General features: G+C 72.6%; 57 protein-coding genes (2 of these 57 cut by a window edge). 20 read left to right on the forward strand and 37 right to left on the reverse strand.

Annotation, left to right across the window (positions count from 1 at the left end; all coding sequences use genetic code 11):
* A protein-coding gene (gene hisS / locus AB0G01_RS21235) for a histidine--tRNA ligase (RefSeq protein ID WP_360947985.1) crosses the window boundary here: on the reverse strand, nt 1-735 show its 5' portion. It extends 528 nt beyond the left edge of the window; 735 of the gene's 1,263 nt are visible here — the first part of the coding sequence; its start codon is at nt 733-735; its stop codon lies beyond the left edge, outside the window.
* 5 nt (nt 736-740) lie between these two features.
* On the reverse strand, nt 741-1,439 hold the full coding sequence (locus AB0G01_RS21240) for an MBL fold metallo-hydrolase (RefSeq protein WP_360947987.1): 699 nt from the start codon (nt 1,437-1,439) through the stop codon (nt 741-743).
* Between the two features lie 145 nt (nt 1,440-1,584).
* On the opposite strand from AB0G01_RS21240, the gene AB0G01_RS21245 reads away from it, so the two are divergent.
* The gene (locus tag AB0G01_RS21245; protein WP_360947989.1) at nt 1,585-2,448 is read left to right on the forward strand and encodes a peptidylprolyl isomerase; all 864 of its coding nucleotides are present in this window, start codon (nt 1,585-1,587) and stop codon (nt 2,446-2,448) included.
* 363 nt (nt 2,449-2,811) lie between these two features.
* Here the strand turns inward: AB0G01_RS21245 and AB0G01_RS21250 are convergent, their stop codons facing one another.
* The 8 genes from AB0G01_RS21250 to ruvC form a co-directional block, all read right to left on the reverse strand.
* Nucleotides 2,812-5,112: a bifunctional (p)ppGpp synthetase/guanosine-3',5'-bis(diphosphate) 3'-pyrophosphohydrolase gene (locus AB0G01_RS21250; RefSeq protein WP_360947991.1), complete on the reverse strand. Its 2,301-nt coding sequence runs from the start codon at nt 5,110-5,112 to the stop codon at nt 2,812-2,814.
* Nucleotides 5,113-5,277: 165 nt separating this feature from the next.
* Nucleotides 5,278-5,796 carry an adenine phosphoribosyltransferase gene (locus AB0G01_RS21255; RefSeq protein WP_360947993.1) on the reverse strand — a complete coding sequence of 173 codons (519 nt, stop codon included), beginning with the start codon at nt 5,794-5,796 and terminating at the stop codon, nt 5,278-5,280.
* Nucleotides 5,793-6,968 (reverse strand): protein translocase subunit SecF, encoded by a 1,176-nt coding sequence (gene secF, locus AB0G01_RS21260; protein ID WP_360947995.1) that lies wholly within the window; start codon nt 6,966-6,968, stop codon nt 5,793-5,795. The genes AB0G01_RS21255 and secF overlap by 4 nt, the downstream gene beginning before the upstream one ends.
* A gap of 4 nt (nt 6,969-6,972) precedes the next feature.
* Complete coding sequence (secD, locus tag AB0G01_RS21265; RefSeq protein WP_360947997.1) at nt 6,973-8,790, reverse strand: protein translocase subunit SecD; 1,818 nt, start codon at nt 8,788-8,790, stop codon at nt 6,973-6,975.
* Between the two features lie 326 nt (nt 8,791-9,116).
* Nucleotides 9,117-9,509, reverse strand: coding sequence for a preprotein translocase subunit YajC (gene yajC, locus AB0G01_RS21270; RefSeq protein ID WP_360947999.1), 393 nt, complete (start codon nt 9,507-9,509; stop codon nt 9,117-9,119).
* Nucleotides 9,510-9,604: 95 nt separating this feature from the next.
* On the reverse strand, nt 9,605-10,669 hold the full coding sequence (ruvB, locus tag AB0G01_RS21275; protein ID WP_360948001.1) for a Holliday junction branch migration DNA helicase RuvB: 1,065 nt from the start codon (nt 10,667-10,669) through the stop codon (nt 9,605-9,607).
* Nucleotides 10,666-11,256, reverse strand: coding sequence for a Holliday junction branch migration protein RuvA (gene ruvA / locus AB0G01_RS21280; protein ID WP_360948003.1), 591 nt, complete (start codon nt 11,254-11,256; stop codon nt 10,666-10,668). The genes ruvB and ruvA overlap by 4 nt, the downstream gene beginning before the upstream one ends.
* Nucleotides 11,253-11,858, reverse strand: coding sequence for a crossover junction endodeoxyribonuclease RuvC (ruvC, locus tag AB0G01_RS21285; protein WP_360948005.1), 606 nt, complete (start codon nt 11,856-11,858; stop codon nt 11,253-11,255). Before ruvC ends, ruvA begins: the two co-directional genes overlap by 4 nt.
* Nucleotides 11,859-12,039: 181 nt before the next feature.
* Between ruvC and AB0G01_RS21290 the strand changes: the two genes are divergently transcribed.
* On the forward strand, nt 12,040-13,563 hold the full coding sequence (locus AB0G01_RS21290; protein WP_360948007.1) for a GGDEF domain-containing protein: 1,524 nt from the start codon (nt 12,040-12,042) through the stop codon (nt 13,561-13,563).
* The gene (locus AB0G01_RS21295; protein WP_360948009.1) at nt 13,560-14,006 is read left to right on the forward strand and encodes a cupin domain-containing protein; all 447 of its coding nucleotides are present in this window, start codon (nt 13,560-13,562) and stop codon (nt 14,004-14,006) included. The genes AB0G01_RS21290 and AB0G01_RS21295 overlap by 4 nt, the downstream gene beginning before the upstream one ends.
* Before the next feature lie 62 nt (nt 14,007-14,068).
* Here the strand turns inward: AB0G01_RS21295 and fgd are convergent, their stop codons facing one another.
* Nucleotides 14,069-15,073, reverse strand: a complete 1,005-nt coding sequence (gene fgd, locus AB0G01_RS21300) for a glucose-6-phosphate dehydrogenase (coenzyme-F420) (protein WP_360948011.1) — start codon at nt 15,071-15,073, stop codon at nt 14,069-14,071.
* 134 nt (nt 15,074-15,207) lie between these two features.
* Nucleotides 15,208-15,714, reverse strand: coding sequence for a DinB family protein (locus tag AB0G01_RS21305; RefSeq protein ID WP_360948013.1), 507 nt, complete (start codon nt 15,712-15,714; stop codon nt 15,208-15,210).
* Between the two features lie 241 nt (nt 15,715-15,955).
* Here AB0G01_RS21305 and AB0G01_RS21310 point away from each other — a divergent pair, with 241 nt between their 5' ends.
* On the forward strand, nt 15,956-16,720 hold the full coding sequence (locus AB0G01_RS21310; protein WP_360948015.1) for an NAD(P)H-binding protein: 765 nt from the start codon (nt 15,956-15,958) through the stop codon (nt 16,718-16,720).
* A 54-nt stretch (nt 16,721-16,774) separates the two neighbouring features.
* On the opposite strand, the gene AB0G01_RS21315 is transcribed toward AB0G01_RS21310, so the two are convergent.
* The 4 genes from AB0G01_RS21315 to AB0G01_RS21330 form a co-directional block, all read right to left on the reverse strand.
* A complete protein-coding gene (locus tag AB0G01_RS21315; protein ID WP_360948017.1) occupies nt 16,775-17,395 on the reverse strand; it encodes a uracil-DNA glycosylase in 621 nt (206 codons plus the stop codon).
* A 398-nt stretch (nt 17,396-17,793) separates the two neighbouring features.
* Nucleotides 17,794-18,543 (reverse strand): DUF427 domain-containing protein, encoded by a 750-nt coding sequence (locus AB0G01_RS21320; protein WP_360948019.1) that lies wholly within the window; start codon nt 18,541-18,543, stop codon nt 17,794-17,796.
* A 136-nt stretch (nt 18,544-18,679) separates the two neighbouring features.
* A complete protein-coding gene (locus AB0G01_RS21325; protein WP_360948021.1) occupies nt 18,680-19,795 on the reverse strand; it encodes a DUF418 domain-containing protein in 1,116 nt (371 codons plus the stop codon).
* Between the two features lie 131 nt (nt 19,796-19,926).
* Nucleotides 19,927-21,336 (reverse strand): MFS transporter, encoded by a 1,410-nt coding sequence (locus tag AB0G01_RS21330; protein ID WP_360948023.1) that lies wholly within the window; start codon nt 21,334-21,336, stop codon nt 19,927-19,929.
* A gap of 84 nt (nt 21,337-21,420) precedes the next feature.
* Between AB0G01_RS21330 and AB0G01_RS21335 the strand changes: the two genes are divergently transcribed.
* On the forward strand, nt 21,421-21,756 hold the full coding sequence (locus tag AB0G01_RS21335; RefSeq protein ID WP_360948025.1) for a helix-turn-helix transcriptional regulator: 336 nt from the start codon (nt 21,421-21,423) through the stop codon (nt 21,754-21,756).
* A gap of 111 nt (nt 21,757-21,867) precedes the next feature.
* On the opposite strand, the gene AB0G01_RS21340 is transcribed toward AB0G01_RS21335, so the two are convergent.
* The 3 genes from AB0G01_RS21340 to AB0G01_RS21350 form a co-directional block, all read right to left on the reverse strand.
* Nucleotides 21,868-23,061: a hypothetical protein gene (locus tag AB0G01_RS21340; RefSeq protein ID WP_360948027.1), complete on the reverse strand. Its 1,194-nt coding sequence runs from the start codon at nt 23,059-23,061 to the stop codon at nt 21,868-21,870.
* On the reverse strand, nt 23,058-23,816 hold the full coding sequence (locus AB0G01_RS21345; protein ID WP_360948029.1) for a hypothetical protein: 759 nt from the start codon (nt 23,814-23,816) through the stop codon (nt 23,058-23,060). The genes AB0G01_RS21340 and AB0G01_RS21345 overlap by 4 nt, the downstream gene beginning before the upstream one ends.
* 322 nt (nt 23,817-24,138) lie before the next feature.
* Entirely contained in the window at nt 24,139-24,813 is a 675-nt protein-coding gene (locus AB0G01_RS21350; protein ID WP_360948031.1) for a TetR/AcrR family transcriptional regulator, read from the reverse strand.
* 135 nt (nt 24,814-24,948) lie between these two features.
* On the opposite strand from AB0G01_RS21350, the gene AB0G01_RS21355 reads away from it, so the two are divergent.
* Complete coding sequence (locus AB0G01_RS21355; RefSeq protein WP_360948033.1) at nt 24,949-25,503, forward strand: hypothetical protein; 555 nt, start codon at nt 24,949-24,951, stop codon at nt 25,501-25,503.
* Nucleotides 25,504-25,625: 122 nt separating this feature from the next.
* Here AB0G01_RS21355 and AB0G01_RS21360 read toward each other — a convergent pair whose 3' ends face one another.
* Together AB0G01_RS21360 and AB0G01_RS21365 are read right to left on the reverse strand one after the other, a co-directional pair.
* Nucleotides 25,626-26,759, reverse strand: a complete 1,134-nt coding sequence (locus AB0G01_RS21360) for a trypsin-like serine protease (RefSeq protein WP_360948035.1) — start codon at nt 26,757-26,759, stop codon at nt 25,626-25,628.
* A gap of 209 nt (nt 26,760-26,968) precedes the next feature.
* Complete coding sequence (locus tag AB0G01_RS21365) at nt 26,969-28,150, reverse strand: hypothetical protein (RefSeq protein ID WP_360948037.1); 1,182 nt, start codon at nt 28,148-28,150, stop codon at nt 26,969-26,971.
* Nucleotides 28,151-28,237: 87 nt separating this feature from the next.
* On the opposite strand from AB0G01_RS21365, the gene AB0G01_RS21370 reads away from it, so the two are divergent.
* A complete protein-coding gene (locus AB0G01_RS21370; protein WP_360948039.1) occupies nt 28,238-28,804 on the forward strand; it encodes a TetR/AcrR family transcriptional regulator in 567 nt (188 codons plus the stop codon).
* Between the two features lie 98 nt (nt 28,805-28,902).
* On the opposite strand, the gene AB0G01_RS21375 is transcribed toward AB0G01_RS21370, so the two are convergent.
* A complete protein-coding gene (locus tag AB0G01_RS21375) occupies nt 28,903-29,583 on the reverse strand; it encodes a TetR/AcrR family transcriptional regulator (protein ID WP_360948041.1) in 681 nt (226 codons plus the stop codon).
* Between the two features lie 64 nt (nt 29,584-29,647).
* Here AB0G01_RS21375 and AB0G01_RS21380 point away from each other — a divergent pair, with 64 nt between their 5' ends.
* From AB0G01_RS21380 to AB0G01_RS21390, 3 genes are all read left to right on the forward strand, one after another.
* Nucleotides 29,648-30,580 (forward strand): ATP-binding cassette domain-containing protein, encoded by a 933-nt coding sequence (locus AB0G01_RS21380; protein WP_360948043.1) that lies wholly within the window; start codon nt 29,648-29,650, stop codon nt 30,578-30,580.
* A complete protein-coding gene (locus AB0G01_RS21385; RefSeq protein WP_360948045.1) occupies nt 30,570-31,319 on the forward strand; it encodes an ABC transporter permease in 750 nt (249 codons plus the stop codon). Before AB0G01_RS21380 ends, AB0G01_RS21385 begins: the two co-directional genes overlap by 11 nt.
* Before the next feature lie 325 nt (nt 31,320-31,644).
* The gene (locus AB0G01_RS21390) at nt 31,645-32,259 is read left to right on the forward strand and encodes a pentapeptide repeat-containing protein (RefSeq protein ID WP_360948047.1); all 615 of its coding nucleotides are present in this window, start codon (nt 31,645-31,647) and stop codon (nt 32,257-32,259) included.
* A 233-nt stretch (nt 32,260-32,492) separates the two neighbouring features.
* On the opposite strand, the gene AB0G01_RS21395 is transcribed toward AB0G01_RS21390, so the two are convergent.
* The 9 genes from AB0G01_RS21395 to AB0G01_RS21435 all read right to left on the reverse strand — a co-directional run bounded on the left by AB0G01_RS21395 (nt 32,493) and on the right by AB0G01_RS21435 (nt 40,611).
* Nucleotides 32,493-33,002: a hypothetical protein gene (locus AB0G01_RS21395; RefSeq protein ID WP_360948049.1), complete on the reverse strand. Its 510-nt coding sequence runs from the start codon at nt 33,000-33,002 to the stop codon at nt 32,493-32,495.
* Between the two features lie 392 nt (nt 33,003-33,394).
* Nucleotides 33,395-34,699 carry an ABC transporter permease gene (locus tag AB0G01_RS21400; protein WP_360948051.1) on the reverse strand — a complete coding sequence of 435 codons (1,305 nt, stop codon included), beginning with the start codon at nt 34,697-34,699 and terminating at the stop codon, nt 33,395-33,397.
* Nucleotides 34,699-35,397, reverse strand: a complete 699-nt coding sequence (locus AB0G01_RS21405) for an ABC transporter ATP-binding protein (RefSeq protein WP_360948053.1) — start codon at nt 35,395-35,397, stop codon at nt 34,699-34,701. Before AB0G01_RS21405 ends, AB0G01_RS21400 begins: the two co-directional genes overlap by 1 nt.
* On the reverse strand, nt 35,394-36,386 hold the full coding sequence (locus AB0G01_RS21410) for an efflux RND transporter periplasmic adaptor subunit (RefSeq protein WP_360948055.1): 993 nt from the start codon (nt 36,384-36,386) through the stop codon (nt 35,394-35,396). Before AB0G01_RS21410 ends, AB0G01_RS21405 begins: the two co-directional genes overlap by 4 nt.
* A gap of 153 nt (nt 36,387-36,539) precedes the next feature.
* A complete protein-coding gene (locus AB0G01_RS21415) occupies nt 36,540-37,601 on the reverse strand; it encodes a CU044_5270 family protein (protein WP_360948059.1) in 1,062 nt (353 codons plus the stop codon).
* A 16-nt stretch (nt 37,602-37,617) separates the two neighbouring features.
* Nucleotides 37,618-38,223 carry a sigma-70 family RNA polymerase sigma factor gene (locus AB0G01_RS21420; protein ID WP_360948061.1) on the reverse strand — a complete coding sequence of 202 codons (606 nt, stop codon included), beginning with the start codon at nt 38,221-38,223 and terminating at the stop codon, nt 37,618-37,620.
* Between the two features lie 81 nt (nt 38,224-38,304).
* Entirely contained in the window at nt 38,305-39,063 is a 759-nt protein-coding gene (locus AB0G01_RS21425) for a nucleotidyltransferase domain-containing protein (RefSeq protein ID WP_360948063.1), read from the reverse strand.
* Nucleotides 39,060-39,710, reverse strand: a complete 651-nt coding sequence (locus AB0G01_RS21430; protein WP_360948065.1) for a nucleotidyltransferase domain-containing protein — start codon at nt 39,708-39,710, stop codon at nt 39,060-39,062. Before AB0G01_RS21430 ends, AB0G01_RS21425 begins: the two co-directional genes overlap by 4 nt.
* Before the next feature lie 118 nt (nt 39,711-39,828).
* Nucleotides 39,829-40,611: an ATP-grasp domain-containing protein gene (locus tag AB0G01_RS21435; RefSeq protein WP_360948067.1), complete on the reverse strand. Its 783-nt coding sequence runs from the start codon at nt 40,609-40,611 to the stop codon at nt 39,829-39,831.
* Between the two features lie 104 nt (nt 40,612-40,715).
* On the opposite strand from AB0G01_RS21435, the gene AB0G01_RS21440 reads away from it, so the two are divergent.
* Nucleotides 40,716-41,630, forward strand: a complete 915-nt coding sequence (locus tag AB0G01_RS21440; protein ID WP_360948069.1) for an NAD(P)H-binding protein — start codon at nt 40,716-40,718, stop codon at nt 41,628-41,630.
* 109 nt (nt 41,631-41,739) lie between these two features.
* Here AB0G01_RS21440 and AB0G01_RS21445 read toward each other — a convergent pair whose 3' ends face one another.
* Nucleotides 41,740-41,886: a hypothetical protein gene (locus AB0G01_RS21445; RefSeq protein WP_360948071.1), complete on the reverse strand. Its 147-nt coding sequence runs from the start codon at nt 41,884-41,886 to the stop codon at nt 41,740-41,742.
* Nucleotides 41,887-41,891: 5 nt separating this feature from the next.
* On the opposite strand from AB0G01_RS21445, the gene AB0G01_RS21450 reads away from it, so the two are divergent.
* The gene (locus AB0G01_RS21450) at nt 41,892-42,407 is read left to right on the forward strand and encodes a TetR/AcrR family transcriptional regulator (protein WP_360948072.1); all 516 of its coding nucleotides are present in this window, start codon (nt 41,892-41,894) and stop codon (nt 42,405-42,407) included.
* Between the two features lie 69 nt (nt 42,408-42,476).
* Here AB0G01_RS21450 and AB0G01_RS21455 read toward each other — a convergent pair whose 3' ends face one another.
* From AB0G01_RS21455 to AB0G01_RS21465, 3 genes are all read right to left on the reverse strand, one after another.
* Nucleotides 42,477-44,963 carry a polynucleotide kinase-phosphatase gene (locus AB0G01_RS21455; RefSeq protein ID WP_360948074.1) on the reverse strand — a complete coding sequence of 829 codons (2,487 nt, stop codon included), beginning with the start codon at nt 44,961-44,963 and terminating at the stop codon, nt 42,477-42,479.
* Nucleotides 44,963-46,315: a 3' terminal RNA ribose 2'-O-methyltransferase Hen1 gene (locus AB0G01_RS21460; RefSeq protein WP_360948146.1), complete on the reverse strand. Its 1,353-nt coding sequence runs from the start codon at nt 46,313-46,315 to the stop codon at nt 44,963-44,965. Before AB0G01_RS21460 ends, AB0G01_RS21455 begins: the two co-directional genes overlap by 1 nt.
* 157 nt (nt 46,316-46,472) lie before the next feature.
* Nucleotides 46,473-48,182, reverse strand: a complete 1,710-nt coding sequence (locus AB0G01_RS21465; RefSeq protein WP_360948076.1) for an alpha-glucosidase — start codon at nt 48,180-48,182, stop codon at nt 46,473-46,475.
* A gap of 214 nt (nt 48,183-48,396) precedes the next feature.
* On the opposite strand from AB0G01_RS21465, the gene AB0G01_RS21470 reads away from it, so the two are divergent.
* Nucleotides 48,397-48,966 (forward strand): snapalysin family zinc-dependent metalloprotease, encoded by a 570-nt coding sequence (locus tag AB0G01_RS21470; protein WP_360948078.1) that lies wholly within the window; start codon nt 48,397-48,399, stop codon nt 48,964-48,966.
* A gap of 128 nt (nt 48,967-49,094) precedes the next feature.
* Here the strand turns inward: AB0G01_RS21470 and def are convergent, their stop codons facing one another.
* Nucleotides 49,095-49,610, reverse strand: coding sequence for a peptide deformylase (gene def / locus AB0G01_RS21475; RefSeq protein ID WP_360948080.1), 516 nt, complete (start codon nt 49,608-49,610; stop codon nt 49,095-49,097).
* On the reverse strand, nt 49,607-50,122 hold the full coding sequence (locus AB0G01_RS21480) for a helix-turn-helix domain-containing protein (protein WP_360948082.1): 516 nt from the start codon (nt 50,120-50,122) through the stop codon (nt 49,607-49,609). The genes def and AB0G01_RS21480 overlap by 4 nt, the downstream gene beginning before the upstream one ends.
* 94 nt (nt 50,123-50,216) lie before the next feature.
* Here AB0G01_RS21480 and AB0G01_RS21485 point away from each other — a divergent pair, with 94 nt between their 5' ends.
* From AB0G01_RS21485 to AB0G01_RS21515, 7 genes are all read left to right on the forward strand, one after another.
* Nucleotides 50,217-51,515, forward strand: a complete 1,299-nt coding sequence (locus AB0G01_RS21485; protein WP_360948084.1) for a sensor histidine kinase — start codon at nt 50,217-50,219, stop codon at nt 51,513-51,515.
* Nucleotides 51,512-52,183: a response regulator transcription factor gene (locus tag AB0G01_RS21490; RefSeq protein ID WP_360948086.1), complete on the forward strand. Its 672-nt coding sequence runs from the start codon at nt 51,512-51,514 to the stop codon at nt 52,181-52,183. Before AB0G01_RS21485 ends, AB0G01_RS21490 begins: the two co-directional genes overlap by 4 nt.
* 101 nt (nt 52,184-52,284) lie before the next feature.
* A complete protein-coding gene (locus AB0G01_RS21495) occupies nt 52,285-53,166 on the forward strand; it encodes an ATP-binding cassette domain-containing protein (protein ID WP_360948088.1) in 882 nt (293 codons plus the stop codon).
* Nucleotides 53,167-54,270 carry an ABC transporter permease gene (locus tag AB0G01_RS21500; RefSeq protein ID WP_360948090.1) on the forward strand — a complete coding sequence of 368 codons (1,104 nt, stop codon included), beginning with the start codon at nt 53,167-53,169 and terminating at the stop codon, nt 54,268-54,270.
* Nucleotides 54,271-54,450: 180 nt separating this feature from the next.
* A complete protein-coding gene (locus tag AB0G01_RS21505) occupies nt 54,451-54,960 on the forward strand; it encodes a DUF2199 domain-containing protein (protein WP_360948092.1) in 510 nt (169 codons plus the stop codon).
* A gap of 190 nt (nt 54,961-55,150) precedes the next feature.
* Nucleotides 55,151-55,948, forward strand: a complete 798-nt coding sequence (locus AB0G01_RS21510) for an IclR family transcriptional regulator (protein ID WP_360948094.1) — start codon at nt 55,151-55,153, stop codon at nt 55,946-55,948.
* Nucleotide 55,949: 1 nt separating this feature from the next.
* Nucleotides 55,950-56,130: the 5' portion of a hypothetical protein gene (locus tag AB0G01_RS21515; protein WP_360948096.1), read on the forward strand. Its footprint extends 1,184 nt past the window's final position; only the first 181 of its 1,365 coding nucleotides appear in the window; its start codon is at nt 55,950-55,952; its stop codon lies off the right edge, out of view.

Here is a 56,130-nt window from a genome sequence, read left to right on the forward strand (position 1 = left end):
GCCCAGGTCCGCGAGGTGGCCCTTGACCGCCTCGTAGTGCTCGCGCGAACCGTCCGACAGGTGGTCGCGCATGAGCGGCGCGTCCTCCACCAGGGCCCGCACCTCGGGCCGCTTGTCGTCCAGCACGCGCAGCGGGTTGATGGCGGCGCGGCGGCGCGTGTCCGCGTCCAGCGGCAGCCCCGCGAGGAACGACTGGAGCAGCTCGCGGTACGCGGGCCGGTCCGACGCGTCGCCCAGCGAGGTCAGCTCCAGCCGGTAGCCGGTCAGGCCCATCCGCCGGAACGCCTCGTCGGCGATGGCGATGACCTCGGCGTCCAGCGCCGGGTCGTCCACGCCGATCGCCTCGACGCCGACCTGGTGGAACTGCCGGTACCGGCCCGCCTGCGGCTGCTCGGCCCGGAAGAACTGCCCGGCGTAGACGAGCTTGACGGGGAGCTGACCCCGGTCCAGGCCGTGCTCGATGACGGCCCGCATCACGCCCGCCGTGCCCTCGGGGCGCAGCGTGATCGACCGGTCGCCCCGGTCGGTGAAGGTGTACATCTCCTTGGTCACCACGTCGGTGGACTCACCGACGCCGCGCGCGAACAGCGCGGTGTCCTCGAAGACGGGCAGCTCCACGTAGCCGTACCCGGCGCGGCGGGCCGAGTCCACCAGGGTGTCGCGGACGGCGACGAAGCCGGCGGAGGTGGGCGGGAGGTAGTCCGGGACGCCCTTGGGGGCGGAGAACGCGGTCACGGTGATTACAGTCCTCGGTGCGGTGCGGCCGGCGCGTCGTCGCCCAGTTCCAGCAGGAACGGGTTGCCCGCGCGCTCGCGGCCGATGGTCGTCGTGGGTCCGTGGCCGGGCAGGACCACCGTTTCGTCGTGCAGCGTCAGCACCTTCGTGCGCAGTGACGCGAGCATGGACCGGTGATCGCCACCCGGCAGGTCGGTGCGTCCGATGGAACCGGCGAAGAGGGTGTCGCCGGACAGCACGAGCCGGCCGCCCTCCTCGGTGTCGGCGCGGAACATCACCGACCCGCCGGTATGGCCCGGGGTGTGGTCGACGGTCAGCCGCAGCCCCGCCAGGTCGAGTTCGACCCCGTCGGACAGCTCCCGCACCTCGCGCGGCTCGCGCATCTCCAGGTTCCCGCCGAAGAACGCGCGCGACTCCGCGCTGATCCCCTTGAGCGGGTCGGACAGCAGCGCGCGGTCGGCCGGGTGGATCCAGGCCGGCACGTCGTTGCCGTCGCAGACGGGCGCGACGGAGAAGGTGTGGTCGAAGTGCCCGTGCGTGAGCAGGACCGCGACCGGGGACAGGCGGTGCTCGCGCAGCGCCTCGGCCAGCGGCTCGGTCGCGTCCTGGCCGGGGTCGACCACGACGCACGGCCCGCCGGGCCCGGTCGCGAGCAGGAAGCAGTTGGCCTGGAGAGCGCCGGTGGGGAACCCGATCACCAGCACGCGGACACCTCTCGACGGCAACGGAACGGCAACAGATGCCGGTGGACCTGCTCACCAGCCTATCCGCCTGACACCAGCTATATACGAGCCCCCTAGACTGCTGACCGATCGTCGCCGGTCGACGCGAGAACAGGGGAGGTTGCAGGTGCCGACCAACGTGCAGCGCCGCGAGCAGGCCAAGCGGAAGCTGGAGCGCCAGCTCGTCCGTCGGGCGGAGCGCGCGAAGCGGCGCCGAGTCCTCGCCGTGGGCTTGACCGTCGTGCTCGTCGTAGCGGTCGCGGGCGGGGTGTACTTCCTGACCACCGCGGACTTCGGCGGCGGGGACACCGACGCGGCGGCCAGTTCCAGCTCGGCCGCCCCGATCCAGATCCCGACCGAGGTCAAGGCGCTGCCCAAGCGCACGGCCCCGCTCGCCGACCCGGTGAACTGCGAGTACCGGGCCTCGAAGGAGCCGGCGGCCAAGGAGGGCACGAAGGCCCCCGAGGCGTCCGGCATCTCCTCCACCGGCACCGCGACCGCCACCGTCAAGGCGAACATCGGCGACCTGAAGGTGACCCTGGACCGCTCGCTGGCCCCGTGCGCGGTGAACTCGTTCATCAGCCTGGCCCAGCAGGGTTACTACAACGGCGTCGGCTGCCACCGGATCGGCACCGAGGGCCTCCAGATGCTCCAGTGCGGCGACCCGTCGGGCAGCGGCAGCGGTGGCCCCGGTTACGCCTTCGACGACGAGACCTGGCCGGAGCTGACCTACGGGCGCGGCTACCTGGCCATGGCGAACGCGGGCAAGGACCAGGAGACCGGCAAGGGCACCAACGGCAGCCAGTTCTTCATCGTCTACGGCGACGCGCAGCTCTCGCCGGACTACTCGGTGTTCGGCAGCCTGGACGAGGACGGCCTGAAGCTGATCGACGAGGTGGCCCGCGCGGGCCACGACGGCGCGTTCGACCCGTCGCCCGGTGGCGGGAAGCCGAACAAAGAAGTGAAGTTCGAGTCGGTCACCATCGCCTGACCGAACCCGGACGAGGAAGGGCCCGACTCCCGCGAGGGGGTTGGGCCCTTCCGCTTTTCCGGCACGGCACACCGACCTCGCGGTCGCCGGGACCCGGGGCGGGTGCCGGTAGTGGGCTTTGGTGCCGAGCACGGCGGACAGGACGTCGCAGCGGGGTCGCGTTCGCGGTGGGCGCGGTGGGCGGCCTCGGCGGTGCGGGCGCGGGTCGAGGACGACCCCGGACGCGCAGGGGCCCGGCCCTCGGGAGAGGAGAGCCGGGCCCCTTCGTCTTCCCCGCCGGGGTGCGCGAGGCACCCGGCAGGTGGATCATGGCACCGCACCACGACGTTTCGCTGACGCGTCCCGCCGGCCGGCGGGACCGGGTCAGGACGCCGACGTCACCCGGTACACGTCGTACACGCCTTCGACGCTCCGAACGGCCTTCAGCACGTGGCCGAGGTGCTTCGGATCGCCCATCTCGAAGGAGAACCGGCTGACCGCGACCCGGTCCCGGGACGTGGTGACCGACGCGGACAGGATGTTGACCTTCTCGTCCGCCAGCACCTTCGTCACGTCCGACAGCAGCCGGTGCCGGTCCAGCGCCTCCACCTGGATCGCCACCAGGAACACCGAGGACGACGACGGAGCCCACTCGACGTCCAGCAACCGCTCGGGCGTCTTCAGCAGCTCGTCGGCGTTCGTGCAGTCCGTGCGGTGCACCGAAACCCCGCCACCCCGGGTGACGAACCCGAGGATGTCGTCACCGGGCACCGGCGTGCAGCACCGGGCCAGCTTCACCCAGACGTCCGCCGCGTCCTTGACGATGACGCCCGCGTCGCCGGTGACCCGCCGCCGCGCGACCGTGGACGGCGTGGACCGCTCGGCCAGCTCCTCCTCGGCGTGGTCGACCCCGCCGAGCTGGGCCACCAGCCGCTGCACGACGTGCCGGCCGGAGGTGTGCCCCTCCCCCACCGCCGCGTACAGCGCGGAGACGTCCGGGTAGTGCAGTTCCTTGGACAGCGCGCCCATCGAGTCCGCCGACACCAGGCGTTGCAGCGGGAGCCCGACCCGCCGCACCTCCTTGGCGATGGCGTCCTTGCCGACCTCGATGGCCTCTTCCTTGCGCTCCTTCGCGAACCACTGCTTGATCTTCGCCTTGGCCCGCGGCGAGGCCGCGAACGACAGCCAGTCGCGGGACGGACCCGCGCCCTCCGCCTTGGAGGTGAAGATCTCGATGACCTCGCCGTTCTCCAGCTTGCGCTCCAGCGCGACCAGCCGGCCGTTGACGCGCGCGCCGATGCAGCGGTGCCCCACCTCGGTGTGCACGGCGTAGGCGAAGTCGACCGGCGTCGACCCGGTCGGCAGCGTCACCACGTCGCCCTTGGGCGTGAAGACGAAGATCTCCCGCGCGGCCAGGTCGAACCGCAGCGACTCCAGGAACTCGCCGGGGTCGGCGGCCTCGCGCTGCCAGTCGAGGAGCTGGCGCATCCACGCCATCTCGTCGACCTCGACGCCCTTGCCGCTGTGCGTGCCCCGGGTCTCCTTGTACCGCCAGTGCGCCGCGATGCCGTACTCGGCCGTGCGGTGCATGTCGTAGGTGCGGATCTGCACCTCCAGCGGCTTGCCGTCCGGGCCGATCACGGTCGTGTGCAGCGACTGGTAGACGCTGAACCGGGGCTGGGCGATGTAGTCCTTGAACCGGCCGGGCATCGGCTGCCACAGCGCGTGCACCACGCCCATGGCGGCGTAGCAGTCGCGGACCTCGTCCACCTGGATGCGCACGCCCACCAGGTCGTGGATGTCGTCGAAGTCGCGGCCCCGGACGATCATCTTCTGGTGGATCGAGTAGTAGTGCTTGGGGCGGCCCTCGACCTTGGCGGTGATCCGCGCGCCTTCGAGCTGCGAGGTCAGCTCGTTGATCACGCCGCTGAGGTAGGTGTCGCGGGAGGGGGCGCGGTTCGCGACCAGGCGCACGATCTCGTCGTACTTCTTCGGCTGGAGGATGGCGAACGCCAGGTCTTCCAGCTCCCACTTCACCGTGGCCATGCCGAGCCGGTGCGCCAGCGGTGCCAGCACCTCCAGCGTCTCGCGCGCCTTGCGGGCCTGCTTCTCCGGCGGGAGGAAGCGCATCGTGCGCATGTTGTGCAGCCGGTCGGCCAGCTTGATGACCAGCACCCGCGGGTCCTTGGCCATGGCGATGACCATCTTGCGGATGGTCTCCGCCTCGGCCGCCGCGCCCAGCTTGACCTTGTCCAGCTTGGTGACGCCGTCGACCAGCAGCGCGACCTCGTTGCCGAAGTCGATCCGGAGCTGGTCCAGCGAGTAGTCGGTGTCCTCCACCGTGTCGTGCAGGAGGGCGGCCACCAGCGTCGTGGTGTCCATGCCCAGCTCGGCCAGGATCGTGGCCACCGCGAGCGGGTGCGTGATGTAGGGGTCGCCCGACTTGCGCCGCTGCGGGCGGTGCTTCTCCTCGGCCACGTCGTAGGCGTTCTGGAGGAGGGCCAGGTCGGCCTTGGGGTGCAGGTCCCGGTGGACCGCGGCGAGGGGCTCCAGGACCTGCTTCACCGGGGCGGCACGTTGGGCGGTGATCCGGCGGGCGAGACGTGCGCGCACGCGCCTGGTGGCCGACGGGGGCCGTGCGGGCACGGGCGGCGTCGGCGCGGCGGGTTCGGTGTCCTGGCTCAACCACGCTCCTCGGGGCTAGGAACCGAGGATAGCTCCGTCGCGCGGTGAGTCCGGGCGACGGACCGGTGAGCGGCGAACTTCACACGACGAACAGCAGGTCGGACTTCGGTCCCACCGGTCGTTCGCCCGATCGAGTGGTGCCGGGAGTGCCCCGGCACCCCCCGGTCAGGTGGAGACGAGGGCGTTGACCGACCGGCCCGCGAGCCGGTCCCGGCCGCCCAGCGCCGGGATCTCCAGGACCACCGAGACGCCGGTGACCACGCCGCCGGCCCGTTCCACCAGGGTGCAGGCCGCTGCGGCGGTGCCGCCGGTGGCGAGCACGTCGTCCACCACCACGACCTGCTGACCGGGGGCGATGGCGTCGGCGGGCAGCTCCAGGGTCGCCGTCCCGTACTCCAGGTCGTAGGACACCCGGTGCGCGACGGCCGGCAGCTTGCCCGGCTTGCGCAGCGGCACCACGCCGTAGCGCCAGCCGTAGCCCAGGGCCGCCCCGAGCAGGAAGCCCCGGGACTCGACGGCCGCGACGAGCTGCGTGTCCGGGTGGATCTCGCCCTGGAGCGCGTCCACCACGGCGCGCAGCGCGTCGGGGTCGGCGAAGACGGGCGTGAGGTCCCGGAACACGACCCCCGGTCGGGGGAAGTCCGGGACCTCACGCATCAGCCCGAGGGCCCGGTCCAGCTTCAACGGTGCTTCTTGCCGGTCGGGCGGCGGCGGGGTTCGGCCTTGCCGGTGCGGTTGGGCACGCCGGCAGCGGCGGTCAGGGCCTTCTCCCGGCGCAGCTCGGCCTTCAGCGACTCGTCGTCCGTGGACTCCACGACGTCGCCGCCGGTCGCGACCTCGCCCGACGCCTTGCGGGCCAGGTTGTCGCGCCGCGCCCGCACCCGTGCGGCCTGCGCCCGGTAGCGCGGGTCGCGCATCTTCAGGTCCACGGCCGCCGGGGTGGCGATGTAGATCGACGACAGCGCGCCGATCGCCATACCGGTCAACTGCACCAGCGCCAGGTCCTTCAGGGTGCCGACGCCGAGCAGGCCCACGCCGATCGCCAGCAGGCCCACCACGGGCAGCAGCGCGATCAGCGACGTGTTGATGGACCGCATCAGGGTCTGGTTCACGGCCAGGTTCGCCGCCTCGGCGTAGGTCCGCCTGGTCAGGCCGAGCAGTCCTCTGGTGTTCTCCTTGACCTTGTCGAACACCACGACTGTGTCGTAGAGCGAGAACCCGAGGATGGTGAGCAGGCCGATGACGGTCGCCGGCGAGACCTCGAAGCCGACCAGCGAGTAGATGCCGGCCGTGATGACCACGTCGTGGATCACCGCGACGAGCGCGGCCACGGCCATGGACCACTCGAAGTACAGCGCCAGGAAGATCGCCACCGCGAGGAAGAACACCGCGAGCGCGATCAGCGCCTTGGTGGTGATCTCACCGCCCCACGAGGCGGACACGGCGCTGTCGCTGATCGACCCCAGGCCGCCGGTGGGCTTGAGGTCGTCGTTCAGGGCCGCCTTGGCGGCGGTGACCTGACCCGCGTCGAGCGTCTCCGAGCGGATCTGGATGGTCGCGGCCTCGCCGGTGCCCACCACCTGCACGGAGGTCGGCTCCTCGCCGAGCGCCTCGGCGAAGCTCTCCTTGACCGCTTCCTGGCTGATCGTGCCCGAGGCCGAGTTCGCCGGCATCTGGAGCCGGGTACCGCCGGTGAAGTCGATGCCGAGGTTGAACCCCCGGAACAGGATCGACGCGATGCAGATCAGCAGGACCACGCCGAACAGGACGTACCAGCGCTTGCGCTTGCCGACGATGTCGAACGCGCCGTTGCCGACGTACAGCCGGTGGAAGATGCTGCCCTTGGACTGCGGCATCGGATCAGACCTCCTTCACGGCGGCGCTCTTGCCGGCCGCGTTGGCGGCCCGCTCGTCGGCACCCGCCTGCACGGCCCCGCCGAGGCCGGACAGCTTCGGGCTGGACAGGGACTTCGACTTCGAGACCATCGCGACCAGCGGGTGCGTGACCAGGAAGACCACGATCAGGTCGAGGACGGTCGACATGCCCAGGGTGAACGCGAAGCCCTTCACCTGGCCGACCGCGATGACGTAGAGGATCGCGGACGCCAGGAAGCTGACCGCGTCCGCCGAGAGGATCGTGCGCCGGGAGCGCACCCACGCGCGGGGCACGGCCGAGCGGAAGGACCGGCCTTCGCGCACCTCGTCCTTCAACCGTTCGAAGAAGACGACGAACGAGTCCGCGGTGATACCGATCGCGACGATGAAACCGGCGATGCCCGCGAGGTCGAGGGTGAACCCGATCCAGCGGCCGAGCAGCACCAGCACCGCGTAGACCACGACGCCCGACAGCACCAGGGAGAGGATGGTCAGCACGCCGAGCAGGCGGTAGTAGAGCAGGCAGTAGACGAACACCAGCAGCAGGCCGATGCCGCCCGCGATCAGACCGGCTTCCAGGGAGGCCAGGCCGAGGGTCGCGGACACCGTCTCGGCTTCGGACGCCTCGAAGGACAGCGGCAGCGCGCCGTACTTGAGCACGTTCGCCAGGCCGTCGGCGTCCTGCTGGCTGAACTTGCCGGAGATCTGGGTGTTGCCGCCGATGATCGGCTCGTTGATGTTCGGCGCGGACACCACCTGGCTGTCGAGCACCACGGCGACCTGCTGGGACACGTTCGCCGAGGTGAACTTGCCCCACTTGTCGCCGCCGTCGCCCTTGAAGGTCAGGTTGACGATGAAGCCGGCACCCTGCGGGTCCGTACCCGCGGTGGCGTTGCTGATGTCCTCGCCGCTCAGCCGCGTGTACAGGCTGAAGTCGGAGTCCTTGACGCTGCCGTCGGCGGGCGGCGTGACCGGCGCGAGGACGTACTTGAACTCACGCTTCTGGTCGCAGGTGAGCAGCGGCAGCGACGGGTCGTCGTTGCCCAGCAGCGGGTCCTTGGCCGGGCAGGTGAACGCGGTCAGCGCCTGGGTCACCGTCTGGGCGTCCAGCGTGGTGAGCGCCGGGTCCTGGCGGCAGGTGCGCGACTCGTTGATGGAGTCCTCGGCCTTCTCCGAGTACTCGCCGCTGAACACCTTGCGGCAGTCGACCTCGGGCTTGGCCGGAGCGGACGTCGTCGTGGCGGGCGGCGTCGTGGTCGTCGGCTGGCCCGCCAACGCCGGGGCCGGCCGGCCCTGGGCGGTGGTGGTGGGCGCGGACGCCGTCTCCGAACCGGACGGCGGCGCGCTCGGCGTCGTGGTCGGCGCGGCCGAGCCCGACGTGCCCGGCGTGCCCGACGTCGGCGGGGGCTCGGGCGCGGCGTTGGGCAGCGGCGAGCCGACGACCTTGCGGAAGTTCAGCTTCGCGGTCTGGCCCAGGCGCTTCGCGCCCTCGCTGTCCGCACCGGGCACCGTGATGACCAGGTTGGTGCCGTCGCGCACGACTTCCGCGCCGGAAACACCGAGACCGTTGACCCGGGTCTCGATCAACTCCCGGGCCTGGTCGAGCGCCTGGTCCGTCGGCGTCTGCCCGTCGGGTGCGCGTGCGGTCAACGTGACCCGCGTGCCACCCTGGAGGTCGATGCCGAGCTTGGGAGTCGCTTTGCCGTTCCCGGTGAAGAACACCAAGGAGTACAGCGCGACCACGATGAGGACAAACGCGCCCAAGTACTTCGCGGGGCGGATTTGCCCGGCCGGAGGTGCCACGGTCCGTCCGTCTCCTAGAACTCCGAAGATGATGTCGAACGCCGCCGCGACCGTGGTTGCGGATCAGGGCAGCGCATGCCCGCCCGGCACTGCCCTGCCGGGTCGATTGCGCAGCGTACCCCGCACCGTGTGAGTTGTCTGTCACCGGATTCCGCTCCGGTCGCGAACCTCCGGGACAATGGCCTGACCGGCCATAAGGCGTCCACCGGACCCGTCACATCGGCCGTTCGGCGTTCACACTTGACCAGGGGAATGCCCGCCGGAAAGGGCACGGCGAGGAATGGGTTGTGCCGCGCGGCGGCACAACCCATTCGCTTTTCGCGCTGCTACTTCTTGCTGTCCTGCTGGACCGGACGGGCCGGCTCGTCCACGACGGCGGGAGCGGTGGCGGTGTCGTCGGCGACGTCGTCGACCACGGCGTCGGTTTCGTCCTCCTCGACGTCGGTCACGACCTTCTCCCGGATCGCCTGGCGCAGCCAGGTGGTGACGACGCCCTCCGAGATCTCCAGTTCGATCTTGGTGTCGTCGAGCTCCTCGCCGGATTCGACGACCGTCCCGTACAGCCCGGACGTGGTCATGACCAGGTCACCGGGCTCCAGCGAGTTGAGCAGCGCCTGCTGCTCGGCGGCCGCCCTCTTCTGCTTGCGCGCGCTGAGGAACAGCGGCACGGCGAGCAGTACGAGCAGCAGCGGGAACATCAGGGAAGAGAGGTTGCCCATCATTCTCCGTTCAACCGGCGCGGCGGGACAGGTCTGCCCGGAACGTCCGGATTTCTGGGATGCCGCCGCCGATTGTGCCAGGTCAGCAATCCCGATCAGTCGCCGGCGTCGTCGAACAGCGTGCGGGTGGCCTCACCAGGAGCCTTCGCCGGGGGCTCCAGCCCCAGGTGCAGCCACGCCGTGGCGGTCGCGACCCGGCCACGCGGCGTACGCGCCAACATACCGGCGCGGACGAGGTAGGGCTCGCACACCTCCTCGACCGTGGTCGGCTCCTCGCCGACCGCGACGGCCAACGTGGACACCCCCACCGGCCCGCCGCCGAACGACTTCACCAGCGCACCCAGCACCGCCCGGTCCAGCCGGTCCAGGCCCAGCTCGTCCACGTCGTAGACGGCCAGCGCGTCGCGCGCCACCGCGCGGGTCACCGCGCCGTCCGCGCGCACCTCGGCGAAGTCGCGCACCCGGCGCAGCAGCCGGTTGGCGATCCGGGGCGTGCCGCGCGACCGCCCGGCGATCTCCCGCCCCCCGTCCTCGCGCAGGTCGACGCCGAGGATCTGGGCCGACCGCCGGATGATCAGCTCCAGCTCGTCCGCGCTGTAGAACTCCATGTGCCCGGTGAACCCGAACCGGTCGCGCAGCGGCCCGGTCAGCGCACCGGACCTGGTCGTCGCGGCGACCAGGGTGAACGGGGCGATGTCCAGCGGGATGCTGGTCGCGCCCGGCCCCTTGCCGACCACGACGTCGACCCGGAAGTCCTCCATCGCCAGGTACAGCATCTCCTCGGCGGGCCGGGCCATCCGGTGGATCTCGTCGATGAACAGCACGTCGCCCTCGACCAGGTTGGACAGCATCGCGGCCAGGTCGCCGGCGCGCTCCAGCGCGGGCCCCGAGGTGATCCGCAGCGACGCGCCGAGCTCGGCCGCGATGATCATGGCGAGGCTGGTCTTGCCCAGGCCGGGCGGCCCGGACAGCAGCACGTGGTCCGGCGGCGAACCGCGCCGCATCGCGCCCTGGAGGACCAGCTCCAACTGCTCGCGCACCTTGGGCTGGCCGACGAACTCGTGCAGGTCCCGGGGCCGCAGGGTGGATTCGACGTCCCGTTCGGCGGGGTCGCGCTCCGGGTCGAGCGCGCTGTCCGGCTCGAACTCCTCGAAGGTCATCGCTTGCGGCCCAGCGCGGCCAGCGCCCGGCGCAGCACCTCCGACGTGCCCAGCGAGCCGTCCTCGGCCAGCACGGCGTCCACGGTCTGCTCGGCCTGCTTGGCCGGGAACCCGAGGCCGAGCAGCGCCTCCGCGACCTGGGTGCGCACCCGGCCCGCGCCGGGCGCGGCGGCGGGCGCGGTCGCGAGCTGCCCGACCTTGTCCCGCAGCTCGATGATCAGCCGCTCCGCGCCCTTGCGGCCGATGCCGGGCACCTGGGTGAGCACGGTGACGCTGCCGTCGGCGAGCGCGGCGCGCAACTGGTCCGGCTCCAGCACCGCCAGGGTCGCCAGGGCGAGCCGGGGCCCGATCCCGGACACCGTCTGGAGCAGGCCGAACAGCTCGCGGGCCTCGGCGTCGGCGAACCCGAACAGGGTCAGCGAGTCCTCGCGGACGACCAGCGCGGTGTCCAGCCGGGTCTCGTCGCCCCGGCGCAGCCCGGCCAGCGTGGTGGGCGTGGCCTGCACCGCGAAGCCGACGCCGCCGACCTCCACGACCACGTGGTCGAGCCCGATGGACAGCACCTGCCCGCGCAGCGACGAGATCACTCGGTCTTCCCTCCGGTCTGGGCCCGCGTCGGCCCGGCGGCGTGCCGGGCGGTGGCCTGGGCAAGTTTCGCGCGGTGCGCGCGGGCGAGTTCGGCCGCCCTGGCCTGGGCCTCCTCCAGCCGGGCGCGCATGGGTGCGCGCCACAGGTGGCAGATGGCCAGCGCGAGCGCGTCGGCGGCGTCGGCGGGCCGAGGGGCCACCCGGAGACCCAGGATCTTGGTGACCATGGCGGTGACCTGGGCCTTGTCCGCGCGGCCGGAGCCGGTCACGGCGGCCTTCACCTCGCTCGGGGTATGGAACACGACCGGCAGGCCGCGCCGCGCCGCCGACAGCGCCACGACGCCGCCCGCCTGGGCGGTGCCCATCGCGGTGCGCACGTTGTGCTGGCTGAACACCCGTTCGACGGCGACCGCCTGCGGCCGGTACCGGTCGAGCCACTCCTCCACGGCGTCGGAGAGCTGGAGCAGCCGGACCGCCAGGTCCGCGTCCGCCGGCGTGCGCACGACGTCCACCGCGACCGGCCGCACGGTGCGGCCGGGACCGCCGTCGACGACCCCGAAACCGCAGCGGGTCAGGCCGGGGTCGACTCCGAACACGCGCACGCTGGTCCCCTCGGAAAGCCCGTCACGAACACCAGTTCGAACCGTACCGGTTCGCCGGTCGCGGGCCCGGCCCGACACGCGTCGGTGACCGGCGCGGACCCCCCGGTCGACACAGCGTCACCGGGTCACTACAGTGACTCGGTCCACTGATCGACTCCAGTCGCGGCATAGACGGGGTGCCATGACCCTGAGACGGTTCAGCCTCATCGCGGCTGCCGTCTGCGCGTGCCTGGTCGTGGTGGTGACCCTGGTCCTGTCCGGTGCGCTGGACCGGCCGGCGGCGGTCGCGGTCGACAAGTTCACCCAGCTCGCCGGGGCGACGGCGGCGATGGTCTGCTACTGGCGCGCGGGCCTGCGCCGGCAGGGCACGGCGCGCCGGTGGCGGCTGTGGATGGCCGCCTCGATGGCGAGCCTGGTGGTCGGGCTGTGCGCGTGGACGTGGGGACTGGTGTTCCTGGGCGTCCCGCTGCCGTCGACCACGATCGCCCCGCTGGGCTTCATCCTGGTGCCGGTGCTGGCCCTGTGCGCGGTGCTGGTGCTCGGGCACGGCGGCACCGGGTCGCTGCCCAACCACCGCAACCGGGTGGTGATCGTGCTGGACGGGCTGATCGTGGTCGGCTCGCTGTTCGTGCTCACCTGGGTGTCGCTGCTGGAGTCGATGGTGCGGGCCTGGGCCACCTCCGGGCCGGGCTTCGCGACCGTGGTGGCGCACCCGGCGGCGTACCTGGTGATGCTGGTCGTGCTCCTGGTGTCGTCCTGGTCGCACCGGTCGGTGCGGCAGCTCCCGATGCTGTTCGTGGCGCTGGCCGGGCTGGGCCAGTCGGCCTCCGGCTGGGTGTTCGCCTACCTGGTCGGCAAGGGCGCGACGGACATCCCGGTGGCCGCCGACATCGGGTTCATGGTGTGCCCGGCGCTGTACTTCCTGTCGTCCGTCGCGCCGAGCGGCACCGGCCGGGAGCGGGCACCGGCCGGGAAGCTGCGCGCGGGCGAGATGCTGCACATCCTGGTGCCCTACCTGCCGATGCTGATCACCGGCCTGTTCATCGTGGTCGGCACGGCGACCGGGGTGCGGTTGAACCCGCTGGAGATCTACGTGGGCCTGGCGGTGGTGCTGCTGGTGATCGCGCGGCAGCTCCTGACGCTGGTCGACAACGTCCGGCTGCTGGAGCAGTTGCGGGACAGCCGGGAGCGGCTGCGGCACCAGGCGTACCACGACCCGCTGACCGGGGTGGCGAACCGCGTGCTGTTCCGGGAGCGGCTCGACGCGGCGCTGGCGAACCCCGAGCCGCTGGTGGTGCTGTTCATCGACGTGGACGGTTTCAAGGACGTGAACGACAATTACGGCCACGCCGAGGGTGACGCGGTGCTGCGGATCGTCGCCCAACGCCTCCAGCACTGCGTGCGCGCGCAGGACACCGTGGCCCGGCTGGGCGGCGACGAGTTCGGCGTCCTGGTGGACGGCTACCCGTCGCCGCCGGAGGAGATCGGCCGGCGCGTGCTGGACACGATGTCGTCACCGCTGCGGACCCCCGGCGGCGAGCACCACATCCGGGCCAGCGTCGGCATCTCGCACCGGACCGCGCACGACCCGGCGCTGACCGCCGACGACCTGCTGGGCAGCGCGGACGCGGCGATGTACACGGCGAAGCGGCTCGGCAAGGGGATGGTCGTGGTGCACGGGTCGGTGGAGGCGGAGCTGACGTGACCCCGGACGAGGCGGTCGACCTGCTCGGGCTGGCGGAGTTGCCGGTCGAGGGCGGGCACTGGGCCCAGACGTGGCGGTCGCCGGAGGCCTCCGCGATCTACTACCTGCTGCGCGCGCCCGAGGTCTCCGGCCTGCACCGGCTGGCGCACCTGGAGGTCTACGCCCACCACGCGGGCGCGCCGCTGCGGATGCTGCTGCTGCACCCGGACGGTCGCGCGGAGGAGCCCGTCCTGGGCCTGGACCTCGCCGCCGGCCAGCGCCCGCAGGTGGTCGTGGAGCCCGGCGTGTGGCAGGCGAGCGCGCCGGAGGGCGCGTGGTCCCTGGTGGGCACGATCGTCGTGCCGCCGTACACCGACGACGTCGTGGAGTTCGCGAAGGCCGACGACCTCGTACCCCGGTACCCGGCGCACGAGCGGCAGATCCGCCGGTTCGCCCGGTTCTGAGCCGACGGCCGGCCGCGCTCCCGGGCCCGGACGCCGACTCGAACGCCGACGCCGACTCCGACTCAGCCGAGCTCGCGCAGCAGCGGCACGACGTCCTCGGCGAACTGGGTGAGGAACCGCTCCTGGTCGTGGCCCGGCCCGTGGAACACCAGGTGGTCGAAACCGGCGTCGAGGTAGGGCTTGATCCGCGCGACCGCGTCCTGCGGGTCGGAGGCGACGATCCAGCGCTTCGCGACCTGGTCGATCGGCAGCTCGTCGGCCAGCCGCTCCATCTCCTCGGCGCTGTCCACGCTGTGCTTCTGCTCGGGCGTGAGCGACAGCGGGGCCCAGAACCGGGTGTTGGCGAGCGCGGCCTCCGGGTCACGGTCGTAGGACAGCTTGACCTCGATCATCCGGTCGATCGCCGCCGGGTCGCGCCCGGCGGCCTCGGCACCGGCCGCGACGGCGGGCAGCAACTGGTCGGTGTAGAGCTCCATGCCCTTGCCGGACGTGCAGATGAACCCGTCGCCCGCGCGGCCCGCGTACTTGGCCGCGGTCGGCCCGCCGGCGGCGATGTAGATCGGCACCGGGCGTCGCGGCCGGTCGTAGACCTTGGCGTTGACCAGGGTGTAGTACTCGCCGTCGAAGTTGACGTTGTCGCTGGTCCAGAGTTCGCGGATGAGCCGGACCGCTTCCCGCAGCCGGGCGAAGCGCTCCTTGAACGCGGGCCACTCGCGGCCGGACACGGCGATCTCGTTCAGCGCCTCGCCGGTGCCGACGCCGAGCATGATCCGGTCCGGGTGCAGCAGGGCCATGGTGGCGAACGCCTGGGCGATCACCGCCGGGTTGTAGCGGAACGTCGGCGTGAGCACGCTCGTGCCGATGAGGACCCGGCTCGTGCGCTCCCCCACGGCGGCCATCCAGGTGAGCGCGAACGGCGCGTGCCCGCCCTCGTGCCGCCAGGGCAGGAAGTGGTCGGACACGGTCACGCTGTCCAGGCCGACTTCCTCGGCGCGCACCGCGTACTCCACGAGGTCCCGAGGCCCGAACTGCTCCGCGGACGCCTTGTAGCCGATCTTCAGCCCCATTGCCGCTCCTCCTGGCTCGTCCCCGTTCGCACTCTACGAGACCCCGGGGGTGGGCAGCGCGGGGGAAAGCTCACGATCATCCGGACGCGGAAGCGGGAATAAGGCGGTGGGCTCCCCCGGTGCGCGCCGAGCGGTCAGCCCATCGTCCTCTGGCCGTCCAGCGTCTCCCGGATGATGTCGGCGTGGCCCGCGTGCTGCGAGGTCTCGGCGATCAGGTGCAGCAGCACCCGGCGGACCGTCCACACGGCACCCGCTTCGAACCACGGCGCTTCCGGCAGCGGGTGCGCGGCGTCCGCGTCGAGGCCGGCCACCAGCTCCCCGGTCTTGCGGGCGGTCTCCCGGTAGTCGGCGACGAGGCCGGCCAGCGTCTCGCCGGCCACCATCCGGAAGCCGTTCTCCCAGTCGGCCTGCTCGCTCATCATCAGCTCCGCGCCGCCGACGGCGAAGCGCATCCAGCTCTCCTCCACCGACCGGACGTGCTTGATCAGCCCGCCCAGGGACAGCGCGCTGGCCGTGGGCGTGGCCGCCGCCTGCTCGTCGGTCAGGTCCCGCACGGTGTGCAGCAGGAAGCCCCGGTGGGTGGCCAGGGTGGACAACAGGTCGGCCTGCTCGGTGGTGAGCTGCGCGGTGGCGTTCGTCATGGGGGCCTTCTCTCTCGGTCGTTGCGGCAACTCTAGGAGTTATTGCGGACAACTCCGGCCCTCGTTTCGCACGGGGTGCCGATTCCGTTCCCGACCTGCGCTCGCCCGGTGGACCTGCCCGTGATGCCGTCCGTGCGCCCGATGCCGGCCAAGGCCGTGCGCGGGGTGCCGAGCGGGCGGGCCCGGCGACAGCGCCGATTCTTCCAATCCCCGAGGGCCGGCGCGGGCGCAGGATCAGGTCATGTACCTGATCACCGGCGCGACCGGCACCACCGGCGGACTGGTCCGCGACCTCCTGCTGGAGCGCGGCGACGACGTTCGCGGCATGACCCGCAACCCCACCCGGCCCGACCACGTCCACGGCGACTACGACGACCCCGGGTCGTTGGCGGAGGCGTTGGCCGGGGTGGAGGCGGCCTACCTGGTGCCGGCGGCGCAGACGGCCGTCCACGACGCGAACTTCGTCGCGGCGGCCCGGAAGGCGGGCGTGCGGCGGATCGTCCGGCTGTCCGCCGTCGGCACCGGCGAGGAGTGGGAGGGCGAGGTGATCGCGCCGTGGCACCTGGCCGGCGAGGAGGCGGTGCGGGACAGCGGTCTGGAGTGGACGGTGCTGCGGCCGTCGTCGTTCGCGACGAACCTGACCCGGGAGCCGGTGCACAACCTGACCGGCGACGTGCCGCAGGCCGTGATCGACCCGCGTGACGTGGCGGCCGTGGCGGTGGCGGCGCTGACCTCGTCGGCGCACCACGGGCAGCTCTACACCCTCACCGGACCGGCGGCGTTGAGCGTGCCGGAGCAGGTCGCGATCCTCGGCGAGGCGCGCGGCCGTGCGGTGGCGGTGGTGGACGTCGACCCGGCCGCCTTCGACCCGGCCTGGCGCAGCGGCGTGCTGTGGTCGCGGTCGGGCCGCAACGCCGTGGTGACCGACGACGTGGCGCGGGTCCTGGGCCGGCCGGCCACGTCCTTCGCCCAGTGGGCGCGGGAGGTGGGGCGGTTCGCGGGGTAGGAGGTGTTCGGCGGGGGCCACCCATCCCGGTGACCCCGCCCAGGCGGCCCGGCCCTACTTGAGGGCGTCCGCCGCCTGGCGGAACGCTCCCACCAACTGCGGCCACCGGGTGGCCCGGTCGCGGTTGATCGACTGCGGCGACGGGTGCGGCGCGTTGAACACCTTCAGCCCGTACCCGCGTCCCGACAGGCCCCAGCCGGTGCCGGCCGGGGTGCCGAGCACCACGACCACCTTCAGCTCCTTGAGCATCCCGAGCAGTTCGACCAGGTAGGGCACAGCGGCGCGCAGGTCGGCGGGCGTCGGCGCGTGCCCCTTGAGGTACCACGGCACGACGTTCCAGTTCAGGCACACCTCGCGGGACAGCCCCGCCTCCTTGAGCGCGCTGAACCCGTTCACGGCGGTCTGGTCGTCGTTGTCCAGCGAGATCAGGCCGGAACCCGCCCTGGTACCCGTCGAAGCCGGTCCGGGCGACTCCAGCAGCAGCAGGACCTTCGACTTGACCCCGCCGCTCGCCGGGTCGAACAGCGGCACGTCGGCCTTGCGCTCACCCGCGATCCTGCGCGCGAACTCGGTCAGCGGCTTCATGTGCGGGGCCTGGAGGAGCGTCATCTTGCGGGCGACGATCCGGGGGTCGCGGTGGCCTTTGGGCGACGCGGGGAACACGTTGGAGGGCACCAGGCGACTTTCCACCGGAACGACGACCGACGACCATCCGCCGTCCGGGCGGAACAGCCCGTTGCGGAGCGTCCCCGTACCCCCACGATGGTCGATGACGATGTCCACTTCCCCCGTTCGCCAGGAGGGGCCGGGACGCTGCTCGACCGGCCGCCGGAACTGCGGGACCGTGGAACGCGACCACCTCGGCCCGGTCCACCTCGCACTGCGCGGGCAACCTACCGCAGGCCGGGTCGGCCGAGGTCGGCCGGGTCGCGCGGGGCACGGGCAGCGGGGCACCGGGGTCGGCCACCGGGCGGGCCGGCCCCACGACACCGGGCGACCGGCCCGACGTTCGCCGGTCGGCAGGTCGTGTCCGGGCGGTAACGCGACCCGGTGACCGGATCAACCCGATCGGGCTAACTGAACTGCGTTCGCGGTCGCTCTTCGCGCACGCCGTCCACGAAGATGTCCACCTTCTCGTTGTAGAACGACACCATCCCGGCCACCGCGCGACTCTCCGGCAGCGGCGTCCGGTACCCCCACACCACGTTCTCGTACACCTCGTCCCCCACCACGACCGACCAGTACTCCGCCGTGCCCTTGTACGGGCAGCCCGTCCGCAGTTCGGTGTGCCGCAACAAGTCCATCCGGACGTCGGTCATCGGCAGGTAGTACCGCGCCGGCAGCCCGGTTTCGAACAGGATCACCGGCCGGCGCGACTCCGCGACCGGCACGCCCCCGACCTCGACCCGCACGTGCCGGCTGCTCGGCAGCGCGTCGACCCGCTTGTGGGGATCGCGCGGGTGGACGTAGACCGGTTCGTCCTCCTCGAACCACTCGTCCATCGCGTCCCACTCCAGCCGCACCGCCCCGCGCAACGACTCCAGCGGCGACTCCGGGAACGTGATCGCCGCCCGCGCGGCCACCACGTCACCGACCCGCACGTCGTGCACCTCGCCCGTGCCCCGGCTCGGCGAGCGCAGCACGTCCCCCGTCGCCACGAGCGAGGCGCGCACGTCCTCGGCCGGGAAGTAGTAGGTCGGGTAGTACGGCTTCTCCCACACCAGCGCGGGCCGCACCGTGTCCACGACCAGCGAGCCCGCCAGGTAGGCCCGCACCCGCTTGGCCCCGGTCTCGACCCGCACCCGCCCGCGTTCCGCAGTCATGGAGCCGACGGTACGCCGGACCCGCCACCCGCACGAGCCCGGCACCAGTCCACTGTGGACGCCGTCTCCCCCTCGCCGGGCCGGCGGTCGGACCTCACGGCCGCACCCACCACCGGTTGCTCACACCACCGGCTGCTCACACCACCGCCGAACGGCGCTGCGGCGCGCGGTAGGCCCAGTTCCACACCGCCTCCACCGGCCCTCGGCTGAACCGCCGCGTCCACCACGACGCGCCGAGCACCAGCACCGCCGAGACCACCACCCACATCACGGCGGTGAACCACCCGCCGAGGTGGCCGAACCGCCCGACCAGGTCCAGGCCCCACGGGTAGCAGAGCACCGACGCGATCAGGTTCTGCCCGATGTAGCACGACAACGCGGTCCGCCCCACCGCCGTGACGCCCGCCCGCAACACCCCCGGCTCGGCGCGCATCCGGTGCACCAGCGCGGTGATCCCGCCCAGCAGCCCGAACGCCACCAGCGGCGCGCACAGGTACCGGTCGACCGCGAACCACTCGCCGCCGGCCAGCGTGGTCAGCACGTTCAGCGGCAGCCCGACCCCCAGGCCCCACCCCGTCAACCGCCGCCGGACCCGCCGCCCCCGCACGGAGTCCTCCAGCGCCCCGGCCCGCAGCAGCAGCACCCCGGCCAGGAACAGCACCGTGCTCAACGGCACCACGAACACGGCTTCGGCCCGCAACACCAGGAAGTGGTCCAGCCGCGACCGCACCTGCGCCCACCAGCCGGACGTGTCGATCGCCAACCCGCCACCGGTCGACGCCTCCCCCAGGAACAGCGCCACGGTCACGAGCCCGACGAGCAGCACGTGCACGACGGCCGCGCCGACCAGCCACCCCCACACCACCCGCGTCCCGCGCCCGACGAGGAACGCCACCGCGACGGACACCAGCGCGTAGAACATCAGCACGTCGAACTCGAAGATCAGCACGAAGTGCAGCAGCCCTTCGACCATCAGCAGCGCCGACCGCCACAGGTACCAGCCGGGCCACCGCTGCCCGCGCCGCACCGCCGACCGGTGCTGCACCGCCAACCCGATCCCGAACAGGATCGACAGCAACGCCAGGAACTTCCCGTTGCTGACCATCCGCACCAGCGCCTCGACGGGCCCCGACGCGCCGTCGAGGAACCCGCCGGGCCCGGCCGGGTCGGTGAAGATCCAGATGTTGGTGCCGAGCGTCCCCAGGACCGCCACCCCGCGCAACACGTCCAAAGCCGTGATCCGACCACTCATGTGAGCCTCCCCGACGGGGAAACTAGGGCCGGGCAAGGGTTCGGCGAGTCGGCCGATGGTCGTGGCGGATCTCCGCCCTTCGGAGGACACCGGGTGGGTGTGCCGGACGACGCCGGCCGGCACGGACCGCCTCACACCAGCGCGGGGGCCTGCTCCACCACGGGTGCCCTGCGCGGCAGCGCGAACACCGCGCCGAGCCCCACCACCATCCCCACCGCCGTCAGCAACACCGCGATCGCACCGCCCCCGGCGATGGCCTCGCGCGCGCCCGCGCCCTCGGGAACCCCGGTGTTGGCAACGGCGATCAGCACCGCGAGCCCGACCGCGTTGCCCAGGTTCAGCGCGGTCGACGCCAGGCCGGACGCGACGCCCTGCTCGTGCGCCGCGACCCCGGCCGAGGCCGCGATCCACATCGCCGTCCACACGATCCCCTGCCCCACCCCCGAGACCACCAGCCCCGGGACGGCGGCGAGGAACGTGCGCTCGGCGTCGAACCCGAACACCAGGCCGGCGGTGCCCACGACACCGATCGCGAACCCGGTGATCAACGTGGTCCGGGTGCCGAGCCGGGTCGCCGCGCGCTCACCGACCTGGGTGCCGGCCGCGATCGCCAGCGACGGCACCAGGAAGGCCAGCCCGGCCTCCAGCGCGGAGAACCGGTGGACGTCCTGCAACAGCACGGTCAGGAAGTACGGCAGCGCGCCGAACGTGCCCATGAAGATGGCGGTCACCGCCACGGCCACGACGAGACTCCGGTTGCGCAGCAGGCGGGGCGGCATCAACGGGTCGGCGCTGCGCGTCTCGATCACCGCGAACGCGGCCAGCAGCGCCACCGCGAGCACGGCCGCGAGCACGACGGTCGACGAGGTCCACCCGGCTTCCGGGCCCTGCACCAGGACGAAGACCAGCAGCGTCGCACCACCGGTCACGGTCAGCGCGCCGGGGAGGTCGAACCGCCGGCGCACGCCGCTCCGACCGTCGGCCGGGATGACCGCCAACGCGGCGAGCGCGACCAGGCCCGCGAGCGGCACGTTCACGAAGAACACCGCGGGCCACCCGAAACTCTCCGTCAGCACACCGCCGAGCAGTGCGCCGACGGTCAACCCGCTGGCACCCGCGCCGCCCCACACGGCCAGCGCGCGGTTGCGCCGCGGGCCTTCCTCGAACAGGGTGTTGAGCAGCGCCAGGGTGGACGGCAGCAGCAGCGCGCCGCCCAGGCCCTGCACGGCGCGGGCCGCGATGATCACCCCGGGGCTGGTCGCCAGCCCGCCGGCGAGCGACGACACCGCGTAGACGACGAGGGCCAGCACGAACATCCGGCGGCGGCCGAGCAGGTCCGCGGCCCGGCCGCCGAGCAGCAGGAAGCCGCCGGCCACCACCACGTAGGCGCTGACCACCCACTGCTGGTTCTGACTGGTGAAGCCCAGTTCCGCGCTGATGTCGGGCAGCGCGACGAACACGATGTTGAGGTCGAGCGCGAAGATCAACTGAGCCAGGGCGAGCAGCGCGAGGCTGAGGCCCGGCTTCCGGTGTTCCACCACGGGACGTCCTTTGATTCGACAGTACGACTATTTACGTACGGTCGGATCGTACGACAACTCCCGTACTGACGTACACTGGGTCGGGTGATCGGCCACCACCCCGACCGGGACCGGATCAAGCTGGAGAACGTGCTGACGGCGCTGGGCAACCCGATGCGCCTGGCCGTGGTCCGCGTGCTCGCGGACGGCGGGGAGCACCCGTGCGGAACGGTGCTGAGCAAGGAGATCTCCAAGTCCACGCTCACCCACCACTGGCGGGTGCTGCGCGACGCGGGCGTGATCTGGCAGCGCCCCTCCGGGCGGGCCCACCTGCTCTCACTGCGCCGCGACGACCTGGACGCCCGCTTCCCCGGCCTGCTCGACGCCGTCCTGCACGGTGTGGGCAGCGACCCGGACGCGGTCGACCAGTACGCGCCCTGACCGCCGCCCACCCGCGCTCACGACGCCGCGCGCTCCGTCAACCGGCACATCCCGGTCGGCGCGACGGCGAGGGACGGCGGGCATCGGGGACCCGGTCCCGGGGCAGCACGCCTAGCGGTTCCGCGCGTGCTGACGGGCCAGTGCTCCCGCGCCCAGGATCAGGAGCAACGCCACCAGGCCCCAGCGACGTTGGTCGCGGACGGCGCGGTTGACCCCGGAGGTCGACGGCTCGGCGCGCACCTCGGCGACGCGGATCTTCGCCCTCGTCGGGGACGGGGTGACCGCCGGTGGGGTCGGGGCGACCACCGGCTCTTCCGGGACCGGCGGGGCGGGCGGTGGGGGCGCGATCGGTGCGCCCGGGACCGGTGGCACCACCGGGACCTGCGGCACGCCGGGCGGACGCGGCGGTGTCGTCGGCTCCGGAGTGGGCTCGGGCGTCGGTTCCGGAGTCGGCTCCGGGGTGGGTTCCGGCGTCGGCTCGGGAGTCGGTTCGGGCGTGGGTTCCGGAGTCGGCTCCGGCGTGGGTCCAGGCGTGGGTCCAGGCGTGGGTTCGGGGTCGGGCGGGTCCACGACCGGTGGCACGGACAGGCAGCCCGCCGCGTCGAGGGTGTGCACGGCGGGTCGCACCACGATCTTCGACACCGCGCCCGAACCGTCCAGCGCGACCCGGTGCAGCGTGCTGTGGCCGCCTCCGAGGTTGTTGGTCGCGTACAGCGCGCCGTCGCGGCCGAAGACCACCGCGCCGTACGCCTCGCCCTTGGGCAGCCGGCCCGCGCCGGGCACCCTGCGCACCTCGCCCGTCGTCGGGTCCAGCGTCACCACGGACGCGTGGCCGTGCGGAAACGTCGCCACGCCGTAGAGCAGGCCGTCCGCCGGGTTCACGTCGAAGTCGTCCACGGTGATCGCTTCGGGCACCGCCCACAGCCACGTCCTGTGCACGACCTCCAGGTACCGGGCGCTGGTCGGGTCCACGTCCACCGACAGCAGCAGGTTGGCGACCCGCACCACCAGCCGCTCGCCGACCACCGCGCCGGCGGTCGCGTGCCGGAGCAGGTGCGAGGGCCGCGACGGCACGTCCAGTCGCCGGCCCTCGCGGTCCAGCACGACCACCCGGCCGTCGTCGTCCAGGCCGTACACCCGGTCCTGGGGCGCGGAGTAGCCGATCGCGTTGAGCCGCACGTCGAGCGCGCCCAGTCCGCGCACCGCGCCCGACGACAGGTCGACCAGGTAGACCTCGGACGGCCCGTGGTGGTCCGCCTCGACCTGGATGGCCGAGCAGACCGCCAGGGCCAGCTCCTCGATCATCCGAGTCTCTCCACGGCCATCGTGAACGCGTCCGGGGCGAGTTCCGCGCCGCCGCCGTAGGGGTTCTGGAGCTGGTAGGTCGCGTAGAGCAGCATCGTGATGGTCGCGGCCAGGGTGGCGACGATGAGCACGTGGGTGCGCATCAGCGGACCGCCGAACAGCAGCGGCAGGCCGACGACCAGCACGGACCCCATCACCAGCACGAACCACACCACGGAGCTCACGCCGCCGCCCGCCGCGTCCAGCCTCTGCTGCCGGGCCTGGTACACCTGCCACAACTGCGATGCGGCTTCCTTCTTGCGGTCGATCTCCCACTCGTCGTCGGCGGGCGCGGCGGCCACCACCTGGCGGATCTGGTCGAGCTGGCTCCAGCCCTCGGACTCGAAGTCCTGGCCGTCCGCGAGCTTCGGCCACTCCTCGTCGATCACCGTCTTCGCGTAGTCGCGGGACAGCCGCCGCACCTCGTCGCCGGTCTCCGGGGACAGCGCGTCGGCCGCCCAGGTGGCCGCGACGAGCCCGTCGGCTTCCCGGTACGTCGAATCACCGGCCGAGCCGACCGCGTCGAACAGGGCGATCAGCACGAACGCGATGAGGACCGCGTGCAGGCCGCCCACGATCGTGAACACCTGCCCGGCGGCCTCGTTGTTGGCCGAGCGCCCCTCCACGGGTCCGTACTTGCGGATCAGGTACGCGAGCAGGGCCGCGACCACGGCCGCGCCACCGACCCACAACAGACCTGTGGTGTACACGTTCATTGCGGTCCTCTCACCACCTGGAGTGAATTCCACAGATCCGCGAATTCATCGCTTACGAAAGGTAGTGACGGAGGGGTTCTGTCAACAAGGTCATTCATCCGTGTGCTACAAAAAGCCAGGCTGTCAGGTGACACGTCACCGCCCTCGGCGGATGCGCAGGCCCATTGGGCCGCCCGAGTGCGGATTCACCCCCTTATCGGGCTACATGATTACCCCGAACGTGTCTACTTTCCGGCGACTCTCTGTCGCAGAGGCGGTGTGGTGCCCGGTACACCCCGGCGGAAACCGCGCGCCCAGCCGCTGGGTGTGCCACCGGCTGCGGTCACACGCCCAGCAGCACGGCCAGGGAGTCCAACTGGTGGGTGAAGTGGGCCTCGTAGTCGGTCAGGCTGCCCACGTACTGGCCGTGCAGCTCGAAGCTGATCACGCCGAACAGCGCCGAGAACGCCAGGAACCCGCGCGCGAGCAGGTCGTCACCGATGGCCAGCCCGAGGAAGTCCCGCAGCACGGCGAAGTCGCCGCCCAGCGGCCCGGCCACCGCGACCTGCGGGCGGTCGCGCTGGATGTCCGCCAGCAGGGCCATCACCAGCATCGACACCCGCGTCCCCGGCTCGCCGGTGCGCTCCACCGGCGCGTGGTAGCCGGGCACCGGGCTGCCGTAGACGAGCGCGTACTCCGACGGGCGGGTCACCGACCACGTCCGGACCGCCACGCCGATCGCCCGCCACCGGCCGGCGAGGTCCGCGCGCGGGCACGCGGCCTCGGCCGCCGCCACGGCGTCGCCGAGCGAGTTGTAGGCGTCGATGATCAGCATCGTCAGCAGCTCGTCGCGGCTGGGTACGTACCGGTACACCGCCGAGGACACGATCCCCAGTTCACGGGCGATGGCGCGCAGCGACAGGGCCGCGCTGCCCTCCCGGGCGAGCTGCTCCCGGGCGATCCGCTTGACGTCCTCGATCGTCTGCGCCCGCGCGCGCTGCCTGGGTGTCGCCGTCATGGCGTCGATGATGGCCGACCGAGAGAGCAGGTGCAACAAGAGAGAGCACCGCTCTTGACAGTGCCCGGCCGGAGCCACCACCATGGCCGTCGAGAGCGGTGCTCTCTAAAACGACTAGCGCTCACGGAGGCGTCGATGGACAGGCTCAGGGCAGGCGCGTTCGGACTCGCCGGGGTGTTCTTCCTGCTGTACCCGGTGCTCCGGCCGTACTCGGACGAGAAGACCGTCCAGGGCCTCGCGGCGATGGGCACCACCGCGTGGATCACGTCCCACTTGTTCGCCGTGGCGGGCTTCATCCTGGTCGCCGCCGCGCTCCCGGTCCGCCGGGCCGCCCTGGTCACCGCGATCGGCGCGGGGCTGACGCTGCCCTACTACGGCGCGGAGGTCTTCGGGTTGCACGCCATCGGCTCGCGGGCCGCGCGCGACCCGGACCCCGCGCTGCTGGAGATGGTCGACGCGGTCCGCTACCACCCGGCCGCCATCACGATGTTCGCCGTCGGCCTGCTGCTGCTCGGGGCGGGCGCGATCATGGCCGCCACGGAGTTGAAAACGCTCGCCATCCCCTATGCCGTGGCGTTCGCGCTGTTCCTGCCGCAGTTCTTCACACCGCCCGCCGCCCGCATGGCGCACGGCGCGCTGATGCTGGTCGGCTGCGCACTGGTCGGCTGGAAGTTGTTGCGCGCCAAGTGAAAAACCGGCCTCATAGGTGCCCCGACCGCGCGCCGGTCCGGGCGTGAACACCACCTGCGCACGCACGACGGGACCCACCCTCGCAGCGGGCCCCGTCACGTGCGCGTGAACCTCCGGCGGACTTAGAAGGTGAGCTTCCAGAGGTCGATGTAGCCGGTGTCCTGCGCGTACACGTCCTGCGCCTTCAGCCGCCACTTGCCGTTGGCGACCTCGGACGACGCGTTGACCGTGTACGTCGTGGTGATGTTCGGCGTGCTGGAGTTGCCGGCGTTCTTCAGTCGGTAGGTCGAGCCGTCCGGCGCGACCAGGTCGAGCACGACGTCACCGCTGTAGGAGTGCTTGATGTCGACGGTGACCTTCAGCGCCGTCGGGGCGTTGCCGGTGACACCGCTGACCGTCACGTCGCTGAACACGCCCGCGCCCGCGTCCGGGATGGTGACGTCGTCCGCGTTCTCGAACGTCTTGCCGGGCGGGTTCGGGGTGCCGCCGAGGTTGTCCGCCGCCGCCTTGATGGCCGCCGCGAACGTGCTCACCTCCGTGTAGACGCCCGGGTTGTTGGCCCGCGCGCACCCGTTGCCGTGGCTGACGATGCCGACCTGGACCCACGCGCCCGCACCGCTCCGGCGGAACATCGGGCCACCGGAGTCGCCCTGGCAGGTGTCGATGCCGCCCCGGGCCAGGTCGCCCGCGCAGATCTCGGCGGCCGGCTTGAGGTTGCGGTAGTACGGGTCGGCGTTCTTGCAGGTGGTGTCGGCGATGAAGTCCACCTGGGCCTTCATCAGGTATCGCGACTGAGCACCGCCTTCGCGGGTGGCACCCCAGCCCGCGACGGTGAACACGCCGGAGTTGTCGGCGGTCGTCGTGGCGATCGGCAGCAGGGCCGCGCCGGCGATGGGGCTGGAGAGCTTGATCAGCGCCCAGTCGCCACCGGTCGACGTCGGGTACGTGGGCGACCGGTGGACGTAGGTCGAGGTCCGCCTGACCGCCGACGCGTCCTGGAGGTCCGCCACGCCGTAGGTCGCGGTGATGCCGGTGTTGTTGCCGGTGCTGTTGACGCAGTGCGCGGCGGTCAGCACGAGCTGCTCGGAGTACATCGCGCCGCCGCAGCCCATGGACAATCTGACCATCCACGGGAACTCGCCCTTGGCGGCCTGCGTGCCGCCGACGACCTGCGGGGTGACGCCGCCGGGGTCCGGCGGTGGTGGAGCGGAGTGGGCTTGGCCGCCGAACGCGGCCAGGGTCGCGGCGATGCCCACGGCAAGGGCAAGCGCCTTTCGCGCGGTGTGACGCACAGTCGTTCCTTCCCGCGCCCGGCCGGGTGGTGCGGTGCAGGGTGGCCGGGCGTCGAGTCACAGGGATGGTGCTCCGGCGCAGCGCCGGCGGCTCATGATGCGCACCCGGAAGCCCCGCTCACAATCCGACGAACGACGGGATTTCTTCCGGCGTTCCGGCTGTTTCCCCGCTGTTACTGAATGGTTGAACCACTCACAGTCGGATTTACCGCGCCCAGGAAGAAGATTCCCGGGTAGCCGGGAGTCTCGAAGCCGGCACTCGGGTTGCGCCGCAGCGACGAGGATTCGACGGACATCGTGCCGCTGCGGTCGTTGCTGACGAAGAACACCGCCCCGCCGCCCTCGCTCGCCCGGTTGTCCTCGACCACCGAGCCCGCGATCCGGAGGGTGAACCGGTTGCCGTCGACGTAGACCGCCCCTCCGCTGCCCCCGCCGGGCGTGCCCGCCCGAGCCGGGTTCGCGCCCCGACCGACCGCCGAGTTGCCGCTCAACACGCTGTTGAGGATCACCCACGACACGCCGATGCTGCTCACCGCTCCACCGTTCGCGCACACCCCGCCGCTGAACGTGCTGCCGGTGACGTACACCGGGTGCCCGCCGTGCTGACCGAGCACCCGCAGGGCCGCGCCGCCGAGGTCGGGGCCCGACTGGTCGCACCGGTTGCCCCGGAAGCGGGAGTCGACCACCTTCACCCGCCCGCCGCGCACGAACACCGCGCCGCCCCCGCCGCCCTCGACCGCGTCGCCGGTCGCGTCGCCGTCCGCGAGGGTGAGGTTCTGGAGGCTCAGCCGGGGGTGGTCCTGGTCCTGGCAGTGCGCGGTGGTGATGCCCAGCGCCGCGTCGCAGGTGTTCTGGTAGAGGATGCGCCGCCGGCCGCCGCCGCTGAGCGTGACCAGGCCACCGCCGTCGACCACCACCTCGCGGGGGCCGTCGTTGCGCACCTTGGCGGTCGTGGCCATTGTGATGGTGACCGGCTCGGGGCCGCAGTCGAACGTGATCACCCCACCCGCCGCGACGGCCGCCACCACGGCCTGGGACGTGCACCCGGCGGGCGTCCCGGTGCCGATCACCGTGGTGGGCCGGCGGACGTCCTCGGGTCCGGCCTCGGCCGGCACGACCGCCGTGCCGGCCGGGTTGCCCGCCGGCGCGGGCTTCGGGCGAGTGGTCGTGGTCGTGGTCGCCGTGGTGGTGGTCGTGGCGGCGAGAGTGGTGGGGACGGCCTTCGTCACGGCGGTGGTCACGGTGGTCGTGACGGTGGAGACGGTCGTGGACGGAGCCGCCGCCGGGGACGGGGTGCCGCAGGCGGCGAGAGCGACGGTCAGCACGGCCACCCAGGGCACCCAGCGACGTGACATGCGGGCACCCTAGGCATCCGATCGAGTGGGACGCGACCAGCGATCCCCGAACTTGACACCGCGAAGTGTGAGTGTTTGGTTAGTCCGATGCCGCCTGCGGAACGCCGCCTGTCCACCGCCGACGAGCGCCGGGAAACCGTGCTGCGGACCGCGCTCGGCGCGTTCGGGGCCAAGGGCTACTACGGCACCACGACCGGTGAGGTGGCCAAGGCGGCGGGCATCTCCCAGGCGTACGTGTACCGGCTGTTCCCCGACAAGGCGGCGTTGTTCCTGGCCGTGGTGGAGCGGTGCTTCACCCGGATTCGGGAGAGCCTGGGCGAGGGCGTCGCGCGAGCCGAGGGCAGTGCGCCCGAAGTGGTGCTGCACGCCATGGGCGAGGTCTACACCAGGCTGATCGCCGAGGACAACGCCCTGCTGCTGGTGCAGATGCACGCCCAGTGCGCGGCGATCTCCGAGCCCGCCGTGCGCGAGCTCCTGCGACGCGGGTACGCCAGGACCGTCGAGTACGTGCGGGGCGTGTCCGGCGCGGGCGAGGAGCAGGTGCGGCAGTTCTTCGCGCGGGGGATGCTGTGCCACCTGGTGGTGGCGGTCGACGCGTCGGGCGTGGACGCGCCGTGGGCCCGCACCCTCTCGGCGGGCATCCGCCACCACTGACCCGAACAGCCGACGCCGGGTTCGGCCGTTTCGCGGAACACGCGAGTGACTGGTCGACCAGTCCTGTACCTGGCGGGTGAGCGGCGCTCCGGTCCCGATCAGACCTGCTGCCGCACCAACTGCTCCACGCCGTCCATCAGGCGGGCGAGGCCGAACGTGAAGTCGTGCTCCTCGTCCACGCCGCCCGCTCCGAACGTGCCCGCGTCCACGACCCGGCGCAACGCGGGGTAGCGCTCGGCGTCCACCGATCGGGCCAGCTCGACGCCGTAGGCCCGCTCGGCCTCGGCGGACACCTCGGTCGCGAACCGGGCCTGACCCACCACGAAACCCGTGCACAGCAACAAGACCGACATCCGGTCGTCGGCCGGCAGCGGGGTGTCCTCCAGCACCCGCAGGCCGTGGTCCATCCAGGCGAGCTGGTTGGGGGTGTTCGGGGGCGTCAACGCCTGGATCTGGAGCACCCACGGGTGCCGGCGCAGGACGGTCAGGTGCTCGCGGCACCACCGCTCCATGCCCGCGCGCCACCCGTCGAACGGCTCGGCGAGGGACGCGGGCGGTTCGGCGAGGGTGTCGACCACCAGGAGGAGCAGCTCGTCCTTGCTCCGCACGTGCCGGTAGAGGGACATCGTCGTGAAGCCCAGGCGTTCCGCGACGCGGGCCATCGACACGGCGGCGAGCCCGTCCGCGTCGGCCAGCTCGATCGCGGCCCGCACGATGCGCCGGGCGCTCAGCCCCTGCCGGGGTTCCTTGCCCAGCCGTTCCCACACCGAGTCGTCCATGTCCTCGCATCCGCGCTCGTCGCCGACTTGCAGCCTAGTCGTGTGTATGACATACACTGAGTTTATGACATACACAGTCGAGGCGGTGGGCCTGCGCAAGTCGTTCGGGCGGCACGCCGTGCTCAAGGGGCTCGACCTGGGCGTGCGGCGCGGTGAGGTGTTCGCGCTGCTCGGCCCGAACGGGGCGGGCAAGACCACCGCCGTGCGCGTGCTGGCCACCCTGCTCGGACCCGACGGCGGCACGGCCCGCGTCGCCGGGCACGACGTCGTCGCCGAACCGGAGCGGGTGCGCGCCGCGATTAGCCTGACCGGCCAGTACGCCGCCGTGGACGAGCTGCTGACCGGGCGGGAGAACCTGGCGATGATGGCCCGGCTGCGCCGCCTGGACCGGCGCGCGGCCCGGGAGCGGACGGCGGAACTGCTCGACCGGTTCGACCTGGCGGACGCGGCCGACCGCCGGGCGGCGACCTACTCGGGCGGGATGCGCCGTCGCCTGGACCTGGCGGCGAGCCTGGTCACCCGCCCGCAGGTGCTGTTCCTCGACGAGCCGACGACCGGGCTGGACCCGCGCAGCCGGCGCGAGGTGTGGTCGGCCGTCGCGGACCTGGCCCGGTCCGGCGTGACGGTCCTGCTCACCACCCAGTACCTGGAGGAGGCCGACCGGCTGGCCGACCGGATCGCCGTGCTGCACGGCGGCGAGATCGTCGCCGAGGGCACCGCCGCCGAGCTCAAGGACCGGGCCGGGGCCGCGACCGTCGAACTGTTCCTGCCCGACCGGGCCGCGCTGGCGGACGCGTCCGCCGCCCTCGACGGCGTGCCGGACGGGGAGAAGCTCAGCCTGCGGGTGCCCGGCGACGGCAGCGCGCGGCACGTGCGCGAGGTGCTGGACCTGCTGGACCGGCGCGGTGTGCCGGTGGACCGGCTGGAACTGCACCGGCCGACGCTCGACGAGGTGTTCCTCTCGCTGACCGGACCGGAGGTGCGCGGTGCTGCGTGATTCGACGACGTTCATCGGACGGGGGTTGCGGCACAGCCTGCGCAGCGTGGACGCGCTGCTGGTGGCGGTGATCCTGCCCGTGGTGATCCTGCTGCTGTTCGTCTACGTGTTCGGCGGCGCGATCGCCGTGGGCGGGCAGTACGTCGACTACGTGGTGCCCGGGATCATCCTGCTGTGCGCGGGTTACGGCGCGGCCGGCACGGCGGTCGGCGTGAACCAGGACATGACCACGGGCGTGATCGACCGGTTCCGGTCGTTGCCGATCGCCGGGTCGGCGGTGCTGGTCGGGCACGTGGTGGCGAGCGTGGCGCGGAACGTCGTGTCGACGTCGCTGGTGCTGGCGGTGGCGCTGCTGATCGGCTTCCGGCCGACCGGCGGGCCGCTCGCGTGGCTGGCGGTGGCGGGGGTGCTGCTGCTGTTCATGGTGGGCGTGTCGTGGCTCGCGGCGTGCTTCGGCCTGCTCGTCCGCACCCCGGAGGCAGCGGGCGCGTTCTCGTTCGTGGTGATGTTCCTGCCGTACGTGAGCAGCGCGTTCGTGCCGACGGAGACGATGCCGGCCGTGCTGCGGGGCGTGGCCGGGCACCAGCCCGTGACACCGGTGATCGAGACGCTGCGCGGTCTGATGATGAGCGGCCCGGTAGGGGGGTCGGGCGTGGCGGCGGTCCTGTGGTGCACGTCGTTCACCGTCGTGGGAGTCCTGGGCGCAGCCTTCCTGTTCCGTCGCCGCACAGCCCCATGACCACACCGACCACTCAATCGGGTGATGATCTCGAAAAACGTACGGTAACGCTGTTCCCGGAACTCCGTTGAATATGGATCGTCGCGACCAACCCCCGGCAATCACCGAACGCCACCCGACGACACCCGGCAACCATCGAACGACCACCGAGCGATACCCGACGACACCCGACGACATTTGACGACCAGCGGACGACACCTGACGACCAGCAGACGCACCTGATGGCACCTGACGACCAGCGGACAGCCACGACCAGCAGACGACACGCCACGACCGCGAGCGGGAGGGGTCCGCTCCGGACCGGCTGACTTGGGATAGTTCAGAGGTGGCCGAACGCAGACGAAGCATCCCGACACCGCAGACCGACCAGACCGTGCGCGACCGGGACTGGGCGGTCAACGAGATCGCCGGCGAGCGGTACGAGCGGACCGCGTTCGTCGACGTCGACATGGCGGGCCTGGACGACCGGGGCGCGACGTTCACCGGCTGCGTGTTCCGGGGCGTGGAGTTCAACGCGTCCACGCACACCGGCGCGGCATTCGTGAACTGCGCGTTCGTCCGGTGCGAGTTCTTCGACGCCACGTTCACCGACTGCAAACTGGTCGGCAGCGTGTTCGACGGCGGCTCCTACGACCTGCTCAAGGTGGTGGGCGGCGACTGGTCGTTCACCAGCATGCCGGGCCTGGACCTGCGGCGGGCGTCGTTCAGCGGCGTGCGGATGCACGACGTGGACCTGAGCGGCGCGCGCTGCCAGGGCGCGGAGTTCGCGGGAGTCGACCTGACCGACGCGTGGCTGCACAACGCGGACTTCACCAAAGCCGACCTGCGAGGCTCGGACCTGACCGGCATCGACCCGAGCTCGGTGACGCTGGCGGGGGCGCGGATCGAACCGGCACAGGCCCTGACCATCGCGGCGGCACTGGGTCTGCGCATTGGCTGACCGCCGCCACCCTCACCACGGCTACGGCCACCACCGCTGGCTGCCCGGCCGGCAGATCGACCAATCGACCAGCCGATTGCCCGCTTGCACAGCCAGCGGACCAGCCGACCAGTCGAAGAGCCGACCAGTCGACGGCCCGACCGCCTGACCCTGCCCGCCCGGCCCGGCCCGAATCCGGTCCGGTCGGGTCCGGCAGGGCCGGGCCGAGTCAGGTCGGCCGGGTCGGGTTTGGGTCAGCGGCCGTACAGGGTGGAGGGGGTGTCTTCTGCGAAGAAGCCCGTCACCAGGCGCGTCACCGAGGTGATCGGCAGTAGTTTGCCGTCGCGTTTCAGGGCTTCTCGGATCATCGGGGCGTCTCCGGGGTGGGCACCCATCACGACGATGATCTCCGCGACTTGCTCGATGTCGACCACGCCGTCCGCCGCCGCGCCGCACTCCCTCACCGCCACGGCGTCCGCCGCTCCGATCCGGCACGCGAGATCGGTGCTGCCCAGCGCGTCGAGGAAACGGGCCTTCGTCACCCGTCCGTCGTCACCGCCGTGCGCCAGCAGGAACAGCCACACCATCTCGTAGGCCGCCCGGATGCGCTCGGCCCCGATCGACTCCGGCGGCACCCGGAACCGGCGCACCAGGCGTTCGGCCAGTCCGGCGAAATCACGCTGCCGGACGACCCCGTCGCCGTTCGCGTCGAACATGTCGAAGCGCCGGGCGTGCTTCGCGCGCAACCGCACCAAGTCGGCCATGACCGGTCCTCCCCTACTGGAACAGGTGCGCCCTGTCGCACTAGAGATACAGGGTCTCGACCAGCCAGGGGACACCCGTTACCTGTTGGGGTGAATCTGGGGACATCCGCGCCCGCTTCCACCGCAGCCCGTCAGCACCGCCCGGCAGAGCCATACCTCCGGAGGTAGGAGGTATGGCATCTCCGGTGCGGGGGTCGACGACGGGCCAAGCGGGATGTCGGCGTCTGCTGCCGCGTTCGGCCGATCACCGGGCGCGAACGACGTTGCTCGTACGCGGACCGATGCCGAACAGCAGCGCCACACCGGTCAGTCCACTGTGGACATGCGCCGCGCCCGCGTCCGCCTGCCCCGCCGTGCCCGGTCTGGCTCCGGCACGGCCCGGCGCGCGGGGTTCAGGCCCGCATCACGGTCGCGATCGGGATGCGGGCCGCCCGGATCGCCGGCACCAGACCGCCGAGCACGCCGGCCACCAGGCCCGCCACGACGCCGGCCACCCCGGCCTGCCACGGGAACTCGACCCCTTGCAGCGACGGGTACCGCGAACCGAACATGCCGCTCGCCACCTGCAACGCCACCACTCCGACGCCGATCGCCCCGGCCGCCGTGAGCAGACCGGTCAGCAGGGTCTCGGCGAGCACGATGCCCGCCAGCAGCAGCCTGGGCGTGCCCACGGCGCGGCGCAGCGCGAACTCCTCGATCCGCTCCCCCACCGTGGCCAGGCCGACGTTGAGGATGCCCGCGACGCCGATCAGCAGCACCAGCGCGGCCATGCCCAGGAAGATCCACCGCATCAGCGCGAGCTGGTAGGACATCCGCTCCAACGTGTTGATCACGTTGACCTGGATCTGCTCGGGCTTCGCGCCGTCCGCGACCAGCCGCGCGCGCAACGTGTGCTCGACTTCGGAAGCGCCGGGGGACAACATGACCTGGATACCGGGGCCCGACCGCGCGCTGCCCGCGCCCTGGGCCGACGTCCAGTTGCCCAGCTCGTCGGACCGCACGTAGGCGACCGGCACGTACCCGCCGTCGTCCACCACGCCGATGAAGCGCGGCGTCGCGTTGACCGGCGAACCGGTCAGCCGCATCTCGGCCGGCACCTGGAAGCGGTCGAACGCCTCGGCCGCCTTCTTGTTCAGCACCAGGCGCGGCGCGAGCGACGGGTCTCCGGTGAAGTCCAGCCACTGCCCGGACACCGGGCGGAACGGCCGGAACGCCCGGATGTCGCCGGACAACCCGGTGAGCTGCAACTCGATCGCCTGGCCGGACGGCGCGCCCTGGTCGGAATCCGGGACCTCGCGGCAGCCGTTCTCGTCGCAGTAGGTCTCCGGACCGCTGCGGCCGGGCTGGTCGATCGGTCCGCCGCCCTTGTTGACCGGCTGGACACCGGGCTCACCGATGATCGCCTTCGTGTTGGTGACGGCAACCGCGTCGGACCGCCCGGCGACCACGTCCAGCACGATCTCCACGCTGTTGTTCTCCGGGCTGAGGTACATCTGGCGGGTGCCGTCCTTGCCCTGGAACATCTCCGCGTCTTCCAGCAGGGCGCGGTTCGCGATCTCCGAGCCCGCCTGGACCGCCACGATCGCGAGCACGCCCATGAACAGGCTGATCATGGACAGGAACGTGCGCAGCTTGCGGGCCCGGATTCCCTGCCCGCCGATGATCAGGGACGACCGCAGCCGCCCGGACAGGCGCATCACACGACCACCCGCTCGGCGGTCGGGTGCAGCACGCCCCCGGACAGGGTCAGGACCCGGCCCATCTTCGCCGCGTGGTCCTGGTCGTGGGTGACCAGCACCAGCCCGCACCCCTGGTCGGTGGTGGCGCGCAGCACCTCGACGACGAGGTTGCCGGTCTCGGTGTCCAGCGCGCCGGTCGGCTCGTCGGCGAGCAGGATGCGGGGCTCGCGCACGAGGGCGCGGGCGATGGCCACGCGCTGCTGCTCGCCGCCGGACAGCCGGGGCGGCTTGTGCTTGGCCAGGTGGGCGATGCCGACCCGCTCCAGCGCCGCCAGCACCTTCGCCCGGCGCTTGCGGCGCGGCAGCCAGCCCTGGCCGTTCACCAGCGCCATCGCCACGTTCTGCGCGGCGGTCAGGTGCTTGAGCAGGAAGAACCGCTGGAACACGAAGCCGAACTCGGCGCTGCGCAGCGCGGCGGCCTTGCGCTCCGGGAGGCGGGTGATGTCCCGCTCCCCCAACACGTACTCGCCGGAGTCGGGCCGGTCGAACAGGCCGAGCACGCTCAGCAGCGTGCTCTTGCCCGAACCGGAGCGGCCGAGGATGGCGACGCTGTCTCCACTGTGGACGGTGAGGTCGACGCCGTCCAGGATGGTGCGCGGCTCTTCCTGGCCCTTCAACGTCTTCCTGATCCCGGAGAGCCGGATCAGCGGCGTCACCGGGAACCGCCCTCGGGCCGGCCGGCGTTCTCCGGTCCGCGCGGCAGGTCCGGTCCGGGCACGGCGAGCGTCTCCTCGCCGGTCAGGCCCTCCTTGATCTCGACCACCTTGCCGTCGGTGAGCCCCAGCACGACGTCCTTGGTCTGCCGCGACCCGTCCGCCGCGAGCACGTCGACCTTCCCCTTGCCCTGCCCGCCCGCGACCGCCTCGACCGGGACGACCAGGGCGTTCGGCGCGGTGGCGGTGACGACCTCCAGGGTCGCGGTCGCGCCGTTGATCAGCTTCACGTCGTCGGGCGCGGTGCAGACCAGCCGCAGACCGGTGGGACCGGAGGTGTCGCGCGGCTGCTCCGGCGTCTGCGGAGCGCCCCGGCCGGGTGTCCGTTCGACGTCCTGGTCCGGTTCTTCCCGCTGGGGCGGCGGCGGGGGCGGCACCGTGCCCGCCGGCAGCGCGGCGATCGTGCCGAGCAGCGAGCAGTCGAACGGCCCCGGGCCGTTCTTGATCTGGGCGCGGACCGCGCCGGTCACGGAGTCGGCGATCTGGTAGGCCTGCTCGCCGTTGATGTCGGCGACGATGCCGTAGCCGGCGTACTTGGCGGAGGCGATCGGCATCCCGGCGGTGACGGTCGACCGGTCGTCGACCAGCCGCCCGCCGAACGTCGACCCGGCGGGCACCACGACCTGGTTGGGCGTGCCGTCCGCCCAGACGTTCGCGACCCGGGTCGGTGTGGTGGGCGTGCTCTCGGCCTCCGCGACGTCGAAGTAGCGGATCTGCCCGCCGACCGGCGCGACCAGCCCGAAGATCGGGTTCATGGTCACCGCGCCGGTGAGGCCCACCTTGTTGCCGAGGTCTTGGCGCGTGGGTTTCGCGGTGGTCATGGTGGTGCCCCGGGGTGCCAGGTCGGGGTTGGCCACCTCCCCGCCGCCGGATGTACACCCTTGAGCGGCCAGCAGCACCACGGCCGCGCCCAGAACACGCCCCAACCCCACGACAGACAACGGTTTCCCCCTACCCCAGAACCATCACGCCGGTTCGGCCGAACCTACCGACATGACGCGACGGCCCTCCACCGGGTTGCGCTCGTCGACGCGAAAACCCGGTCCTCGCTGGTCGGCGGATCGTGGTACCTGACCGCCGCCGGATCAGCGGGCGGGTTTCACCCCGATGCCGTCGACCACCGCCGTGGTGACGGAGGTGTAGCTGGTGACGGTGCCCTCCGGGATGCCGCCGGCCACCGAGTCGGACACCTTCCGCTCCCCGATCACCTCGCCGGTGTCGGGGTCGAGGACCACCTCCTGGCGCACCCCGCCTTCGGAGATGCCCAGCGCCACCCCCTCGTTGCCGTCGAGGTCGGCGGCGCGGTCGGTGACGTCCAGCCCCGGCAGGTGGATCAGCGCCCGCAGCAGGTTCGCGCGCGCGGCGGCGGGCACCCGGCCGGTGCGCAACGCGTCCACGGCGTAGACCAGGGCTTGCGCACCGCCGCCGCTGTCCTCGGCCAGCCGCTCGTACAACCGCCGGGGGTCGGTGGGCAGACCGGCGAGGAACTCCGGCGTGGGGAACTGCCAGTTGCCGCCCTCGGGGGCGTTCCCGACGAACCTGCCGCCCGGGGCGCGCTGCTCCGGCCACGGCACCTCCTCCAGCACGACCCCGGCCGCGCGGGCGTCGGCCTCGGTGCCCACGACCCACTTGCGGTGGCCGGTCTCCCCGCGCCGCTGGAGCCACTCCCCGGCCGGATCGGCGGGAATCCACACCTCGACGAGGTTCTCGTCGAGGAAGGAGAAGCTCCGCTCCTGCGCGCCGACGGTCTTCAGCCACCAGGCGTGGGTGGCCAGGTAGCGGTACTGGTCACCCCTCAGCACCGGGTCCTCGGCCCGCGCGGCGAGGTCGGCGGCGCTGGTCAACGCCTCCCGCGCCTGGGCGGTGGCGGCGTTGTCGGAGAACACCGCCTGCGCCAGCACGCCTCCGGCCGCGACCACGGCAACGGCCGCCGCAGCGGCCAACCAGCGGCGCAACGGCCGCCGGCGCGGCGCACCCGTCCCGGCCCGGCCGGTCCCGACCGGCTCCAGCGGCGGCCGGGTCCGGCCGTCCGCCACGGCCACCAGGTTCTCCCGCACACCGGCCAGACCCCGTTGATCGGTCTCGATGTCCGCGTGCAGCCCGGTCAGCGCGCGGTCCAGCTCGTCCTCGGTCCACACCTGTCCCATACCGGCCCGATCCCCCTCACGCATCGCCGTCCTCCCATCCCCTGACCGTCGCGGAACCGTGGGCCCGCAACCACCTACGCACCCGGTGCAGCCGCGAGTAGACCGTGCCCACCGGGATGCCCAGGGCCTGCGCCACCTCGGGCGAGCTCAGACCGCTCCACGACGTCAGCAGCAGCACGTCCCGGTCACCGGGCTCCAGCGCGGCCAGCGCGCCGGCCAACTGCCGCACCCGCTGCTGCGCGGTAACCCGTTCGGCCGAGCGGACCTCGGGCGATTCCGACTGCGCCCGGTCCGCCCCCGCCACCCGCGCCCTGGCCTGCCAGCCCCGGACTTCCTGGCGCACGTGCCGCCGCAACAGGTTGCCGGCGATCCCGTACAACCACGGCCGCACCCCGGCCCGCGCCGGGTCGTAGGTGTGCCGCTGCTGCAACGCGACCAGGAACGTTTCCGACACCAGGTCGTCGGCGGTCTGGTCGCCGACCCGCCGGGACAGGTAGCCGTGCAGCGACCCGGCGTGCTCGTCGAAGAGCCGGCCGAACACCGACCCGGGATCGGGCCCCGCCAGGTCCGGCCCTTCCTCGGGCGGCGGCCCCTGGCCGCTCACGACTGATTTCGCGGTCATCCTCATCACGTCCCTACTTGCCCGCAGCCCGCCGCGCCCTTCACGGGGCCGGGGGGCGGCTCCCGTGAAGGGCACCGCCGGTCAGCGGGGCGGGCTGCGCCGGAGGTCGAGGAGGAGGGTGTTCAGGGCTGCGCGGGCGGTCGGGGCGGTGGGGAGGCGGCTGGCGCACCGGGCCTCGTCCAGGATCGCCTGCCACTTCACCACGTCGGCCCGCAGGCGGGACCGGGCCGGCGTGGCGGGGAGCCGGCCGTGCTCGGCCGCCACCTTCGCCTCGACCAGGTCCGCCAGGTACGCGGGGGCCTCGTGGGTGGCCAGGAGCGCGGGCAGGTTGGCCTGCACCTCTCCGGTGCGCATCAGGTGGATGCCGGTCAGCAGCACGCGGAACGTGTAGAGCAGGGGCTTGAGCTCGTCCGTCCGCTCGAACAGCCGCCACTGGTTGCGCGCGAACCCCTGGTAGTGGTGGGCGTGGTGGGTGGTGACGCAGGAGCTCACCAGCTCCCGCAGCCGCCGGTGGGCCTCCGTCGTGCGGAGGACCAGCGGTGACGTCACCTGCTCCAGCACGTCACCGTTGGGGCGCAACAGGAGTTTGCAGAACTTGAGCACGTCGTGCGTCACCAGGTCGAGCTCCACCCCCTCCCGGGTCCACATCCTCCCCAGCGTCTCCGGGCCCGGGTCCAGGCCCAGGACCTCGTCCGCCGGCAGCACGTGCGCGCCGCGCAGGTCCACGTCCGAGTCCCGCGACGGAAACCCGTAGAGGTGCGCCCCGGAGACCGCGACGAACACCAGCGGCCGGGGTTGGGCGGCGACGACCTCCGCCAGGTCCGGCACCTCGTAGCTCACGCCGCCAACCCCCGCTCCCGCACCGACACCAGCCACTCCTCGACCGCCCGCCGGTCCGGCTCGGCCGGCAGGGGGCTCCGGGCCGACGCGATCGACGCCCGCAGGTCGTCCGCCCACGCCAGCGCCTCCGACCACCCGACCTCGCCGCTGCGCACCGCCGGCAGGCGTGCGCGGTACGGGGTCATGTCGATCGAGAGCTCACCGGAGCGCACCAGGTCCCGGCACACGAGGAGCAGCCGCACCACGTGCATGACCTGCTTCCACTTCGTCCCGCCCGTCGCCTCCCGGCGCGACTGGATGCGCGCCAAGTGCGCCGCCGTCGCACGGCGGTAGCTCTCGGCGGCCCGCTGCGAGAGGAACGCGGGCAGCAGGACGCGCAGTTCCGCCCCGATCCCCGTGCGCACCTCGACGCGCGGCGACACGAGCACCTCCAGCACGCTGGGGTTGGCCTTCAACGCCAACGCGCAGAAGTGCTCGACCTCCCGGTCCAGCTCCTCGGGCCGCGCCCCGCCCCGACTCGTGGGCGGCTTCTCGAAGCGCCAGAAATCCCGCGTGGGCACGACGAACACACCCCGTCTGTCCACATCGGACAACGGGGTGGCCAGGCCGTGGACCTGCGAACCGATGACCACCGACAAGACCAGCACGTCGACCAGTCTGGCGGACGCGCACGGCCGACGAGTACCGAATTTGTCCGCCGGGGACAGGGACCCGGCCACATCTGACCGGCCGACCCGAAGCCTGACGACCGCGTCCGCTGACCGGTTACGCCAGGCAGGCCCGCACGGCGGCGCGGTAGACGTCGGCGGCGAGGGCCCGGTGGCGTTCGCCGGCCTGGCTGAAGTGCTCCAGGGACACCCCGGAGTTGACCTCCAGCACCTTCGGCCGGCCGGCGACCACCGCCACGTCGACGCTCGCGAACCGCAGGCCCAGCGCCCGCATGGCGGCCAGCGCCGCCGGGGTCGGCGCGGTCGGGTCCACGTCGAGCACCGGGCGCGCGCCGAACCTCAGGTTGTGCCGCCACTCCCCCGCCGCGATCGCCTTGCGGTACACCAGCAGCACGTCCCCGTCGAGCACGACCAGCCGGTACTCGTCCTCGATCGGCAGCAGCGGCGACACCGCGATCGCCCGGTACCGGCCTTCGAGGTAGGTCAGCGCCGCGAGCGCCTCGGCCTCGTCCACCGCCCGCAGCACGTCCACGCCGCTGCTCTCCCGGTGCGGCTTGAGCACCGCCGGCAGCCCCACCAGCTCGCGGGTCAGCGCGACCGGGTCGGGCCCGGTGCCGAACCTCAGCAGGTGGTGCGGCACGAACGGCACGCCCGCGTCGGCGAGCAGCGCGCACGTCGCCACCTTGTCCGTCGCGATCTGCGCCGCCGCCGCGTCGTTGAGCGGGAAGACCCGGCCGATCACCAGGGCCCGGCGGTCGTCGGTGACCAGCTCGGCCAGCCATTGATCGCAGTGCCACCGCACCCGGGCCCCGACTTCCGCGCCGGCCTGCTCGATCTGGGCCACGAAGTGCCGCAGCCCGATGTCGTGAAAACGCGCCACGCGGCACAGCCAAGCACGGGTCCCGCGCCCGCACCGCCCCGGGTCGTGGGAACCCAGGGCGGCGCGGTGCGCCGGGCACGTGGGCGACGCGCCGGGGAGGGGGCATGATCACCGCCATGCGAATCCTCGTGGTGGGTGCCGGCGGCCTGATCGGACAGCACGTCGTAGACCGACTCCGACGAGGTGGGCACGAGGCCACGACCGCCTCCCGCACCCGCCACGCCGGCCTCGACCACGTGGTCGACGCCACCACGGCCACCGTCGCGGACCTGCGGCCACTGCTGGCCGGGCACGACGGCGTGGTGTTCGCGGCGGGCGTCGACGACCGGCGGACCCCGCGCCGGCCCGCGTACCCGGTGTTCCACCGGGGCAACGTGGAACCGGTCCGCCGGCTGTTCACCGCCGCCCGCGAGGAGGGCCTCGGCCGGGGCGTGGTGCTCGGCTCGTACTACACGCACTTCCACCGCGAGCACCCGGAATGGCGGCTCGCCGCGCTGCACCCGTACGTGCGCAGCCGGGTGGAGCAGGCGCGTGTCGCGCGGGAGGCCGCCGGGTTCCCGGTCGCCGTGCTGGAGCTCCCCTTCGTGTTCGGCCGCGCCGGAGACCGGCAACCGAACTGGGCGGGTCCGTTGGCGCGGTGGGCCCGGTCGGGCAGCCCGTTGACCGCGCCGCCGGGCGGCAGCGCGGCCACGTCCGCCGACCGGGTGGCGGAGACGGCGGTGACGGCGCTGGAGCAGGTGTCCGGCGCGGACCTCCCGGTCGCCGACGAGAACATGACGTGGCACGGCATGTTCTCCCGCATCGCCGACGCCGTCGGGCGACCGAGGCGGGTCCGCCGGCTGCACCCGGCGGTGCTGCGGTCCGCGCTGCGGGTAGCCGGTGCCGCCAACCGGTTGTCCGGCAAGGAGTCCGGACTGGACCTCGCCCACCTGGACCGGTTGCTGACGCGCGAGCTGTTCATCGGCGTCGGACGACCGGGCGCGCTCGACCACGCGATCCGGGAGACCTTCGGCCGCTGACCGCCGCTGACCGCCGCTGACCGCCGGAGGACGCCGGGGGTTGGCGAAGGGGCCGCGAACCGGGCGGCACCGGTGCGGCCGGTGGTGGCCGCACCGGTGCGCGCGGCGTTCAGCCCCGGTACGCCTTGAGCAGCGCGGGAACGTCCGCCCGCCACCCGGCGAATGAGTCAGCCGCCGCGATGTCGTCCGGGTCGATCCGCAGCGCCGACAGCGCTTCGGCCGGCAGCGGGTCGGTGTCGGTCTCCTGCCCGAGCACGGCGCGTGCCCGCCCGGCACCCCGAACCCCGGCGCGGCGTGGTTCTCCACGAACGTCACCGGGCGCAGCACCGTCGTGGGCAGCCCGAGCCCGCGCTGGTGCCGCCCGATCCGAAGCGTTCGCCGAACACGGCACCGACGCGTCGCCGCGGGACATCGCCCGCCGGGATCGGCACCCTGTACTGGCACTTCCCGACCCGGGAGGCGCTGCTGGAAGCCCTGCTGCGGCAGCGGTTCGACCTGCTGCGCGCCAAGGCCGAGGCGCTGGCCGGCGCACCGCCGGCGGCGGCGCTGACCGAGTGGCTGACCGAGTTCGTGGCCCGTTCCACCACCTACCGGGGCCTGCCGGAGTCCGTGTCGGCCGCCCTGCGGGACGAGGGTTCCGAGCTGCACACGGCGTGCGCGGCGATGCGCGGCGCGGCCACCGGGTTGCCGCACCGGGCGCAGGAGTGTTCCAGCGTCCCGGCCGAACGGCTGCTCGGTCTCGCCGTGCACGGCCTGCCACCAGCGGCGCGCACCTGACCCCGGCCTCGTCGGCCGGAGCGCGGCCCAGGCCACCGGGTGACCCGGGTCGGGCCACCCGGCGGGCCGCTACAGGCGGGGGTCCACCGGCTCGGACTCCAGGGCCAGGACCGCGAAGACGCACTCGTGCACGCGCCACAGCGGCTCGCCGCGGGCGGCGCGGTCCAGGGCCTCCAGCCCCAGGGCGTACTCGCGCAGCGCCAGCGACCGCTTCGCGCCCACCGAACGCTTGCGCAGGCGGGCCAGGTTGTCCGGCTCGGTGTAGTCCGGGCCGTAGACGATGCGCAGGTACTCGCGACCCCGGACCTTGACACCGGGCTGCACCAGGCCGCGCGCGCCCTTGGTCAGGTTGGCCAGCGGCTTGACCACCACGCCCTCGCCACCGGCCGCGGTGAGCTCCTCCCACCACCGCACGGCGTCGGCCACCTGCGCGTCGTCGGCCGTGTTCACCACCCGGTGGCGGGTGGGCGTGAAGAGCTCGCCCCGCAGCCCGCCCAGCGTTTCCAGGTGCCACAGGTGGTCGCGGTCGTAGAACGTCCGGCCACGCGCCGCCAGGAGCTGGAACGGGGCCAGGCGCACCCCCTCCAGACCCTCGGTGGGCCAGAGGTGGTGGCGGTAGGCGTCGCGGTAGCGGGCGGCGTTCGACAGCCGGGAACCGGTGCGGGCGGCCAGGTCCGCCACGTCCACGCCGCGCGCCGCCGCCTGCGCCAGGACGTCCGAGGCGGCGGAGAGCGCGCCGAGGGCCGCCGCGCCGACGGCGGCGTACTGGTCCTTGATCAGACCGCCCGCCTTGGCGTTCCACGGCAGCAGCTCGGCGTCGATGAGCAGCCAGTCGGTGTCGAAGCGGCCCCACAGGTCCGCGTCCGTCACGGCCGCGCGCACCCGCGCCAGCAGCTCGTCGGCCACCCCGCCGGTGAAGAACGGGCGGCCGGTGCGGGTGTGGACCACGCCGGAGTCCCGGCGCACCAGCACGACCGCGCGGGAACCCATGTGCTTCTCCTCGCAGATCACCTCCCGCACGCCGGCGGCGCGGTACTCGGCGAAGGCGTCCTCGGGGTGTTCCAGGACGTCCGGCCGCCGTGACGTCGCCGTCGGCGTCATCGTGGGCGGCAGGTACAGCAGGTCGTTCGGGTCGACCGCGAACCGGCTCATCACCTCCAGCGCCGACGCGGCCTGTTCCGACCCCACCGCGACGCGGCCCCGGTGGGTCGTGTCGACGGCGCGGCGGCCGGTCACGTCGGACAGCGCGAGGACGTCGGGCGCGCGCTCGGGCTCCGGCGCGACCAGCGGGCGGACCGGCTCGTACCAGACCTCGTGCGCGGGCACGGAGACCACCTCGCGCTCCGGGTAGCGCAGAGCGGTCAGCCTGCCGCCGAACACGACACCGGTGTCCAGGCACAGGGTGTTGTTGACCCACTCGACCTCGGGGGTCGGCGTGTGCCCGTAGAGGACGGTCGCGCGGCCCCGGTACTCGTTCGCCCACGGGTAGCGGACCGGGAGGCCGTACTCGTCGGTCTCGCCGGTCGTGTCGCCGTAGAGCGCGAAGCCGCGCACCCGCCCCGACGCGCGGCCGTGGTAGCGCTCCGGCAGGCCGGCGTGCGCCAGGACGAGGTTGCCGCCGTCGAGGACGTAGTGCGCCACCAGCCCGTCGCAGAACCGCTCGACGGCCCGGCGGAACTCGTCGGACTCCCCGGCCAACTGCGCCAGCGACTCCGCGAGGCCGTGCTTGAGCTGGACGTCGCGCCCGCGCAGGGCGCGCACCAGCTTCTGCTCGTGGTTGCCGCACACCGCGAACGCGTGACCGGCGTCGACCATGCCCATCACCAGGCGCAGCACGCCGGGCGTGTCCGGGCCCCGGTCCACCAGGTCGCCGACGAACGCCGCCCGCCGACCGACGGGCGGCACCGCGTCGACGGCCCGCCCGGCCGCGTCGCGCACCAGGTCGTAACCCAGCTCCGTCAGCAGCTCCTCCAGCTCGGCGCGGCACCCGTGCACGTCGCCGATCACGTCGAACGGCCCGGTCTCGTGGCGCAGGTTGTTGAGCAGGCGCTCGGGCACGATCACCGCACTGTCCACATCGGACTGCTCACGCAGCACGTGCACCTTGCGGAAGCCCTCCTTGGCCAGGTGTTTCAGCGACTTGCGCAGCGCGGCGCGGTGGCGGCGCACGACGTGCGGGCCGAAGTCCCGGTCCGGGCGCTCGGCGTTGCGCGCCAGGCAGACCTCTTCGGGCGGGTCCAGCACGATCGCGACCGGCAGCACGTCGTGCTCGCGCGCCAGCCGGACCAGGTGCGCGCGGTCGGCGGGCCGCACGTTCGTCGCGTCCACCACGGTGGTGCGCCCGGCGTCGAGCCGCTTGCCCGCCACGTAGTGCAGCACGTCGAACGCCGCGGCGGACGCCGACTGGTCGTTCTGGTCGTCCGCGACGAGGCCCCGGAAGTAGTCGCTGGACAGGACCTGCGTGGGCGCGAAGTGCCTGCGCGCGAACGTGGACTTGCCCGAGCCGGACGCGCCGACCAGCACGACCAGGCACAGTTCGGGGATCTTGAGCTCCATCAGTTGTCGTCCCCCAGGGTGAAGACCGCGAGCTGGGTCGGTGCGCCGCGCTCGGCGTCCTCGGGCCCGACGGGCAGGTAGCGCACGGTGTAGCCGCGCCGGGCCGCGATCCCGTCGCCCCACGCGCGGAATTCGGCGCGGGTCCACTCGAAGCGGTGGTCGGAGTGCCGGAACTGCCCCTCGGGCAGCGTGGCGAACAGCGCGTTGTACTCCACGTTGGGCGTGGTGACCAGGACCGTGCGCGGCCGGGCCACCACGAACACCGAGTTCTCCAGCGCGGGCAGCCGGGACGGGTCGAGGTGCTCCACGACCTCCATCAGCACGGCCGCGTCGTACCCCGCCAGCTCCGGGTCCGCGTAGGTCAGCGAGGACTGGCGCAGCGTCAACCGCTCGCGCTGCCGGTCCCCCATCCGCTCCAGACCGAGTTTGCGCGCGGCCACCTTCAGCGCCTGCGCCGACACGTCGACGCCCTGGACCTCGGTGAACGACGGGTCGGCGAGCAGCGCGCGCAGCAGCGCCCCGCTGCCGCACCCCAGGTCGAGCACGCGCCGCGCGCCGGCCTCCTTCAGCAGTGCCACCAGGGTTTCCCGGCGCTGCGCGGCGAGCCGGACGCGCGGCTCGGCGAGCGCGTTGTCCAGTTCCTCGGGCTCGACCCCCTCGACGTCGGCCAGCCGGGACAGCGCGGACCGCACCAGCGGGCGGCTGCGCGCCAGGTACCGGGTGGTGATGAGCTCGCGCGCGGGGTGCGCGCCGAGCCAGCCCTCGCCGGCGCGCAGCAGCTTGTCCACCTCGTCCTCGGACACGTAGTAGTGCTTGCTGCCGTCGAGGACGGGCAGCAGCACGTACAGGTGCTTGAGGGCGTCGGACAGCGTCAGCGTGCCGGTGAGGGTGACGTCGGCGTACCGGGACCCGTCCTCGTCGTCCAGCGGGACGGGGGTGATCCGCGCGGTCCAGCCCAACGGCGTGAACAGCTCCTCGACCAGGCGGTGAGGCAGGACGGGGATGCGCGCGATGAGCGGGATCGGGGTCGCGGCCAGCTCGGCGTGGCTCTGGCTGCGGCCGTTCATCGCGGTGCGGAACACCGAGCCCAGCGCGACGGTGAACAGCGAGCCGGCCACGTACGGCCGGTCGTTGACGTACTGCGTGAGGGTGCTGCCGGGGCCTCGCACCAGCGCCACCGGGTCGACCTCCAGCAGGAGCGCGACGGTGCACTCCTCCTCGTCCGCGCGGGGGTAGAACACGTGCGCGCGGCCGGCGGAGGTGGCGAACGACTGCGCCCGGCCGGGGTGCTTGTGCAGCAGGTGGCCGAGGTCGGTCGCCGGGCGGTGGGTGGTGGTCAGCGTCAGCAGCACCGGTCCAGTGTGGACGAGCCGGTCCCGGTAGCGCTCGCGATTAACCCGGTTCACGGCCCTTCCACCGCCTTGGCCACCCGATCGGCCGACACCGGACGGCCGGCGGCCGGCCGGTGCCCGGCCGCCGGAGCACGTCGACGCCGCGCCCGGCACCGACCTACCGCGCCGTGCCGCCCACGGTGTACACGTGAGCCGCCCACGGCGTGAGCTCGACGGTGCCGTCCAGCCGCGCCGGCTCGACGTTGGAGAGCACCGGGTCCGTTGCGGGCCAGTCGATCCCGACCGTCTGCGCGGTGCCGCTCAGGTTCGCCACGACCAGCAGCCGGACGTCACCCAGCGAGCGCTCGTACGCGTACACCTGCGGGTGGTCGGGCAGCAGCATCCGGAAATCGCCCAGCGCCACCACGGGGAGCTCGTGCCGCAGCGCGATCAACCGCCGGTAGTGGTGGAACACCGACGTCGGATCGCCGTACTGCGCCTCGGCGTTGAGCCACGTGTGGTTGGGGTTGACCGGCAACCACGGCTCCCCCGCGCCGAACCCGGCGTTGGGGCCGGCGTCCCACTGCACGGGGGTGCGGGCGTTGTCCCGCCCCATCGCGCGGATGCCGCGCATCACCTCGGCCGGGTCCGCGCCCGCCTCGACGGCGGTCCCGTAGTGGTTGAGCGACTCGACGTCGCGCAGGTCGGCCGGCCCGGCGAACGGCGCGTTCGTCATCCCGAGCTCCTCGCCCTGGTAGACGTACGGCGTGCCGCGGTGCAGGTGCAGCACGGTGCCCAGCGCGGTCGCGGACTCGCGCCACCAGCGGTCGTCGTCGCCGAACCGGGACACCACCCGGGGCTGGTCGTGGTTGTTCCAGTACAGGCTGTTCCAGCCGACCTCGCCCAGCGCGGTCTGCCACCGGCCCAGGCTGGCCTTGAGGTCGCGCAGGTCCAGGGGCCGGGGGTCGAACTTGCCGCCGGGACCGTGGTCCAGCGAGACGTGCTCGAACTGGAAGACCATGTCCACCTCGCGCCGCGCCGGGTCGGTGAACAGCCTGGCCTGCTCCCACGTCACGCCCGGCATCTCGCCGACGGTCAGCAGCCGCCCCGGACGCCCCTCGAACACCTCGCGGTGCATCTCGCGCAGGAACTCGTGCACCCGTGGGCGCGTCCCGAAGTGCGGGAAGCCGTTGCCGAGGCCGCCGGTCCCGGTGGGCGCGCCGTCGGGCAGCTCCGGGTCCTTGGCGATCAGGTTGACGACGTCCATCCGGAACCCGTCGACGCCCCGGTCGAGCCACCACCGCATCATCGCGTGCACGGCCTGCCGGACCTCGGGGTTCTCCCAGTTCAGGTCGGGCTGCCGGCGGTCGAACAGGTGCAGGTAGTACTCGCCGGACGACTCGTCCAGGGTCCACGTCGGGCCGGAGAAGAACGACTCCCAGTTGGTCGGCTCCGCACCCGGCTCCCCCGGCGCGAACCCGTCGCGCGGGGGCCGCCACCAGTACCAGTCGCGCTTCGGGTGGTCCTTCCCCGACCGCGACTCGACGAACCACCGGTGCTGGTCCGAGGTGTGGTTCACCACCAGGTCCATGATCAGCTTCATGCCGCGGGCGTGCACCTCGGCCAGCAGCCGGTCGAAGTCCTCCAGCGTGCCGAACACCGGGTCGATCGCCTGGTAGTCGGAGATGTCGTAGCCGTTGTCGGCCTGCGGTGACGCGTAGACCGGCGACAGCCACACCACGTCCACGCCCAGTTCTCGCAGGTGGTCCAGGCGGGAGGCGAGGCCGGCCAGGTCGCCGATCCCGTCACCGTCCGCGTCCGCGAAGCTGCGCGGGTACACCTGGTAGACGACGGCCGAGGTCCACCACGGGGGCGGGACAGAGGTCATGAGCGTCCTTTGTGGATGTTCTTGTGGCAGTTCTTGCCGCCTTGCGGCCCAACACGTTACGACAGACGGACCAGGGGTGCCCGTAGACCCGTGTTCACGACAGTCAAACCCTACGTACGGGTCTGTTCATCTTCCGCTACGCCTGGTTACTTGGGCTGCGGGAGCCACCCCCTGTCAAAGGCTCCTGGCTGTTCCCTGCTCAAAGGAGATCACCATGCTCGTGCGAAAGATCGCGCGTGCCGCCGTACTGGCGCTGGGCGCACTGCTGCCGCTGGTGGCGGTCACCGCCCCGAGTGCCACGGCGGCGGAGTCCCAGGCGCTGGTGCGCACCCTGTACTACGACACCAGCCAGGCCCAGGAGTTCGTGGCCGACTGGGACAAGGCGGCGGAGAACTGGAACAAGTCCGTCGCCAACGTCAAGCTGGCCAAGAAGGGCCCCGGCACGCCGACCAACATCCGGATCTACGCGGACAACGGCTGGCCGCGGGCGATGCCGACCTCGCTCGGCAACGGCACGGTGTACATGGGCCGCCAGGCCGTCCAGCAGGGCCACTACCGGCCCCGCATCACCACCCACGAGATCGGGCACATCCTCGGTCTGCCCGACCGCCGGACCGGTCTGTGCACGGACCTGATGTCGGGTTCGAGCGCACCGGCGACGTGCAAGAACGACCTGCCGAACGCGGCCGAGAAGGCCGAGGTCGACCGCAAGTTCCGCGGCACCCGGGCCGCCGCCGACCTGCGGACGGCGAGCTACTCCGGCACGGAGTGCTACGTGTACTGAGTTCCCGGGACCTCCGGGTCCCCCGGAACGACCCCGAGGGCGGCCGACCGGCCGCCCTCGGGCGTTCAGCCGTCCGTCCACTGTGGACACGCCCGGCGCGACGCGCGGCGACCTCCGTGCCGACCGCATCACACGTGCCGGACTTTTCGGCCCTGCCAGGGCGCGTCCGCGACGGCCCGTTCCGCCCGCTGCCGGGTCTTGCCGCCCAGGCGCTCCACGTAGACCACCCCGTCGAGGTGGTCCACCTCGTGCTGGAAGCACCGGGCCAGGTACCCCGACGCGGTGATCTCCCGCTCGACGCCGTGTTCGTCGGTCCCGGAGCAGCGGACTTCGAGCGCCCGGGGCGTCGGGTAGGACAGGCCCGGCGCGGACAGGCAGCCCTCCCCGCCGTCCTGGAGCCCGCCGGGCAGGCGTTCCAGCACCGGGTTGACCACGCAGCCCCGCCCGGCCGGCCCGCAGTCGTAGACGAACAGCCGCAGGTCGACGCCGACCTGGTTGGCCGCGAGCCCCGCGCCCGGCGCGGCGTCCATGGTCTCCAGCAGGTCCGCGACCAGGCGGCGCAGGTCGGCGTCGAACCGGGTCACCGGCCGGGTCGGCGCGTGCAGCACCGCCTGGCCGAACAGCACGATCGGGAGCCTCGTCACGGCGTCAACTCCTCGGGGGCGGCCAGCGGGAACAGCCGGGTGGTCAACGCCACCGGCGCGGCACCGGGCGGCCGGGTCGCGGCATCCGCCTCCCGGTCGAAGTAGGGCGCGACCAGGTCGAGGATCGACGCGGCCAGCGCGTCCACCTCGTCCGGCGTCAGGTGGAGGGTGTAGCCGGCCGCCGACTGCCGCCGCCAGCGCTCCGGGTAGCGGTCGCGCAGCTCGCGCCACCGGGCGTAGCGGAGGTCGTCGCGCTCGTCCAGGGCGTCGGCCGGTTGCCGCGCCAGCCGCCACGGCTTCTCCCGGCCGGGCTGCCCCGCCACCACCTCCACCAGCCCGAACAGCGCGAGCCTGCGCAGGTGGAACGAGGTCGCGCCGCTGTTGGTGCCGAGCTCGGCGGCGGCCCGGGTCGCGGTCAGGGGTCCGCGCGCCAGCAGGTCCAGCAGCGCCAGGCGCAGCGGGTGGCTGCGGGCGCGCGCCCGGTCCAGCGCGAGCTCCTCGGTGGTGCCCATGATCGCAGACTACCCTGTGCAAAGAAAACTCTGCAAAGCGGACTCCGCACACCCGAGGGGCCTCCCACCTCGGTCGCAAGCTACGTTCTGGTGCATGACGCCCCGTCCCGACGACCCGCCGAGCCCGGCCGGGGACCTCGACTGGAGCCAGTGGCGACGACCCCGTCCCTCCCCCGCGCGGCAGCGCCACGACTGGTGGCTGGCCCTGGGCGTGACCGCCGGGTCGGTGGTGATGACCGCCCTGGTCACCAGCATGGGCGCGCACGCCTCGGGGCCCGGCCCGGGGCTGGCCGAGCAGTACGCGTGGGGCGCGGCGGTGAGCGCGCCGCTGGCGCTGCGCCGGCGGTACCCGCTGGTCGTGCCGGTCGTGGTCGGCGCGGTGTTCATCGCCGGGCAGGCCCGGAGCGTCAGCGACAACCTCGTCCCGTCGATCGCGCTGTTCATCGCCCTCTACAGCGCGGGTGCGTGGGCGCGGAACCGGACCGCCGCGCGGCGGGTGCGGCTGGCCGTCATCGCGGGGATGTTCCTCTGGCTGGGGTACGCGCTGGTGCGGTTCACCGTCCAGCCCGCGCCGCCGTTCGAGGGCGTGACCGGGCCGCTGGACCCGGTGCTGGCGTCGGTCCTGTACGGGATCGTGTTCAACCTGATGTTCTTCCTGTCCGCGTACTTCTTCGGCGGCGTGGCGTGGCTGTCCGCGCGCCGGCGGGCCGAACTGGAGCACTGGGGCGGGCAGTTGCGCCTGTCGCAGGAGCAGAACACGCGCGGCGCGATCGTCGCCGAGCGCATCCGCATCGCCCGCGACCTGCACGACGTGGTGGCGCACCACGTGTCCGTGATGGGCGTGCAGGCCGGCGCGGCCCGGCGGGTGCTGGAGCGGGACCCGGAGCTGGCGCGGTCGGCGTTGCAGACCGTCGAGGAGACCGCGCGCACCGCGATCGGCGAGCTGCGCGGGCTGCTGGGCGTGCTGCGGGCCGAGCCGGACGAGCAGCCGGACCCGGCGGGCGGCGAGACGTCCTCGCCGGGCCTGGAACAGCTCCCCGAGCTGGCCGCCCGGGCGCGTTCGACGGGCCTGGACGTCGACCACGGCGTGTTCGGCGACCCGCGCCCGGTGCCGGAGGCGGTGGCGCTGTCGGCGTACCGGGTCGTGCAGGAGTCGTTGACCAACGTGGTGAAGCACGCGTCCGCGCGCCGGGCGGACGTGCGGGTGCGGTTCCTGGAGACGTCGCTGGAGGTCGAGGTGGCCGACGACGGCCGTGGCCGGTCGGGCGCACCCGGACGGGGTGGGTTCGGGCTGGTCGGGATGCGGGAGCGGGTGGCCGTGCACGGGGGGCGGCTGGAGGCCGGGCCCCGGCGGGGCGGCGGTTACCGGGTGCGGGCGTGGTTCCCCGCGTGAGCGCGCCGTTGCGGGTGGTGCTCGCCGACGACCAGGACCTGGTCCGCGCGGGCTTCCGGGTCATCCTCGGCACCGAGGACGACATCGAGGTGGTCGGCGAGGCCCGGGACGGCCTGGCGGCCGTGGACGTGGTCGAGCGGCTGCGGCCGGACGTGGTGCTGATGGACGTGCAGATGCCCGGCGTGGACGGGTTGGAGGCGACGCGGCGGATTCTCGGCCCGGCGGGCGCGGAACACCCGATCAAGGTCGTCATCCTGACCACGTTCGACCGGGAGGACTACCTGTTCGAGGCGCTGCGGGCCGGTGCGAGCGGGTTCCTGCTGAAGAACTCGTCACCGGAGGACCTGGTCGAGTCGGTGCGGGTGGTGGCCCGGGGCGACGCCCTGCTGGCCCCCGAGGCGACCCGCCGGGTGATCGCCCGCTTCGCCACGCCGGGACCCCCGACGCCCGCCGCGCGGCCGACCGAGCTCACCGAGCGCGAGTTCGAGGTGCTGGTGCACCTGGCGCGCGGGGCGAGCAACGCGGAGATCGCCACGGCGCTCCACCTGGGCGAGACGACGGTGAAGACGCACGTGTCGCGCATCTTGGCGAAGCTGCGCCTGCGCGACCGCACGCACGCCGTCGTGTTCGCCTACGAGCACGGCATCGTCGCGCCGGGGCAGAGCTGACGGGCGCGGCGCACCCGTCCGGCGGGTCCTCCGCGAGGAGGACGCCACGGGTCGGTCGCGCGCCGGACGTGCCGGGGCGGGCGACGGCATAGCGTTCGGACATGTTGACAGTGACGTCGATCGGCCGGAGCTTCGGTGATCACCAGGTCCTCGACGGGGTGTCGTTCGAGGTCCGGGCCGGGCGGATGACCGGGTTCCTGGGTGCGAACGGGTCCGGCAAGACCACCACCATGCGGATTGTGCTGGGCGTGCTCGCCGCGCACAGCGGCACCGTCACCTGGGACGGCGCACCGGTCACCGGCGCGGTCCGCCAGCGCTTCGGCTACATGCCCGAGGAGCGCGGGCTGTACCCGAAGATGGGCGTCGCCGAGCAGATCGCCTGGCTGGGCCGGTTGCACGGCCTGGACAAGGCCACCGCGCAGCGCAACACCGCGCGGCTGCTGGAGGAGCTGGAACTCGATCACCGGGCCGAGGACCGGCTCGAAGAGCTCTCGCTGGGCAACCAGCAGCGCGCGCAGATCGCCGCCGCGCTGGTGCACGACCCGGTGCTGCTCATCCTCGACGAGCCGTTCTCCGGCCTGGACCCGATCGCGGTCGAGACCGTGCTGGGCGTGCTGCGCGAGCGCGCGTCCGCCGGGGTGCCGGTGCTGTTCTCCAGCCACCAGCTCTCCGTGGTGGAGCGGCTGTGCGACGACGTCGTCATCATCTCCGGCGGCAAGATCGCCGCGAGCGGTGCCCGGGACGAGCTCCGCACCCGGTACGGAACGCCTCGGTTCGAGTTGGTCGTGGCGTCCGACGCGGGGTGGGTGCGGGACGTCCCGGGCGTGCGGGTGGTGGACGTCGACGGGCCGCGCGCGGTGTTCGAACTGCTGGAACCCGACGCCGACCAGGTCGTGCTGGGCACCGCGCTGGGCCGGGGGCCGGTGCGCGGTTTCAGCCCCGTGGTGCCGACGCTGGACGAGATCTTCATGGAGGCGATCTAGATGACCACCGGGAAGCAGAGCTTCACCACCGCCACCCGGCTCATCGCCGAGCGGGAGATCAAGACCTTCCTGCGCAGCAAGGGTTTCTGGATCGGTCTCGCGGTGATCGTGCTCGGGCTGTTCGCGATGTCCGTGCTGCCCACCGTGCTCGGCGGTGATCAGACGAAGGTCGCGGCGGTCGGCTCCAAGGCCGTGGAGGTGATGGCGGGCAGCGGGTTGGAGGTCCGGCAGGTCGACGACGTGGAGGCCGCACGGGCGCTGGTGCGCGACGAGGAGGTCGAGGCGGCCGTGGTGCCGGACGACGGGGGGACCTCCGCGACCGGGGTGCGGGTGATCGCGCTCAACGACCCGCCGGTCGACGTGCTGGCGTCGCTGCGCACCACTCCCCCGGTCGACCTGCTCGACGCGTCCGAGGTGGGCCAGGGCGTGCGGCAACTGGTGATCATGGTGTTCGCGCTGGTGTTCCTGATGTTCGGGATGGGCGGCACGGCGATCGCGCAGAGCACGGTGACCGAGAAGCAGACCCGGATCGTGGAGATCCTGGTGTCCACGGTCCCGGTGCGGGCGCTGCTCGCGGGCAAGATCGCGGGCCACACGCTGCTCACGCTCGGCCAGGTGGCGGTGATCGCGATCGTCGCGCCGCTCGCGCTGAGCCTGGGCGGGCACTCGCAACTGCTCGCGCTGATCGCGCCCGCGCTGGGCTGGTTCGTGCCGTTCCTGCTGCTGGGCTTCGTGCTGCTGGCGTCGATGTGGGCGGTGGCGGGGTCGTTGGTCAGCCGGCAGGAGGACCTGGGCTCCAGCATGGGCCTGGTGGTGATGCTGGTGATCGGGCCGTACTTCGGCGTGATGTTCTTCGCCGACAACGCCACCGTGATGACGGTGCTGTCGTTCGTGCCGTTCTCCTCGGCGATCGCGATGCCCGTGCGGCTGTTCGCGGGGCAGGCGCAGGCGTGGGAGGCGTTGGTCGCGATGGGCCTGCTGGCCGCGACCGTCGTGGTGATCGTGCTGCTGGCGAGCAAGGTGTACTCGGGCTCGCTGATGCACACCGGCGGCAAGCTGGCCCTGGCGAAGGCGTGGGCGGGCCGGGACAACACCCAGGCGTAGAGACCTGGCAGTGGTCCGGGGCCGGGCGGTCGATCCAGACCGCCCGGCCCCGGCCTTCGCGACCGGCTGGACTGACGTGTCCGACGGCGTACCCGAGGAAGTCCACAAAGGACTTCGATCCGAGGAGACCCCGACCGCCCCGTCCTCTACGTGACCGGACCGCGCACTACGATGTGGATCATGCCCGAGACCGGTTTCCTCTGCGCGTGCTGCGACCAGCGGCACGACGAGCTCCCCTTCGCCTACGGGACGCCCGCACCCGCCTACTGGACCCCGGACGTGGAGGAGATCGCGGACAGCGTCCTCGGCGAGGAGCAGTGCGTGGTCGGTGGTGAGCACTTCTTCGTCCGGGCCCGCCTGGTGCTGCCCGTGGTGGACGACGAGACGGACTTCGAGTGGGGCGTGTGGGTGTCGCTGAGCAAGGACAACTTCGCGCGCGCCTCGAAGCTGTGGGACGACCCCGCTCGGGTGGACGAGCCGCCGTACTTCGGCTGGCTGTCCACGGTGCTGCCGATCTACGAACCGACGACGGTGAACCTGAAGACGTACGTGCACAGCGAGCCGGTCGGCACCCGGCCCACGGTCGAGTTGGAGCCCACCGACCACCCGCTGGCCGTCGAGCAGCGCACCGGCATCACGCGCGACCGCGTGCGGGCCATCGCGGAACTGCTCCTGCACCCCGAGGGCTGAGCGTCCGCAAAAATGTGGTCCCGTCGGCTTCCGGCAATCGGAAGCGCCACCCCGATCGAGCGGATGACGGCTTTCTGACCACCCGATTCGGTGTTGTTCGCGCAAGGACTTCCGTTTAACGGAAGTGAGTCCTTTACCGCCGCACGACCCCGCGAGGATGCTCCTACCCGCCACGGAGGCGGGAGGACGGATGGCACAGGGGAACGGGCGGTCGGCCACGTCACGTGCGCTGGACCTGCTGGGGGCGTTCGACGTCAGGCACCCCACGCTGACGCTGACCGAGCTGGCGGCGCGCTGCGCGATGCCGCTGGCCACGGCGCACCGGCTGGTCGCGGCGCTGGAGGCGTGGGGAGCGCTGGAGCGCAACGCGGACAACCGCTACCAGATCGGCACCCGGCTGTGGGAGATCGGTCTGCTGTCGCCGGTCCCGCGCCGGCTGCGCGAGATCGCGCTGCCGTTCATGCAGGACCTGTACGAGAAGAGCAAGGAGAACATCCACTTCGCGGTGCGCGACGGCCACGACACGCTCTACGTCGCCAAGCTCACCGGGCACCGGGCGGTGCCGATAATCTCGCGCGAGGGCAACCGGCTGCCGATGCACTCGACCGGCGTCGGCAAGGCGCTGCTCGCCTTCTCCAGCACGGAGTTCATCGACACCTACTGCGCCCGCCCGCTGGTCCGCTGCACCCGGCACACGATCGTCGAACCGGGCCGGCTGCGCCGTGAACTGGCCGCGACGCGCGATCGCGGCTACGCGCTGACCAGCGAGGAGATGACCCTCGGCTCGTGCTCGGTCGCGGTGCCGGTGTTCGACGCGCGGGACGAGGTCGCGGCCAGCCTGGGACTGGTGGTGCACAGCGTGCGGGAGAACCTCGCCAAGTACGTGCCGGACCTCAAGGCGGAGGCGGCGAAGATCGCCAAGGTCATGGTCGAACACCACTGCGACCCCTACCCCGGGTTCGTGCACGACCTGCCGAGGGGAGGCTGAGATGATCTGGGCCCAGTTGGTCCTGCCGATCGTGAGCGGTGTGGCGGTGGCCGGGATCGTCGCCGTGCTGCGTGCCGCGACGAACCGCCGAAAGGTGCCGAACGCGTTGTCGCACAAGGTTTCCCGCCGACACTACCTGGCCGCCGTGCTGGCCATGTCGCAGCACGTGGACGTGCACCGCC

Source organism: Actinosynnema sp. NPDC023587, assembly GCF_040640215.1.
In the GTDB taxonomy this organism is placed as follows: domain Bacteria; phylum Actinomycetota; class Actinomycetes; order Mycobacteriales; family Pseudonocardiaceae; genus Actinosynnema.

Coding starts and splice junctions, on each gene's coding strand:
- secF (WP_360947995.1), bottom strand. CDS start 6,968: ATGCCGCAGTCCAAGGGCAGCATCTTCCACCGGCTGTACGTCGGCAAC.
- yajC (WP_360947999.1), bottom strand. CDS start 9,509: ATGGGCAACCTCTCTTCCCTGATGTTCCCGCTGCTGCTCGTACTGCTC.
- ruvB (WP_360948001.1), bottom strand. CDS start 10,669: ATGACCTTCGAGGAGTTCGAGCCGGACAGCGCGCTCGACCCGGAGCGC.
- AB0G01_RS21290 (WP_360948007.1), top strand. CDS start 12,040: ATGACCCTGAGACGGTTCAGCCTCATCGCGGCTGCCGTCTGCGCGTGC.
- fgd (WP_360948011.1), bottom strand. CDS start 15,073: ATGGGGCTGAAGATCGGCTACAAGGCGTCCGCGGAGCAGTTCGGGCCT.
- AB0G01_RS21305 (WP_360948013.1), bottom strand. CDS start 15,714: ATGACGAACGCCACCGCGCAGCTCACCACCGAGCAGGCCGACCTGTTG.
- AB0G01_RS21310 (WP_360948015.1), top strand. CDS start 15,956: ATGTACCTGATCACCGGCGCGACCGGCACCACCGGCGGACTGGTCCGC.
- AB0G01_RS21320 (WP_360948019.1), bottom strand. CDS start 18,543: ATGACTGCGGAACGCGGGCGGGTGCGGGTCGAGACCGGGGCCAAGCGG.
- AB0G01_RS21325 (WP_360948021.1), bottom strand. CDS start 19,795: ATGAGTGGTCGGATCACGGCTTTGGACGTGTTGCGCGGGGTGGCGGTC.
- AB0G01_RS21340 (WP_360948027.1), bottom strand. CDS start 23,061: ATGATCGAGGAGCTGGCCCTGGCGGTCTGCTCGGCCATCCAGGTCGAG.
- AB0G01_RS21345 (WP_360948029.1), bottom strand. CDS start 23,816: ATGAACGTGTACACCACAGGTCTGTTGTGGGTCGGTGGCGCGGCCGTG.
- AB0G01_RS21350 (WP_360948031.1), bottom strand. CDS start 24,813: ATGACGGCGACACCCAGGCAGCGCGCGCGGGCGCAGACGATCGAGGAC.
- AB0G01_RS21355 (WP_360948033.1), top strand. CDS start 24,949: ATGGACAGGCTCAGGGCAGGCGCGTTCGGACTCGCCGGGGTGTTCTTC.
- AB0G01_RS21365 (WP_360948037.1), bottom strand. CDS start 28,150: ATGTCACGTCGCTGGGTGCCCTGGGTGGCCGTGCTGACCGTCGCTCTC.
- AB0G01_RS21370 (WP_360948039.1), top strand. CDS start 28,238: ATGCCGCCTGCGGAACGCCGCCTGTCCACCGCCGACGAGCGCCGGGAA.
- AB0G01_RS21375 (WP_360948041.1), bottom strand. CDS start 29,583: ATGGACGACTCGGTGTGGGAACGGCTGGGCAAGGAACCCCGGCAGGGG.
- AB0G01_RS21380 (WP_360948043.1), top strand. CDS start 29,648: ATGACATACACAGTCGAGGCGGTGGGCCTGCGCAAGTCGTTCGGGCGG.
- AB0G01_RS21395 (WP_360948049.1), bottom strand. CDS start 33,002: ATGGCCGACTTGGTGCGGTTGCGCGCGAAGCACGCCCGGCGCTTCGAC.
- AB0G01_RS21400 (WP_360948051.1), bottom strand. CDS start 34,699: ATGCGCCTGTCCGGGCGGCTGCGGTCGTCCCTGATCATCGGCGGGCAG.
- AB0G01_RS21415 (WP_360948059.1), bottom strand. CDS start 37,601: ATGGGACAGGTGTGGACCGAGGACGAGCTGGACCGCGCGCTGACCGGG.
- AB0G01_RS21420 (WP_360948061.1), bottom strand. CDS start 38,223: ATGACCGCGAAATCAGTCGTGAGCGGCCAGGGGCCGCCGCCCGAGGAA.
- AB0G01_RS21440 (WP_360948069.1), top strand. CDS start 40,716: ATGATCACCGCCATGCGAATCCTCGTGGTGGGTGCCGGCGGCCTGATC.
- AB0G01_RS21455 (WP_360948074.1), bottom strand. CDS start 44,963: ATGGAGCTCAAGATCCCCGAACTGTGCCTGGTCGTGCTGGTCGGCGCG.
- AB0G01_RS21465 (WP_360948076.1), bottom strand. CDS start 48,182: ATGACCTCTGTCCCGCCCCCGTGGTGGACCTCGGCCGTCGTCTACCAG.
- AB0G01_RS21470 (WP_360948078.1), top strand. CDS start 48,397: ATGCTCGTGCGAAAGATCGCGCGTGCCGCCGTACTGGCGCTGGGCGCA.
- AB0G01_RS21480 (WP_360948082.1), bottom strand. CDS start 50,122: ATGGGCACCACCGAGGAGCTCGCGCTGGACCGGGCGCGCGCCCGCAGC.
- AB0G01_RS21485 (WP_360948084.1), top strand. CDS start 50,217: ATGACGCCCCGTCCCGACGACCCGCCGAGCCCGGCCGGGGACCTCGAC.
- AB0G01_RS21495 (WP_360948088.1), top strand. CDS start 52,285: ATGTTGACAGTGACGTCGATCGGCCGGAGCTTCGGTGATCACCAGGTC.
- AB0G01_RS21500 (WP_360948090.1), top strand. CDS start 53,167: ATGACCACCGGGAAGCAGAGCTTCACCACCGCCACCCGGCTCATCGCC.
- AB0G01_RS21505 (WP_360948092.1), top strand. CDS start 54,451: ATGCCCGAGACCGGTTTCCTCTGCGCGTGCTGCGACCAGCGGCACGAC.
- AB0G01_RS21510 (WP_360948094.1), top strand. CDS start 55,151: ATGGCACAGGGGAACGGGCGGTCGGCCACGTCACGTGCGCTGGACCTG.